The 45,525-nt window shown below is 40.1% G+C and carries 39 protein-coding genes; 16 read left to right on the top strand and 23 right to left on the bottom strand.

Going from position 1 to position 45,525, the window contains the following annotated elements; translation table 11 throughout:
• Window positions 1-527: 527 nt before the first annotated feature.
• From AACS98_RS11895 to AACS98_RS11945, 11 genes are all read right to left on the bottom strand, one after another.
• A complete protein-coding gene (locus AACS98_RS11895) occupies window positions 528-1,757 on the bottom strand; it encodes a class I SAM-dependent methyltransferase (RefSeq protein WP_066380006.1) in 1,230 nt (409 codons plus the stop codon).
• A 62-nt stretch (window positions 1,758-1,819) separates the two neighbouring features.
• The gene (proB, locus tag AACS98_RS11900; RefSeq protein WP_066380007.1) at window positions 1,820-2,929 is read right to left on the bottom strand and encodes a glutamate 5-kinase; all 1,110 of its coding nucleotides are present in this window, start codon (window positions 2,927-2,929) and stop codon (window positions 1,820-1,822) included.
• A gap of 288 nt (window positions 2,930-3,217) precedes the next feature.
• The gene (locus tag AACS98_RS11905; RefSeq protein WP_066380009.1) at window positions 3,218-3,757 is read right to left on the bottom strand and encodes a YqeG family HAD IIIA-type phosphatase; all 540 of its coding nucleotides are present in this window, start codon (window positions 3,755-3,757) and stop codon (window positions 3,218-3,220) included.
• A gap of 249 nt (window positions 3,758-4,006) precedes the next feature.
• A complete protein-coding gene (locus AACS98_RS11910; protein WP_066380011.1) occupies window positions 4,007-4,579 on the bottom strand; it encodes a DUF3727 domain-containing protein in 573 nt (190 codons plus the stop codon).
• Window positions 4,580-4,720: 141 nt separating this feature from the next.
• Entirely contained in the window at window positions 4,721-5,179 is a 459-nt protein-coding gene (gene ruvX / locus AACS98_RS11915) for a Holliday junction resolvase RuvX (protein ID WP_066380013.1), read from the bottom strand.
• Between the two features lie 70 nt (window positions 5,180-5,249).
• Window positions 5,250-6,506: a GNAT family N-acetyltransferase gene (locus AACS98_RS11920; RefSeq protein ID WP_066380016.1), complete on the bottom strand. Its 1,257-nt coding sequence runs from the start codon at window positions 6,504-6,506 to the stop codon at window positions 5,250-5,252.
• A 205-nt stretch (window positions 6,507-6,711) separates the two neighbouring features.
• Window positions 6,712-6,912: a hypothetical protein gene (locus tag AACS98_RS11925; protein ID WP_066380017.1), complete on the bottom strand. Its 201-nt coding sequence runs from the start codon at window positions 6,910-6,912 to the stop codon at window positions 6,712-6,714.
• Between the two features lie 256 nt (window positions 6,913-7,168).
• On the bottom strand, window positions 7,169-8,737 hold the full coding sequence (cobA, locus tag AACS98_RS11930) for a uroporphyrinogen-III C-methyltransferase (protein WP_066380019.1): 1,569 nt from the start codon (window positions 8,735-8,737) through the stop codon (window positions 7,169-7,171).
• A gap of 92 nt (window positions 8,738-8,829) precedes the next feature.
• Window positions 8,830-9,303, bottom strand: a complete 474-nt coding sequence (locus tag AACS98_RS11935; protein ID WP_066380021.1) for a tetratricopeptide repeat protein — start codon at window positions 9,301-9,303, stop codon at window positions 8,830-8,832.
• 57 nt (window positions 9,304-9,360) lie between these two features.
• Window positions 9,361-10,305 carry a homogentisate phytyltransferase gene (locus AACS98_RS11940; RefSeq protein WP_066380023.1) on the bottom strand — a complete coding sequence of 315 codons (945 nt, stop codon included), beginning with the start codon at window positions 10,303-10,305 and terminating at the stop codon, window positions 9,361-9,363.
• 53 nt (window positions 10,306-10,358) lie between these two features.
• On the bottom strand, window positions 10,359-11,213 hold the full coding sequence (locus AACS98_RS11945; RefSeq protein WP_066380024.1) for a methyltransferase domain-containing protein: 855 nt from the start codon (window positions 11,211-11,213) through the stop codon (window positions 10,359-10,361).
• A gap of 202 nt (window positions 11,214-11,415) precedes the next feature.
• Here AACS98_RS11945 and AACS98_RS11950 point away from each other — a divergent pair, with 202 nt between their 5' ends.
• Window positions 11,416-12,750: a TrkH family potassium uptake protein gene (locus tag AACS98_RS11950; RefSeq protein WP_066380025.1), complete on the top strand. Its 1,335-nt coding sequence runs from the start codon at window positions 11,416-11,418 to the stop codon at window positions 12,748-12,750.
• 187 nt (window positions 12,751-12,937) lie between these two features.
• On the top strand, window positions 12,938-13,633 hold the full coding sequence (locus AACS98_RS11955) for a potassium channel family protein (protein WP_066380026.1): 696 nt from the start codon (window positions 12,938-12,940) through the stop codon (window positions 13,631-13,633).
• Between the two features lie 9 nt (window positions 13,634-13,642).
• Here AACS98_RS11955 and AACS98_RS11960 read toward each other — a convergent pair whose 3' ends face one another.
• Both AACS98_RS11960 and queA read right to left on the bottom strand, forming a co-directional pair.
• The gene (locus AACS98_RS11960) at window positions 13,643-14,806 is read right to left on the bottom strand and encodes a tetratricopeptide repeat protein (protein WP_066380028.1); all 1,164 of its coding nucleotides are present in this window, start codon (window positions 14,804-14,806) and stop codon (window positions 13,643-13,645) included.
• A 208-nt stretch (window positions 14,807-15,014) separates the two neighbouring features.
• Window positions 15,015-16,205: a tRNA preQ1(34) S-adenosylmethionine ribosyltransferase-isomerase QueA gene (gene queA / locus AACS98_RS11965; protein ID WP_066380030.1), complete on the bottom strand. Its 1,191-nt coding sequence runs from the start codon at window positions 16,203-16,205 to the stop codon at window positions 15,015-15,017.
• Between the two features lie 252 nt (window positions 16,206-16,457).
• On the opposite strand from queA, the gene AACS98_RS11970 reads away from it, so the two are divergent.
• Window positions 16,458-16,847, top strand: coding sequence for a hypothetical protein (locus AACS98_RS11970; protein WP_066380032.1), 390 nt, complete (start codon window positions 16,458-16,460; stop codon window positions 16,845-16,847).
• Between the two features lie 81 nt (window positions 16,848-16,928).
• On the opposite strand, the gene AACS98_RS11975 is transcribed toward AACS98_RS11970, so the two are convergent.
• Window positions 16,929-17,387, bottom strand: coding sequence for a YraN family protein (locus AACS98_RS11975; RefSeq protein ID WP_066380034.1), 459 nt, complete (start codon window positions 17,385-17,387; stop codon window positions 16,929-16,931).
• Window positions 17,388-17,401: 14 nt separating this feature from the next.
• On the opposite strand from AACS98_RS11975, the gene AACS98_RS11980 reads away from it, so the two are divergent.
• Window positions 17,402-17,977: a pentapeptide repeat-containing protein gene (locus AACS98_RS11980; RefSeq protein WP_066380037.1), complete on the top strand. Its 576-nt coding sequence runs from the start codon at window positions 17,402-17,404 to the stop codon at window positions 17,975-17,977.
• A gap of 314 nt (window positions 17,978-18,291) precedes the next feature.
• Here AACS98_RS11980 and AACS98_RS11985 read toward each other — a convergent pair whose 3' ends face one another.
• The 5 genes from AACS98_RS11985 to AACS98_RS12005 all read right to left on the bottom strand — a co-directional run bounded on the left by AACS98_RS11985 (window position 18,292) and on the right by AACS98_RS12005 (window position 26,169).
• Window positions 18,292-19,638: a TMEM143 family protein gene (locus AACS98_RS11985; protein ID WP_066380038.1), complete on the bottom strand. Its 1,347-nt coding sequence runs from the start codon at window positions 19,636-19,638 to the stop codon at window positions 18,292-18,294.
• A 72-nt stretch (window positions 19,639-19,710) separates the two neighbouring features.
• Entirely contained in the window at window positions 19,711-21,879 is a 2,169-nt protein-coding gene (locus AACS98_RS11990) for a DEAD/DEAH box helicase (RefSeq protein WP_066380039.1), read from the bottom strand.
• Window positions 21,880-21,974: 95 nt separating this feature from the next.
• Window positions 21,975-23,303 carry an ATP-binding protein gene (locus AACS98_RS11995; RefSeq protein WP_066380040.1) on the bottom strand — a complete coding sequence of 443 codons (1,329 nt, stop codon included), beginning with the start codon at window positions 23,301-23,303 and terminating at the stop codon, window positions 21,975-21,977.
• A gap of 75 nt (window positions 23,304-23,378) precedes the next feature.
• Window positions 23,379-24,677, bottom strand: a complete 1,299-nt coding sequence (locus AACS98_RS12000) for a tellurite resistance TerB C-terminal domain-containing protein (RefSeq protein ID WP_066380041.1) — start codon at window positions 24,675-24,677, stop codon at window positions 23,379-23,381.
• Between the two features lie 139 nt (window positions 24,678-24,816).
• Window positions 24,817-26,169 (bottom strand): ATP-binding protein, encoded by a 1,353-nt coding sequence (locus tag AACS98_RS12005; protein WP_066380042.1) that lies wholly within the window; start codon window positions 26,167-26,169, stop codon window positions 24,817-24,819.
• An 82-nt stretch (window positions 26,170-26,251) separates the two neighbouring features.
• Between AACS98_RS12005 and AACS98_RS12010 the strand changes: the two genes are divergently transcribed.
• Window positions 26,252-26,572 carry a TMEM14 family protein gene (locus AACS98_RS12010; RefSeq protein WP_066380043.1) on the top strand — a complete coding sequence of 107 codons (321 nt, stop codon included), beginning with the start codon at window positions 26,252-26,254 and terminating at the stop codon, window positions 26,570-26,572.
• Window positions 26,573-27,447: 875 nt separating this feature from the next.
• Here AACS98_RS12010 and AACS98_RS12015 read toward each other — a convergent pair.
• Window positions 27,448-27,726, bottom strand: coding sequence for a hypothetical protein (locus tag AACS98_RS12015; RefSeq protein ID WP_066380044.1), 279 nt, complete (start codon window positions 27,724-27,726; stop codon window positions 27,448-27,450).
• A gap of 98 nt (window positions 27,727-27,824) precedes the next feature.
• On the opposite strand from AACS98_RS12015, the gene AACS98_RS12020 reads away from it, so the two are divergent.
• From AACS98_RS12020 to AACS98_RS12030, 3 genes are all read left to right on the top strand, one after another.
• A complete protein-coding gene (locus AACS98_RS12020; RefSeq protein ID WP_066380046.1) occupies window positions 27,825-29,063 on the top strand; it encodes a phosphotransferase family protein in 1,239 nt (412 codons plus the stop codon).
• A 169-nt stretch (window positions 29,064-29,232) separates the two neighbouring features.
• On the top strand, window positions 29,233-30,297 hold the full coding sequence (locus AACS98_RS12025) for a T3SS effector HopA1 family protein (protein ID WP_369815989.1): 1,065 nt from the start codon (window positions 29,233-29,235) through the stop codon (window positions 30,295-30,297).
• 89 nt (window positions 30,298-30,386) lie between these two features.
• The gene (locus AACS98_RS12030) at window positions 30,387-30,833 is read left to right on the top strand and encodes an acyl-CoA thioesterase (protein WP_066380102.1); all 447 of its coding nucleotides are present in this window, start codon (window positions 30,387-30,389) and stop codon (window positions 30,831-30,833) included.
• A gap of 1,400 nt (window positions 30,834-32,233) precedes the next feature.
• Here AACS98_RS12030 and ruvC read toward each other — a convergent pair.
• A complete protein-coding gene (gene ruvC, locus AACS98_RS12035; RefSeq protein ID WP_066380049.1) occupies window positions 32,234-32,725 on the bottom strand; it encodes a crossover junction endodeoxyribonuclease RuvC in 492 nt (163 codons plus the stop codon).
• Between the two features lie 173 nt (window positions 32,726-32,898).
• On the opposite strand from ruvC, the gene AACS98_RS12040 reads away from it, so the two are divergent.
• Both AACS98_RS12040 and tsaE read left to right on the top strand, forming a co-directional pair.
• A complete protein-coding gene (locus AACS98_RS12040) occupies window positions 32,899-34,269 on the top strand; it encodes a gluconeogenesis factor YvcK family protein (protein WP_066380051.1) in 1,371 nt (456 codons plus the stop codon).
• Window positions 34,270-34,280: 11 nt separating this feature from the next.
• Window positions 34,281-34,736, top strand: a complete 456-nt coding sequence (gene tsaE / locus AACS98_RS12045; RefSeq protein ID WP_066380052.1) for a tRNA (adenosine(37)-N6)-threonylcarbamoyltransferase complex ATPase subunit type 1 TsaE — start codon at window positions 34,281-34,283, stop codon at window positions 34,734-34,736.
• Window positions 34,737-36,170: 1,434 nt separating this feature from the next.
• Here tsaE and AACS98_RS12050 read toward each other — a convergent pair.
• A complete protein-coding gene (locus AACS98_RS12050) occupies window positions 36,171-37,490 on the bottom strand; it encodes a dihydroorotase (RefSeq protein WP_066380104.1) in 1,320 nt (439 codons plus the stop codon).
• A gap of 289 nt (window positions 37,491-37,779) precedes the next feature.
• On the opposite strand from AACS98_RS12050, the gene lepB reads away from it, so the two are divergent.
• The 3 genes from lepB to AACS98_RS12065 all read left to right on the top strand — a co-directional run bounded on the left by lepB (window position 37,780) and on the right by AACS98_RS12065 (window position 41,557).
• A complete protein-coding gene (gene lepB / locus AACS98_RS12055; RefSeq protein WP_066380053.1) occupies window positions 37,780-38,424 on the top strand; it encodes a signal peptidase I in 645 nt (214 codons plus the stop codon).
• A 228-nt stretch (window positions 38,425-38,652) separates the two neighbouring features.
• Complete coding sequence (gene ldpA, locus AACS98_RS12060; protein WP_066380054.1) at window positions 38,653-39,780, top strand: circadian clock protein LdpA; 1,128 nt, start codon at window positions 38,653-38,655, stop codon at window positions 39,778-39,780.
• 40 nt (window positions 39,781-39,820) lie between these two features.
• The gene (locus tag AACS98_RS12065; protein WP_066380056.1) at window positions 39,821-41,557 is read left to right on the top strand and encodes a R3H domain-containing nucleic acid-binding protein; all 1,737 of its coding nucleotides are present in this window, start codon (window positions 39,821-39,823) and stop codon (window positions 41,555-41,557) included.
• A gap of 206 nt (window positions 41,558-41,763) precedes the next feature.
• Here AACS98_RS12065 and AACS98_RS12070 read toward each other — a convergent pair whose 3' ends face one another.
• On the bottom strand, window positions 41,764-43,143 hold the full coding sequence (locus AACS98_RS12070) for an ATP-binding protein (RefSeq protein WP_066380059.1): 1,380 nt from the start codon (window positions 43,141-43,143) through the stop codon (window positions 41,764-41,766).
• Between the two features lie 185 nt (window positions 43,144-43,328).
• On the opposite strand from AACS98_RS12070, the gene AACS98_RS12075 reads away from it, so the two are divergent.
• The 3 genes from AACS98_RS12075 to AACS98_RS12085 all read left to right on the top strand — a co-directional run bounded on the left by AACS98_RS12075 (window position 43,329) and on the right by AACS98_RS12085 (window position 45,072).
• Window positions 43,329-44,183: an ATP-binding protein gene (locus tag AACS98_RS12075; RefSeq protein WP_066380061.1), complete on the top strand. Its 855-nt coding sequence runs from the start codon at window positions 43,329-43,331 to the stop codon at window positions 44,181-44,183.
• A gap of 89 nt (window positions 44,184-44,272) precedes the next feature.
• Window positions 44,273-44,650: a hypothetical protein gene (locus tag AACS98_RS12080; protein ID WP_066380063.1), complete on the top strand. Its 378-nt coding sequence runs from the start codon at window positions 44,273-44,275 to the stop codon at window positions 44,648-44,650.
• A gap of 23 nt (window positions 44,651-44,673) precedes the next feature.
• On the top strand, window positions 44,674-45,072 hold the full coding sequence (locus AACS98_RS12085) for a hypothetical protein (protein ID WP_066380064.1): 399 nt from the start codon (window positions 44,674-44,676) through the stop codon (window positions 45,070-45,072).
• Window positions 45,073-45,525: the final 453 nt, after the last annotated feature.

A 45,525-nucleotide genomic window follows, 5' to 3' on the forward strand; every position in this document is an offset into this window, starting at 1 on the left:
TTATAGATGATTGTGCCATCTTGCGATGGTAGGTTAGGAAGTAGCTATTGGATGGTTCACCAAATTTTCTACTCCCTATACCCGGATCTAGCAATCAGCCACCTGCGGCAAAACTAGCCATAATCAAGACTGAAAGCAAGATTCCGGGACTCAATAGTGTTACTAGCATTAACATGTCATGAGCAGACATAATGATTACTCCCCTCTGATGCTCGATTTGATTGTAATCACTGTTATGCTAGTCCATCTCAAGGGAATACAGCATTCTTACAGAGAGTTTTAAGTTTTCACACCCAGTTGAAAAAGGATTTGGGAGTAGGTATTTAGCATTGCTAAACCCGTACAGGCGTAGGGTATGTACCTTTTTCATGTTTGGTTGTGAGATTTTCTGGTGAATGGTTTACTGATACAGGAATTACGCTACAAGATTTTTTGTTGACCTTTATACCTAAGTGCCACATTTTTGATTGTGGGTTACTCACAGGTCTGTCTTATTGTACCAAAAAACCTTTATAAAAATTTCCTGTTTAATACGGCACGGTTAAACCTTTTAAGGTGGGGTAAGAGTCTTTCTCTAAACCCTTGCTTTGAATTAAAACGCCAAAGTTGCCCATTCCCATAGGATCAATCAATTGGTGTAGTGACTCGCGACGTTGCAGCAATTGCGAAAGTGGGATGTTTTGCTGGGAGAGGGTAGAAATGCGATCGCCTAAACCCAAAGCCATTAAAAACAACCCTTGCTGAATAAAACCGACTGTTTCTAAACCACAATGCTCACCCCATCGTTCCAAGGCGGTAAAATCAACATGGGCTGTAATATCTTGCTGCCCAATATTGATGTAGGGATTGTTGTGATGACGATGGTGATAGTAGCACTGTAGCGTTCCTTGCGATCGCCTGGGGTTGTAGTATCTGTTGGCAGGGTAGCCATAATCAATTGTTAACACATAGCCACGCTGCAAGCGGTCAGCTACTATACTCAACCAATCTAAAGCAGCTAAATTAATCTCACTGCGGTAGCCATCCTCATAACCACCTTGAGTGATGTTAACCCCGACTAAATCAAAATACTCAGCTAGCTTGGGTGTAGAAAGTTCGCCGGTGACTTCTGTAAATGAGGGGGATGAGGGGGATGAGGGGGATGAGGGGGAAACGAAAAAGTTTTCTGCTTGATTTTCTTTTACTTCCTCATCTTCCCGCACAGTGACATAAATCTCTCGCAGTTCACCCGACTCTAAGATAAACTGATGTACTGGCAAAGCATCGACTAATTCATTCGAGAAAAAGCAGCCAACAATCGAGTTAGATGACATCTCCTCCCAGCGACACCAACGCACCGGAAAATCTTGCAGACGTTGCTGTTGTTCTTGCTTTAAGCCGGGAGATTTTTCCACAATAATGTACTGCAAAGCTGCAAAAAAATCAGGATAATGCTGCTGAGTGTATTCTAGAATATGCACAGCCAACAGACCTTGACCTGCACCCATTTCTACCAAATGAAAAGGTACAGGTTGTCCCAAAATTTCCCACATTTGCCAAAATTGTACTGCTAATAATTCCCCAAAATCAGACCCAAGATTGACCGAAGTAAAAAAATCACCACCCTTAAACCCAAATTTCACCCTATTACTAGAATAATAACCATATTCAGAGTGATATAACACCAAATCCATATACTCAGCAAAAGTAATTCGCCGTTGGGGACTGGCAAAAATACAATCAACAATGACTTGATACAACGCCAAAATAGAATTCATACTCAAATTAAACTCTGCGTACCTCCGCGTTTCCTCCGCGCCCCTCTGCGTTTTTTTCCCTCTCACATCAAAACCAAATTATCCCGATGAATCACAGTTTCCGCGCCAGCATAACCCAAAATTGCCGGAATCTCTCTAGAATGACACCCGCGAATTTGTTGTAATTCATTGCTGCTGTAATTAACAAGCCCCCTAGCAATTTCCTTACCGTGAGTGTCGCACAACTGCACAGCATCCTGTGTATCAAATTCACCCTCAACAGTTTTAATCCCAGCCGCTAATAAAGATTTACCAGCTTCCACGATAGCAGCGATCGCACCCGCATCTAAATATAACTTCCCAGCCGGCACAAGTCCGTAGGCTATCCAACGTTTACGGGCTGAGGTTGGTTCTGGTTGGGGGAGAAAATGAGTACCTATCGCTTCCCCTTGTAAAATTTTGCTGATATTTTGAGGAAATCGCCCTTGAGTAATCACGGTACGCACTCCGGCAGCGATCGCAATTCTGGCCGCCGAGATTTTTGTTACCATCCCCCCAGTACCCCATTGCGAACCTTGAGAGCCTGTTTGTACCTGTAAGTCTGCCAGTTCTTTCATGTTAGTCACTAAAGAAATGGGTTGAGCATCCGGGACTGCACGGGGGTCGGCTGAGTACAATTTATCTACGTCGGTCAGTAAAAATAACCAGTCTGCTTCTACAAGGCTAGCAACTAATGCCGAAAGTGTATCATTGTCGCCGAATTTCAGTTCATCAACGGCTACAGTATCGTTTTCATTGACTACAGGAATTACTCCTAATCCCAGCAGTTCACCAAATGTATTGTAAACATTCAGGTAGCGGCTACGTTGGACTAAATCGCTGCGTGTGAGCAAAACTTGGGCTATGGGTTGTTGTAAGGTGGTGAATAAATCATCATACACCCGCATTAATCGCCCTTGACCAACTGCGGCTACTGCTTGTTTAAGTGCGATCGCTTTCGGACGTTCGGTTAAACCTAAACGCGCACAACCCACTCCCACCGCCCCAGAGGAGACTAAAATGACACGATTTCCCTGCTGTCTTAAATATGTCAGGGTTTCTGCTAAGGTGGCGATCGTTGACAGTGCTAGTTGTCCATTTTCAGGTTGAGTTAGGCTAGATGTACCGATTTTGACAACAATTGTTTTAGTCATTAGTCAGCCCCTTCGGGGAATTCAAAATTCTTGCATTCAAAAATAAATTTACAAATGTAGTAGAGACGTTGCATGCAACGTCTCTACATAGCAACGTCTCTACATAGCGCAAAACGTCAACCCTTACATAGATTCAGGGCTGACGCTTGGCTGCTTTATATTTATTTACTATGAGCTAGAGTCTTTTTTTTAGCTGACTCCATTTTATTAATACTTATATTCTCCGATGTTTGAATGTTCACTGTTTTTTTTAATTATTTCTTTAGATTTCGATTTTTTAAGTTTTCGTCAATCTTTGTGAATTTTTGTAGACTGGGAAATGATGGAAGCTCCTAAGATTTCGGAAAACCAAACTTCAAAGTTACGAACGGGATGGGAGCGCAAAGCCGCATCAGGATGGACAATGGGTTCTACAAGAATGGTAAACATCCCTAAACGATTTCCGGCTAAGACATCAGTAAATAAGCGATCGCCTACCATTCCTACCTGATGTACTGGTAAATTCATCGCTTGGAGTGCAGCGCGAATTTTGCGGCGGGAAGGCTTGGCGGCACCCAGGTAATATGGCAGATTCAGAGAACGAGCAATGCCACCAATTCGGGCTTCGCTTAAGTTATTACTCACCAACCACAGCGCGGTGTGGGTTCGCATTTGCTCCACCCAATCCTTGAGTTCTGGGGAAGCTGCTCCTACTCTCAAGGGTACTAAGGTTTCATCGACATCCAACACCAGCCCCTTAAGTTGATAATGTTGAATAATTTCTGGTGTCAGGTTCAAAACAGAACCCGCCAAAACCAAATCAGGCTGTAAAAACTTGTTCCAAGTCATCGTTAACTGCTGTAGGGAAAAAATACAAACTTCAAAATGTCAAAACCTATTTTCTGGAAGATTTTGACATTTTGGCCAATTTTATCTCGATTTCAAGAGTAACTTAATTGCACACAGGTGCAAGCATTAGTCCTCACAAATATTTGCCCTTTTGCCTAGAATTTTTGGGGCTGTGCAGATATAAATGAAAAACCTTAATTAAAAATTTTAAAATGTAGCATTTTAAATTTTAATTATAAATTTTTCATTCTACTCAACTTCATTAAAAAGTTGTTCTTCTAGGAAAGGCTGCACTTGGCGAAATTCTTCTGGTGATAACAACACAGGTTCACCTGTTTTTGACATTCTGGCAAAAAACAGCAGTGGATCAAGAGGTGTATAAATTGCGTACTCTTGTTCGTGATGATAGAAAGTAGTGAGTAACTGTAATTGCTCTGGTTCTAAATCAGCTTCGTCGTCTTCAATTTCTAGGGTAAATAGTTCTGATTCTTCTACCGGTGGTAATTCACCTGCAACCGTTAGCGCATAGGCTGTATTTTTCAGTACCAAGTTTTGTTCTGCTAAGACAGCTTGAGCGGTGCTAAAAATTTCATCGATGATTGCATCATCTTCTACTAAAGTTGCTTGTTCTTCCTCTTCGTCACCTTCCCAAGCAAAAATTTCTATGGGTGAGTCAACAGGCAGCAACAAAACATATTCTTCTTCATCTACTGACAGGGAATGTTCGATATAACATTCTAGGGTTCGCCCTTGCTCATCAGTCAAAGTGATGGAAGTTGTGGGAGCTTGATCGTTATCTTCAGAAAATGGCGAGGAAAACATGGCTAAGGTGTGAGACTTTATGAGTAGCAGCAGTTGGACAAATTGCTTTACTGTTGAATGACATCTTGATGTCCAGCAAATAGCTTCAGACTTAAAGTCAACTGCTATGCAACAGCTTTCAGGATATCATGTTCAAAGGTATCAATACTCTACAGCTGCCACTGAACTCTGAGGGTTAGCTCGTCTAGTATCGAGCCACTGCTGTAAAATCAAAGCTGCTGCTTTGCGGTCAATTAATCCTTTGTTACGTGAAGGTGAGCGATTTTCGCCAATAATTAATTGCTCTGCTTGAAAAGAAGTCAGTCGCTCGTCAACATACTCTACAGGAAGTTGCAGGGCTTTAGCCAGTCTGGTGGCGAATTTCTGGACTTGGCGCGCCTGAAACCCTAAACTACCATCCATTGAATAGGGTAAACCGACAATAAGGACTTGTACTTCACGTTCAATAACTAAGTTGCGTATTTGCATCACATCTTGGTCAAAAGATGTACGCTCAATCGTAGTGATTCCCGTGGCAATCAAGCCTGTGCGATCGCATCCAGCAACACCAATCCGCTTCCGCCCTACATCCAATCCCAACGCTGAAATATACTTGGTCATTAGTTATTAGTCATTAGTCATTAGTCATTAGTTATTAGTAGTTCTCCTCCTGCTCCCCAGTCCCCAGTGCCTAATTTTTCTGCTGTGTATCAGTTGCATCCGACGGGTTGGATGGTTCTATGTGACAGTTTTGACACTTAAATCTCGATGATTCTGATGGGCTTTGTATTGGGATTTCCGAGGGTTGCTGTTGACTGGTTTGTACCCAGGACATCCCACCGGGTATGGGTTTACGGGCTGGCTGTAAACCTTGGAGTACGTCAGTCCATTGAATACCTTCTAAGGAGACTAATTTAGATTCCCGCAGTTTATGCCATACAGAACGGGACATAATCAAGGTATGTTCTATGCGTTTTGCCCCTATCCGTTCTAAATACTCTTCTCGTTCTGGCTGATAGTCGGAAGAAGCCAATTTTAAGCCTTGTTGGGGGAAATCTTGGGCGATGCGAGCTAGTTGGGCTAGTAACTCTGGATATAGCCAAGTATAAGCCGGGTGAACTGTCAGGCTAGCGACATGGGGAGATTCACCTTTACGATCAAGTTGTACTTGAAAATAACCAATAGCGGCTTTGCGTTGGGGTTCAAACACGTAGCCACTCACGACTTCAGTTTTCGTTACCCATTGTTTCACAGCATCAGTTAATGCTCCAAACAAACTGGTTTTAAAGTCGCGGTTGTTGCGATCAAACACTTGGCGCACCAAAGGCGGCATTGATGCTGTATCTAATTGATAGAGTAACTGAGCATCAGCATTGCTGACTGGTAGGAGATTGGGCAAATCTGGTTCGGCTTGTGCTAGTTCTTGTAACAGTTCCGGCTCAATTTCCCAGTATGTCATTTCTGCTAGACGCTGGAATCCGTTGTGACGATATAACGCTAACGCCTCTAAATCATTGACGTTAACTTCCAATAACCAAGTCCGTGCTTCTAAAATCGACTCGAAGCAATGGCGTAAGAGTTGCGAGCCAATTCCTTGCTTATCCGCACTCCGATCCAGCATTACCCGATCAATCCGCCAAGTGGTGCGTGTGCGGTTGAAGGGTGAAACTTGAATCATGCCTAAGAGCATCCGTCCTTGTTCAGCTACATAGGCGAAGAAACTATATTGTAGGGGGTTGGGAAACCAACTCAAAAATTTGAGTAACCCGTACCAGCGTCGTAACCACTGCATTTGCTGATTGACAAAGTTAGCTCCTTTGGGAGTCAAGGCGGCGAAGGAATCTTGAGAGATGCGTTCAATTCCGTCCAGATCCCGGTATTGAGCGGGCCGGATGACAACGCTGAGGTTTTGGGGAAGTAAGGAATTCATTTTGATTTGGGCTGCCATTTAGCCTTAACTAAACTGGGTCAGAGGAACTGCTGCCATCATCTTAACGGCTTTCTGTTCGTTAATATTGCTCCAAAAGGGTGATTTTCGTGTCTTAATCTTGACAAACTAGAAAAAGCAGACTGGTTGAGTACACTTTTGGTGTTCACCCAACATAGTCTGCTTTTATTTTATTTGTTTTTTTGTTAATTATATTTTTTCTTATTTAAAGACCTTGACGAGAAACCAGCTTTTCAAAGGTGGCTTGTGTTTGATGTAACAATTCTTCTCTACTATCTTTTTGCTGTGGCTGGAGAGTTGGCACTAGATTGCGAGCTTGCAGAGTCATGTGAAGTTGTAGGTGAGCAACGTATTCACTGATGTCTTCTTTTGCTAAAATCGCGCCCTTGGATAAATTTGATTCCATTGCCACTGTGTTCTCCTTGTCTCTATCTCTAACGCTATTGCTTCACATCATAAAAACTTATCATGTTGTTTGGCTGTTCTTCTTAATTTGCAATGAAGTTTAACGGTTGTTTGCATTTGAGTTAAGGGACTCTTGACTGGGGAGTGGGGACTCTTGACTGGGGACTGGGTACTGGGGACTGGGTACTGGGGGGAGATGAGGGAGTGGAGGAGAAAAACTAATAACTAATGACTAATGACTAATGACTAATGACTATTTATGCAACATTAGAATTTTCTACCCATTTGATAATTGCTTGACTTAAGCCGTCTAAAGTATATTCTTCGGCTTCGATATCTACACGCCCTAAAAAAGCATGACAAGTTTTTGAGGTTTGGGGGCCGATGGAAGCAAGACAAACTCCTGCTAAAGCATCGGCTATATTACCACTGAAGATAGGGCTGACAAGTTGACAGAAAAACTGCACAGTTTTAGAACTAGCAAAGGTAATTATGTCTACTTGACCATTTTTTAAAGCGAATTCTGCGGCTGGTGCGATATAACTCGGACAACAGGATTGATAAGCGGCAACTTCTATGACTTCTGCACCTTTGGCGGTGAGTTCTTTGACTAAGATTTCTCTACCACCGCTTTCGACTCTGGGAAATAAAATCTTTTTCCCTGGTAGTGCTTCGGGAAAGGTTGCTACTAAAGAGTCAGCGACGAAGTTAGGAGGAATAAAGTCTGGTTGTAGTCCTTGCTGTTGCAAACTTTGGGCGGTTTTTTCACCGACAACTGCAATTTTTACCCCAGCTAATGCACGGGTGTCTTTTCCTTGGCAGTTTAGCCTATCAAAAAAATAATCTACGCCGTTGGTGGAAGTGAGAATTAACCAGTGAAATTCAGATAAGTTATTGATTGCTGTATCTAATGCTTGCCAACTAGAAGGGGGGGAGATTTCTAAGGCTGGCATTTCTATGACTTTAGCACCACAGGCGGTGAGGCGATCGCTAAATTGCTTCGATTGTCCCACGGAACGGGTGACTAAAATGGTTTTACCAGCGAGAGGTAGGTGAGTAGACATAGCTTGGTGGCGAGAATTTTGATTCTGGGAAGCTATTTTCTCAGGTTGTAGGTAATTACTTAACCCTACAACTTCCCCAATCACAATAACTGCTGGTGAAAGGGATACAAGGGCGGTTTTTTCTAGTATATTGCCGAGTTGACCCGTCCAAATTTGTTGCTGTGGAGTTCCTGCCCAACGGATAATAGCTATGGGTGTTAAGAGCGATCGCCCGTGTCGCCGCAACTGATGTACAATTTCCGATAGGTTTTTGCCACCCATCAAGATGACTAATGTCTCTAACCTTGATAAAGCTTCCCAGTCTAAAGCTTCTGGTTCATGGGCGGTAAATACTGCAAAGCAACGACTCAAAACGGGATCTGTTAACGGAATACCCGCTAGCAAAGGCGCAGCTAAAGCTGAGGAAATTCCCGGTATAACTTCAAATTCACAGTTATTTGCTTTTAAAGCTTCGATTTCTGAAGTACAGCGTCCAAATATAAACGGATCACCTGATTTGAGCCTGACGACTTGTTTACCGTCTTGACAGTGCTTTATCAGTAATTGATTAATCTCTGTTTGGGGTGTGCTGGGTTTGCCGCCACGTTTCCCCACATCTAACTTTAAGCAATCCGGGGGTACACATTTTAATAATTGCTCATCAACTAGGGCATCGTAGACTAAAACCTCAGCCACTGCCAGCAGATTATCAGCTTTTACTGTCAGGTACGCCACATCTCCCAACCCTGCACCTACAAGGTAGACTTTGCCTGTGTTAGTCATTAGTTATTAGTCATTAGTTATTAGTCATTAGTCATACCGAGGTACCCGACTTCTGGAAGAAATCGGTTATCTATATCCTTAGTTAATTGTATCTAGCTGGATTTAACGCTCATTTTTTCTAATAGTTGCCTAATTCTTTCAGCTTTTAGAGGTTGACGTTGTTTTTGAAATAGTTCTTGAGATTTGATTAAATTAGCCTTTGCTGATTCTGGCTGATTTTGCTGCATCAAAATATTGGCTAGACGTAGATAAGCTTCAGGATTTTTAGGACTACGTTGAATTACTTCTTGGTATAATTCTGTGGCTTGGGCGATTTTGTCTTGAGCTTTTAAAACATCACCTAAAAATAAGCGCACCACATCATTAGTAGAGTTGATAGCAATAACTTTCTGAAAAGCTGCTTCTGCCCCTTGATAATCTTTTTGTTGATACAGGTTAACGCCTTGTTGGAATAAATTAGCAGTAATTAAAGTTTTTCCAGCAAAATAAATCAGGAAAGCAATACTAACAACTACTAAGATAATTGCCACAAGGTTAATGTTATTGAATTCTAAGTTGTTAAGCATAGTTATCTGTAATTTAATGGCAAACTCGGTAAATTTATCCTTTGTGGTTATCGAGGCTCATGCCAAAAGACAGGCGAGGGGAAACAGTAAATATTCTAGGAAAAATAACTTCCAGATGAATTGATAAAATTGAGCGATCGCCTGCTTATCTTGTAAGTCTACCGCCAAACTCCGCACCCACAGCCAACACAATACTACTAAATGAGAAATTATTAAAAATTCTGGGTTAATTGACTCTACTCGCAACACCCCTACTATCACTATACCTAAATAGCAAATCGTGAGTACCCACATAGCTAGATTAAAGACGGCTTGTGTACCTAGTTGAATAGTGAAAGTCGTAATATTGTATTGGCGATCGCCTTCCAAATCGGGGATATCTTTAAAGATGGCGATCGCAAAGGTAAATACCAAAATAAATATAGTTAAAACCCATACCGCCCAAGGAATTACTATCTCGTTTTTCAATATCCAACTAAAGTGCAAATACAACCCCAAATTAACAATTGTTCCCCGCACTGAGAAAATACACAATGCTGCCCAAAAGGGAAACCGCTTTAAGCGAATGGGAGGTAAAGAATAAGCTGTACCAATAGCCAGACTTAAGGCTACCATGCCAAACAAATAAGGGCCATTGAGCAATGCTAAGACTAAAGCTAAAATGCCAGTCATAATCACAATCAATTGCCCTTGTTTGCGGGTAAATTCTCCTGATGCGAGTGGTAAATGAGGTTTATTAATTTTGTCAATATCAATATCTTCGAGTTGATTCAGCCCCACAATATAAACATTGCCACATAAACAAGCAACCCATGCACCTAACACTGATAAGAGTTGCGTCACAGCAAAATCTTGAGAACCAACCGCCAAAGCAACTAAATATAAACCAAATACGCTCAGAGATGTGCCAATAATTGTATGTGGGCGGGAAAATTTCCACAAAGCATAGAGCCAGTTACCCTGCAAACTAGCAGACTTTTGTCCAGAAAATTGTTTAGTCATAATTGGGGAATCGGGAATGGGGAATCGGGAATGGGGATGGAAAATTTGTTGTACTAGCCTGTTACCTCCTTATTTCCACACAGCAACCCAAACTTAATTAACCCACGTTCATAACCGCGACGCATCAAACCGAGTGATAATGCTCCTTGAATGGTAGTCCAACCAGCACGTAGTAACCCAAAAAAGGCTTGAGGAGTGAATGCGGAATCAATGACTACATTCCAAAATGGGGCGACAGCAGTAGACCAGTCAGCAGTGCGGATATTGTTTAATGGTAGTTGACGAGCGATCGCTTCATACTCCGGCAAAGAAATCACATAGGGTAAACAATAAACTCGATAAATATCCTCCAAGTGCTTTTGTTCGTCGGCACTCAGGGGTAAATTATCAGTAGGACGATGACACCAAGTCACCATAATCAAAGTACCACCGGGCTTTAACACTCGGTAGCACTCTTGCATAAACTTGGTTTTATCTGGCATGTGTTCACCACTTTCCAGTGACCAAACCAAGTCAAAAGTATTATCATCGAAAGGCATGGCTTGAGCATCTGCCACTAGAAACTGACTTGTGTCACTCAAATGTGCTTCTTTGGCGCGTTCTGTGGCTCTAGCGGCTTGTACTGGGCTTAAAGTTATCCCAGTTGCTTGAGCGTGAAACTTGGCGGCTAAATAAAGAGAACTACCGCCGATACCACAGCCGACATCTAAAATGTTTTCTGCTGTTTCTACCCCCGCCCAACTCAGGAGTTCTTCAATTAAATCAATTTGCGCTTGACGACGGTCTTTTTTTTCCGTACCATCCACACCGTAGTAGCCGTGGTGCATGTGTTCGCCCCAAATCTCTTCCCACAGCCCAGAGGAAGTATCGTAAAATTGCTGAATTCGCTGGTAAAGTGTTGCACTCATGGACAAAGTAGTGTAAAGACAAAGCAGAATTTAAAAAAACATATTCGTAGGCTACCATGTGTGTTTTTAATTAAATAAGAAAGTTTTTATTTCCTGGGGGGGTAAACCTGACAAAACCTTCCAGGAAAAATTTATCAAGTTCCTGTCTGACTTGACACAGCAGCAAGTACCAGGTTAGACGATTTTGAATTTTGAATTTTTTATGACTGTTTCGCGCACAATTTGTTTAGGATTTCTGACGCTCATCGCTATCGGAACTATATTACTGATGATGCCGTTCTCTACCAGTGATGGTACCTGGAATGATCCAGTGGTGGCATTATTTACATCAACATCCGCAGTTTGTGTTACGGGTTTAGCAGTAGTTGATACTGGTACTTATTTTTCTTTCTGGGGGCAGTTGTTTATTTTGATGTTGGCTCAAATTGGCGGATTGGGCTACATGACGACGACAACTTTTTTAATTTTGTTGATAGGACGTAGGTTTGATTTACGCCAAAAAGTGGCTATTCAACAAGCTTTAGACCGTCCAGGGATGAGTGGTAGCACTCAAGTTATCCGCTCGATTATTGCCACAACTCTGATTTTTGAGATTACAGGCATATTTTTATTAATGCCAGCTTTTGTGTCTGATTATGGATGGAATCAGGGAATGTGGTTGGCAATTTTTCATAGTATTAGTGCTTGGAATAATGCCGGTTTTAGCTTGTTTCAAGATAGTTTAATTAGATATCAGTCATCTTGGTTAGTGGTGTTGACAATCACTGTTTTAATTATTGCTGGAGGCATTGGATATCAGGTAATTTTAGAAATGTATCTTTGGTGCCGCGATCGCCTGTTAAAAAAAAATACCAATTTAGTGTTTTCCCTAGATTTTAAAGTAGCAACCAGTACAACATTAATTTTATTATTTTTAGGCACAATTGCCTATTGGAGTATTGAGATTAAAAACCCGGAAACTTTCGCTGTATCTGGTTTCAACGGTCAAATATTACTTGCCTGGTTTCAATCAGTCACTACCAGAACGGCGGGTTTTAACAGTATCGATATCGCTAAAATGACAAATGCTGGGTTATTTCTGACAATAGCCTTCATGTTTATTGGTGCCAGTCCTGGCGGCACAGGAGGCGGGATAAAAACCACCACATTAAGAGTGCTTACCAGTTGTACGAAATCAATTCTTCAAGGTAAAGAAGAAGTTTTATTATATGAGCGCAAAATAGCAATATCTTTAATTTTGAAAGCGGTTGGTGTTTTAGTTGGTTCTGTAGCCACCGTCATGTTAGCCACTATTTTGATAGCTCTGACAGATCCAAAACTAGACTTTTTACAAATCTTGTTTGAAGCGGTTTCAGCATTTGCTACAGTCGGACTTTCCACAGGGATTACAGGTAGCGTAACAACAGCAGCCAAAATCATCTTAATTATCACCATGTATGTAGGTAGAGTTGGGGTTTTACTGCTGATGGCGGCTATACTGGGTGATCCTCGCCCTACCAGAGTTCACTATCCAGAGGAAAACTTACTTGTAGGATAGTTACTGGAGATGAGGGAGTGGGGGAGATGAGGGAGTGGGGGAGATGAGGGAGTGGGGGGAGGAAAACTAATGACTAATAACTACTGATAAAATGTAAATGATTCCACGCAAACATCAAACGTGATAATTAGTTGAGACTAACGGCTGCTTGCTCTAGATACAGGGAGTAATAATAAGGATTACAAATGTGAATCTTGCATCATTAGGATTTTTCCGCAGTTTACGTAGAGATAACCACCAATTTGCAGTGATTGGTTTAGGTCGTTTTGGCCGTTCTGTATGTTCAACACTGCATCAACTAGGCTATCAAGTGTTAGCTACAGATATTGATGAAAAACGCGTATCAGCAGCCTTAACTGAAAAGATAGTTGGTCATGCTTTACAATTAGACTCTACTGAACCAGCTGCCCTGAAAGAAGCCGGAATTTATGAATTTGATACGGTAATTATTGCCATTGGCAACTACATTCAAGAAAGTATTATTACAACGTTAAATGTCAAAGAAGGTGGTGTACCTCACGTCGTTGCTAAAGCTTCTAGTGAGGTACACCATAAACTGCTGAAGCGTGTAGGAGCCGATCACGTTGTTTTCCCTGAATACGAAGCGGGCTGTGCTTTAGCCCGCACACTTACTAAACCATCTATTCTAGATAGATTTGACCTTGATCCAGATAACAGTATTGTGGAAGTAATTGTACCCGATGAATTTCACGGTAAAACTGTGGCAGAACTGCAATTGCGTAACCGCTATGGTTTAAATTTGTTAGCTGTGAGTCATGATGGCAAATTTCAAATTAATCCTGATCCCTACAAACGTTTAGAACGTGGTTCAGCAATGGTGGTAATTGGGCGTAATAAAGATATTAATCGCTTGCCAATATAGCTGCGGTTGCTAGTTATCTTTTTCGTTATTGTCAGTTTGACTGGGGATAGAACTAGGAAAGGCTGGTTCAAGCTGCTGCTTTTCTACAGTGACTGGTATCTCAATAGTAGGGGCTATTGTGTCCACAACCGTAACATTATCAGTAGGTTTGGGAGTTTGGTTAGCAGTAGATGCTTGCTGTTGATGAAGTTTTTTTGCGGCAATTTGTTGATCAATTTGCTGCATTAGTTGTTCAGCTTTCTGTGCTTGCTCTAGATTACCTTGCTCCCGATAATGTTTATGAGCGCGTTTTAATGCAGCACTGGCTGTTTTTAGGTTGCCTTGGTTGTATAGAGTCACGCCCAAATTATAGTAAGCTGAGGCATTTTTGGGATTTTGGCGAATAGCTTGCATATAAACTGCAATAGCTTCAGTAGTTTGTCCTTGAAGTACCATAAGACTGGCCAAATTACTGTAAGCTTCGGCGTTTTGGGGTTCTAATTTAATTACTTGCTGATAAGTGGCGATCGCCTCTGGCATTTTTCCCGATTCTTGTAGAGCGATCGCCAAGTTATAATGAGCGTTGGCGTTGCTACTATCAAACTCAATCGCTTTTTCATAAGCTGCGATCGCTTCTGGTAGTTGTCCCTGTTCGTAGAGTGCCAAACCCAAATTATAATGGGTATCCGCCTTTGTCGGCTCTAAGACCAAAGCTTGACGGTAAGCTGTAATAGCCGCTTCTTTTTGTCCTTGGCGTTGCAATGCTAACCCTAAATTGTAATAAGCTTCACCCAAATTAGGGTTAATTCTAATCGCCTCCCCATATTCCTGCACCGCCACATCTAGACGGTTTTGCATCAGGAAAATATTACCCAGGTAATATCTAGCCATGCCTATATTTGCATCGCGTTGTAAAGCTTGGCGAAAAGCATATTCTGCACCAGTCCAATCACTACGGTTGTAACGTGTCACCCCCTGTTGGTAAAAACTAGCTGTTTCTAAATCCTGAGAAATGGGAGGTTGTGCCAATACCTGACTTTCTGACAAACTAATCACTGTCGGTGCAGCCAACATCAAAACAGCAGAGGTAGCACAGAGAACCCCAAACTGTGGCTTTTGCCCACGGGAAACGCGATGGCTAGTGATAGGAGACAAACCGCAAAACCACTGTCTAACAAGATGTTGCTTATACATAATTGAATCTCTGTACTCAGGGTTAGATCCTCATAAATCAGAGTACCCAAAAAATCAATTCAAAACTCAAAATGGGGATGGTTGATGGTTGATGGTTGACTGTTGACTGCGAAAGATTTCTACCTTGTCTACCTCATTTGCAATTTTGAATTTTGAATTTTGTACGCCTTTGGCGTTCCCGCAGGGTATTTTGAATTGATTTGTCCCCCTACACCCCTACACCCACAGCTTCGGGCAGAATTAACATGGCATCGCCGAAGGAATAAAAGCGATATCTAGAAGCGATCGCTTGCTGGTATATATTTAATAATCTCTCTCTACCAATCAGCGCACTCACCAGCATCAGCAAACTAGAACGGGGTAGGTGAAAATTAGTAATTAAACCTTCTACGACTCGCCACTGGTAGCCAGGATAAATAAATAGGTTGGTTTTCCCGCAAAAAGGTTGTAAATCCTCACAGGCGGCTGCTGCACCTTCTAAAGCACGGACAACCGTTGTTCCCACAGCAATAATCCGCCCCCCGGCTTGTTTAGTAGCGCGGATTTGTTCTACTGTCTCTGTGGAGACTTCAATCCATTCTTCGTGCATTTGGTGGCTGGTTACGTCTTCCACTTCCACAGGGCGAAAAGTTCCCACGCCTACGTGTAGGGTAATAAAAGCTTGATTAATATTGCGATCGCGCAATTTTTCTAATAACTCTGGAGTAAAGTGTAACCCAGCAGTAGGAGCTGCGATCGCTCCCGGTTGTTCAGCATACACTGTCTGATACTGTTCGTCAGCCGCCTGAGATGCCGTAATGTAAGGAGGTAGCGGTATTTCGCCGAATTTATCTAAAATCTGTACTAAAGATTGAGTCTCCGGCAAATCAAATTGCAGCAACCGCCCGCCTGTCGCCTTATCCGTTTCCATAACAGTCGCAGTTAACAAGGGACTCTTGACTGGGGACTGGGGACTAGGGACTGGGGAAAAACCTAATTTTCCGGCTTCAAAAAAGATTTTACTGCCTTTTTTAAACCGTTTTCCCGGCTTAACTAAAGCTAACCAACAATTATGTTGGCGTTCTTCTAATAGTAAAATTTCCACCTCAGCACCAGTTGATTTTCGCCCATACAGCCGTGCTGGAATCACTTTTGTATTATTCATGATTAACAAATCACCAGGGCGAAGAATATCTGGTAAATCACGAAAAATGTGATGTAATGGATCTGAGTCCTTGCCTGTAGTTTGGGAATCTACCACCAACAAGCGAGAACTATCTCTGGGAACCACTGGATTTTGAGCAATCAATTCTGGCGGTAGTTCATAATCATACCCAGCTAATGAACAATCTAAATTTGTATCGGGTGTTGCTTGATCAGACATCGGATTGTGATTAACTTGTGATAGTTGCTGTTCCATTAAGATTCCTCTTCCCTAGTAAGCGTTCAGTGCTAAGTGCGTCATCGATGCACAGGATTTTCCCCCACATCCCCCACATCCCCCTCATCTCCCCTGCCTTGCCTAGATTACAAAAATACTTAACATTTAAACAAGAATATGAAAATTGGGTAAAACTCCCCATACTAAAACGGGGGCTTCTACCCTACCAAGAATCGGGATTAATTGAGGAAGATATAAATGTAGGATTGGCTTTGATCCCAAGCACCAAACATGGAATACTTGTATTATCTGGCAAATGCCAGTTTAACTCTGAGGGTCGTTCAATACCTGCACGGTAGACCCCAAATACCTGTTTCTTTCGTCACCGTGATTCATCAAATTGATGGTTGGGTGGTTCGGATCAAACTTAAAGGCCACTTCTCGCCCCAAGAGGATGGTGATTTTCGAGCTTTTCTCAATGAACTGGGGATTAGCTACGAGCCACCCATGCGAGTGCAAATGGCACTTTGGAGTTTGGAAGCAGGACAGTCGGCTGTAGATGTAATGCGCCGCTATCAAGTAGCCATTGTATCTCACGGTAGCCCAGAACGAGAGGAAATAGAGGCTTTCCGGCAACAGTTTGTCCGGGGGTTGGGTTACTGTCCAGAAACTCTCGCCTAAAAGTCAGCATATTCAACGATACTACATACAAATTGGTAATTGGTTACTGATAATCAACTAATTACCAATCACCAATCACCTCTAATCAATGACAGCATCAAAAGCGGCGGGAATATATTCCTGTAGCTGAAATATGTAATCTTGTGTTGATGAGCTAGCCAAGGCTGGTTGTAAGTCTATAACTTGGCGGTGCTGAGAAATTTTCAGACAACAAACAATAGCAACATCAAAGCGACAAGAGTAATTGGCTTTTTCGGGGTATGTTGCTAAAAATAAGCCAGCAGTTCGCCCAATTTTGGCTTGCTTTTTCAGGGTAATTGCACTTTTACCCCAAGTATCCCAATTTCCAGAACTACGGGTTTTAACTTCCACAAAAGCCAGTGTCGAGTCTGGAGATTGAGCGATAATATCAATTTCTCCCCAACGGCAGGAATAGCGGCGTTGTAGAATTAACCAACCTGTAGATTGTAACCATTGGGTTACGAGTTCTTCTCCAAAGTGACCAATATCGAGATAATGTGATGGAGGAGGATTCGCCATTGGCTAAAAAGAGCATGAATTCTAAGTTAAGCGATCGCGTGTTAGCTGCCATACTCGACTCAACCACAACGCTATTCGGGTTAAAGCGTCAAACATCTCATCGAATCTGGGTAAACATACTCAGTATATTACTCTGGGGAATCTTGGGCATCACCACAATTGTCGGTTTTGCACCCACAGCATTCGCACTTGATTACAACAAAGAAATTTTAATCGAGGCTGACTTTTCAGGACGTGATTTAACAGACTCCAGTTTTACTAAAGCTAATCTGCGTCAAAGTAACTTTAGTAACTCCAATTTACAGGGAGTCAGTTTCTTTGCTGCCAATTTAGAATCAGCCAATTTGCAAGCAGCAAACCTCAGCTATGCTACTTTAGACTCAGCCCGTCTCATCAAAGCCGACTTGACAAATGCAGTCTTAGAAGGCGCATTTGCTGCTAACGCCAAATTTGACGGCGCAATTATCGACGGCGCAGATTTTACTGATGTATTATTACGTCCAGATGAACAAAATAAATTATGCAAGGTAGCCAAAGGAACAAACCCCTCCACCGGGCGCGACACCCGCGACACCTTGTATTGTCCTTAACATCTCCCCCACACCAACTAACTGTAGGGTGTGTTACGGCTACGACAATATTTGAACCTTCACGAGAAGATTCATCAGCCGTAACGCACCACCTGAACGATAAACATAATTGTAGTAGCGTGGCAAAGCTAAAATGATGCACAAATATAGTTCTTGTGGTGCGGGCTTCTAGCCTGCACCAGACGGGCTAGAGAGCTGATCCCACAAGAGAGTTTTAATGCAACATTTAAGGCTTGCCAAGCTAGTAGGGTGTGTTACAGCTACGACAATATTTAAGCCTTCACAGTTTCAGCAAATTACCCCTTACCTATAGTCTACAAAATTATCCCGTTAAATTGAAAGGCATTATCCCAAACATAATCAATCACTGCTTTAGCATCATCCAAGGAGAGAACTTGACACATACCCTGGCGATTATATGTGAGTAAAGGAATTGTTAATACATTGTCTGTTGTTTCGCGATTTTTTTGAACTACTTGGCCACGAATATCTTCTAAATTACTCAGAGGCCCTTGAATATCAAAATTAATCTTTATGCCTAGTTTATTCTCCATCCAAGTTTCGATGCGAGAATCTAATTGTTGAGGCGTTAATGGTGTGGAGCTAGTAAGTAAGTGATAGTATGCCAGAATAATTTCCTTACATTCTTCTTCTTCTGCCAATTCAATAAACATTTGAAAGACACTAGCATTGTTAGCTAAATTTTTGAAAAATAGCGTATCAGTAACAATCTTTTGGAATTTAATTTTTTTGTTTTTGTAGTTATTATATTGTTTAAAAGCAAATCCACCCAAAGTGATTCCTAATGATAAAGTTGCCACCAAAACGGGCATGAAATTTCTGACCTTATCCAACTCTACATTTAATGATTCAATCAGAAACGACAAATTTAATACTAGCAAAATAGCAGCTACCAGCAATAATAAATTCGGTAATGTTCTTAATATCAAAGGAATGGCTGCACCAATAGCAGGAATTCCAAATAGTAAGCGGTCTTTCCATGTCATACTCGTTTCCACATTGGGAAAAAGTAAGTCAACATCTAATTTAGGAATATTTTTGTAGAAGTAGACATACATCTTACCAGGAATGAATTTCAACTCTTGGATGTTGACCTTATTGGCACGAAAGTAAGCAGCTTCTTTGAACTTGACTAATAAAACAATCCGTTCAAAAATATCAATTTTCTTTTCTTGTCGCCAAAATAATAACTTTTTTACCGAAATTTTTTTATAACTATCACCCCGGTAATAACAGAGAAAGCGGTCAAAATCCTCAAAATTTACTTGAGTTTTCAAATCAATGAGGGATTTGGTGGACAGTGCTTGTTTAACAACAGATTCAGGCAAAGGAATATAATTTGCTCTTTCGACAATATGCTCAAAGGCATTAACTACATTCAACTCCATCTCATCATATTGCTCAAATGTTGGTGGAGTTATCGGTTGAATATCTGCATTGGGGTTAAAAGGTACGTAGTTATCTTTGATAATTTCTAAAGTTTTGTGGAAGCGAAAGTGATAGTATGCCGTGAGGATTTGGCAGAAATATTGAAATTTTTGGGCATCAGCCCCATTTAGCCGACCATCTTGCAAGCAAAGTTTAATAATATCGCTGCGAGTATAGGGAATGAACGCTTCTCGATTTTCGTAAACAGCCATGTTCAAAGATAATTGGAATCTAATGACGCTGATTGAGAATAGTGCAAAATATAACCGCACCCTACAAATATACTACCACCTTGAAACCTGCTGCCGTAATTCTTCCATATCTAAATAATCATCAACAAAAGCCTTTCTTAACAATGGATGAGGAATAAACTCATCATATTTTTGTATCTCTGGAGCTTCCGCAGAACTCACTAAAGCCTCTGGAATAATTCTTTGCTCACACAAAGAAACAATTTCTTGCTGAACATATTTAAATTTATCTTTCCCTAACTTAATTGTTAAATAATAGGGATTCACGCCCCCAATACTACTAATTTCCAAAGCTTCCCGACAAAATGTATTAATTAATCTTTCTAACGTGCGGTAAGCAACAGTACCCATCCAAGGAAATATACAACACTTACCTTTGTCTAACTGCACAATATTCTGCTTATCTAAACCAGCCTGTTGTACTAACTTCCTCGCTGCTTGTAGACGTTGCCGAGCATTTTTTTGCAAATAGCTATACTCTACATCTTCTAATAAAACTTGCCGCATCCGTTGCAGCACTTTAGTGTGAATAGTACCACTACCACCCCGCCAATAACTCGTAGCTTTACCTTCTACTTGTTTAACTAAAACATTTCTTTTTTTAAAATCAATTTCTAAAACTTCCCAAGTTCTACCAGCTAAAGCAAATTGATTACCCACAGGAGGCGGCACAATAATACTACCAATTTCTGTAGACCCTTGCTTTACCCTATATTCTTGATTGTCAGCAAAGACAGCATAAAATTGAAACTTACCGACAATTTTTTCTCCAGCTATACCGAGAATTAATTTACCATTTTCACCCCGTTGAATATGACCAATATCAATTAAATACCTCAACAGTAATTTATAATCTTCTTGGGTAATAGCAGCAAAAGGTGGCCAACCCAAAACCTGTTTAGCTAACGCTGCCGGTGAAATTTCTCCCACCGCTACTAAGACGCTCATTGTTTGGTGATAAAGTAAACTAAAAGGATATTTAATAGTTTTAATAGGTTCAATCCAACGTGATTCTAGATAAAGTTGAATAATCGCTATACACTGTAAAAGTTGCCAGGGAATTTGCTCTGGTAGCGGTGCTTCTGCCACCAGTTCATCTTCAGCACAAATAAAGCGCATATCAGCCGCCTCACCTCTCCTACCTGCGCGTCCTAAACGTTGTAAAAAACTCGCTACAGATAGAGGTGATTCTAACTGAATCACTCGCTCTAAATGACCGATATCTATCCCTAATTCTAGCGTCAGGGTGGCAGCAGTTACGGCTGGGTGATGCGGTTCGCGCATGGCATTCTCCGCCGCTTGTCGTAAGCTAGTGGAAATACTACCATGATGGACATGATAGATATCTGGTAGGGCTTGTTGTTCAGCAATTTTTCGCAACGATGCTATGATTAATTCAGTTTGAGTGCGGTTATTAGCAAAGATTAAACATTTCCGAGATTTACTCAGATTGAAAATATATTGCTCATAGTCTGTAGATTCTGAATCATCTATATTTTTATCAATAAAAAAGTGTTCTAAGGCTAGTTTAATTTGCCGTTTCCCTGCTTCTACTTGGGGTGTGATTACTGGTTTATCCGTTCCAGCAGCTAACCACGCTTCAGCCATTGAGTAATCACCGAGAGTTGCTGATAAACCAATGCGTCGCGGTTGTGTTTGTGTTAAATTGGCTAAACGCTGTAGTTGACAAATAATCTGAGAACCGCGTTCATTACCCATAAAGGCGTGAATTTCATCAATAATCACAAACCTTAAATCACCAAATAAGTTTAATAGGTGTTGATGTTTGTTGACTAATAAGCTTTCTAGTGATTCTGGGGTAATTTGTAAAATTCCTTGGGGATTTTTTAGCAATTTATTTTTCCGGCTTTGTGCAACATCCCCATGCCAATGATAAACGGGTATATCGGCTGATTTTAGTAAGTCGTTGAGGCGTTCAAATTGGTCGTTAATTAAGGCTTTGATGGGGCTAATATATAATACACCGATGGTTTTGGCTGGGTGGTTATGCAGTAGGGTTAAGACTGGTAAAAATGCGGCTTCTGTTTTTCCGGCGGCTGTGGCTGCGGCTATGAGTAAGTGGGCATCGGTGTCGAATATTACTTGACAAGCAGAGGTTTGGACTGGGCGTAGTTCTGTCCAGTTGTGTTGATAAATGTATTCTTGAATGAAGGGTGCAAGTCTGTTGAAAGCGTTATTCATGTTTTGAAACGCAGAGGGGCGCGGAGGAAACGCGGAGGGGCGCGGAGGTAAGAGTGGAGGTAAGAGTGGAGGTAAGAGTGGAGGAAGGGGTGTTTTTATAGGGTAAATTCGGCGGTGTTATCTTCTTCTAGGTTTGGGTTTTTACCCGCAGTTGTGGGTTGGAATTGGGAGCCATGAATTAGTTGATTAAAGTTAATATTGGGGTTGTGGTGGAGGATGTTTAAAATGCTAATAAAATCTCGGACTATTTCCCCTGGTGTAAGTAATGCTTCTGCACCTAAGCGGTTGACTATTTCTTGTACAAATTCTTGTAAGTCACGATTTGTTATTGTTTTTTCATAGCTGAAATGGCTAGTGTGTATTTCGGTTAAGCGTTGCAATAGGGTGAGGATTTCTGCTTCGCTTAATGGGTTGAGTCGGATAACTGGCCCTAAATATTCTTGTACTTCGGTTTGGGTTGCGAAGCGGCTTTCTTTTGTGCGTCTACGCCACGCTTGATCTGCAAATAGTCCCCGGTGGGGGTCTTCTAAAAATTTGGTTGTGCCACCAATAATAATTCCTAGGTGTTCTGCTTTGCATTGCATGGTGTCGTTAAACATTGCTAGCAGTCTGTTATAGTTTTTTTCGCGGGTGACTGTGGTCGATATTTGATAAAGATTTGCGGCTTCATCTATGAGAATTAACAGACCTTTATAGCCTATTTCGGCGACAAATTTGGCGATGAGTTTAATGTAGTCGTACCAACTATCATCATCAATAATGACTCGCACTCCTAGGGCTGCTTTTGCTGCGATTTTTGTGGTAAATTCTCCCCGTAACCAGCGTAATGCTGCATTTTTTAAGTCATCGTTATCTAGGCGATATCCTCGCCAGTAAGCAGCTATAACTGTACCAAAATCGAATCCATGTACTAGGTCTTCTATGTAGTGTATTACTTCTCTAATTTTGGCTTCTACTTGGTCATCAAAACCTTCGTCGTTAGGACGTAGTTCTGTTTCTTTAACTACTTCTTGTTGGATTTTATTAATCCAGCCTTCTAATATGGAAACTAATGCGCCACCATCAGGTCGTGTTTTTGTGGAAAGGCGACTCATTAATTCTCGATAAGTGGCTAAACCTTCGTTGTTGGTTCCTGCTAGTCTGCGTTCTGAGGATAAATCAGCATCAGCTACAACAAATCCTTGCTCCATCGCCCGGTTACGAATCATTTGCAGCATGAAGCTTTTACCCGCACCATAGTTACCAATTATAAAGCGAAATGCTGCTACACCTTCTGCAATATCATCTAGGTTTTGTAATAGGCTTTTCAGTTCTTTTTCTCGCCCAACTGCTATATGTTCAACTCCTATTCTGGGAACTACTCCTGCACTTAGGGAATTAATTACAGCAGTTGATGTTTTTTTCGAGATTTTGAGCTTGGCCATGTATTTCACTTTACTTGATATCAAATAAGAGGTATATACTTACTTCCTCTTAATTTTACAATGCTGGGGAGGATTTTAATTTGAGGAAGCTTGTTTAGCTATCAAATTTTCATACAAGGCTATCATTTTTCTGACGTTCATTATATACTCTGCATCAATTTCTGGTTTGTCTAAATTTGTGGAAATGATTAATTCACCTATCATATTACTAGCACGTTCATTAATCTCATCAATTAATAGATTGGGCATGGTAATATGAGATTCAGCAATTTTTTTGATAGCTGGATTAGGATTATCTTGCTCTAATATGGCTTTTAAAACTTGCAGTTCATGACCGGGTAATTGTTGAAAAAATCTCTGCCATGTTTCTGGTAAGCTATCAGGTGGAGCAGAGGAATTATTTTCTGTATCTAATGTGGCGAGTAAGTCGGCAAACGGAAATAATTCATTATTTTCTGTTTCTGCTTCGACTGGGGTATTTTCTGGTTGAGGTTCTTGATTAAAGTTTTCTATTTGCTGGAGTAGTTCCCAAACTTGATTTTGCAGTATGTCACGCTCTTGTTGCAAGACGGCAAGTTCATTACGTAACTGCTGTAACTCTGTTTGTTGGGCTGATTTTTGTGTTTGTAAAGCGGTGAGATTTGCTGCTATGCTTTCTTTTTGATATGTTATGTCTATAAGTTGTTGATTTTGCTGGGTTTTGGTTGTTTCTAAGTTTTCAATCTCTAGTCTGAGTTGATACAGTTTTTCTTCGAGTTGCGGTTTAATTCTACCTAGTAGGGTTAAATTGTTCTCTAGTTCTTGTTTTTCTTGTTGCAGTTGATTAATTTGAGTCTGCAACTGATTTATTTCGGCACGCGAGGTGTTAAAATGCAACTCTAACCGGCGTTTCTCTGTGTTGAGGTTAGACAAGGAATTATTGAGTTCTTTGTGATTTTCCTCTACGGTCTGGATTTGAGTTGTTAAAATATTAAGTTCAGTTTCTAGTTGTTTTTTTTGACTGGCAAAGTTACCTAAATCTCGATGTAGACTATCTCTTTGCTTGCGACATTCTAAGATTTGATTTTGCAATTGTTGTGATTCTGCATACAATAAATTACGATGGGCTTCTATTTGCTCGATTTCTCTAACTATCCGAGATTTTAGTCCCTCCATTTCTTTAATACGTTTACGCAGTGAAGTTAAAATTAATAGTTCATGACTTCTCCGCCGCTTATCTACAAATAAAGCGGCTGCATAGGTAGCAACTACGGTAATTACTCCGGTGACGAAGGCTTGATTAAAATCCCATTTGGGGACTAGACTCAGCCCAAAACTTACACTGAAGGCAATGATGCCTAAAATCATTCGATTACTGATTATTACTGATTGCATATCGCTGATTTTTAGCGTTGTTAATTGTTGATAATCAATAGTTGTTCAATTTCTAATACCTCTTATGTTCTTGTTTGTCTCTCCAGTTATAATCTGATGGTAAAATGAACAAAATATGGTGAGAAAGCAATAAATCTTTTTATGATTGAATGTTATTTATATTGTTCTCGGCTGGAAATAATTTTAATTCTGCTTGGAAAAAATCAATAAACTGCCGTGCTGTCCTTCCAGAACGCCCATTATGGCGGGTTGCCCATTGCAAGGCTTGATATTCTAAGTCCTGCTGATCAATGTTAATATCAGTTTGGGATGCCAGATGGTTAACTATTTTTAAATAGGTCTGTTGATCGGCTGGCTCAAAGGTTAATGTTAGACCAAAGCGATCGCTAAACGAAAGCTTCTCTTGCATCGTATCCCAAGCATTGATTTCTTCTTGGTCTTTCGGATTCGGTCGATCAGTAAAAAATTCTCGAATTAAATGGCGACGATTTGATGTAGCATAAACTACAACGTTTTGGGGGCGCGCTGTTAAGTTGCCTTCTAATACCACTTTTAAGGCTTTAAACGCATCATCATCTTCTTCAAAGGATAAGTCATCGACAAAGATGATAAATTTCTGTGGCACTCCCCGCAATTGTTCCACAATTCTGGGTAAATCCCGCAAGTCTGATTTTGTCACTTCTACTAAGCGCAGATGGCGATCGCAATATTCATTTAACAAAGCTTTGACTAAAGAAGATTTACCTGCACCCCGACTACCATATAGTAATACGTGCAGTGCTACCTCACCGGATAATAAAATCTCGGTATTCTTTAACAAGGCATCTCGCTGTAATTCGTAACCTACGAGTGTACTCAGTTTAACGGGATCTGGGTAAGGGATGCCAATCAATTCACCTCCTTGCCAGCGCAAAGCACGATATTGGGCAAATAAGCCTGTACCAGATTGTCGATAATAATTTGCTAAGTCTTCTACTGCATCTGCCCAGTTATCTAAGTGTGGCAGCGAAAATTTCAATCCTACTGTATCTATGTCCTCTGGTTCTACATACCACACAACTGGAGACACTGGCAAATGAGCTACAGCTTGTACCCACTCACTCAAAATCGCACTGTTGCATTCATAGAGACTTTGCAGTATTTGTAAATCATGTTTGGCGGCGGCGACTAATGCCAGGGGTAAATCTTCAAAGTCTCGCTGTTGGGCAAGTTGACTAAAGGGATTTTCTGCTGTGAAAATTTGATTGATCAGATAGACTTCCCAATTGTGCTGTCTATTGGCTAAGGCGTGAAAGTAATTGCCATAAGCATGGAGACAACCCCGCGCATCAGCATCAGTATAACGTATGGCTTGCAACAGTTCTAAAAAGGCATTCCCTACGTCGCTGTGCAGAACTGATTGGTAAAGTAAAAGTGATGCTGCTTGACGTTGGAGGAGTTGAATTTGGGCATAGGAGGAAATACTTGCCGTTGCCATCGCTTGAGTATCCATCAATCAATTAGGTAATTTAGCTCAACAGGTTTATTGTCTGCTGGTGTGGGTAGCAAAATCAAAATCAACATAGGGTTTAACCATGAATTTAAGTATAATTGCTGCGATCGCCTATGGTATATTAGCGATTATTGGTGGCATTATTGGCTACTTGCAGGCCAATAGTCAAGTTTCACTCCTCAGTGGGACTGTTAGTGGTTTATTACTCATAGTTGCTGCTTACTTTCAACTCCAAGGACAAACCTGGGCTTTGATTGTAGCAACTTTTGTCACTGCTGTTTTAGTTGTGTTCTTTGCTATGAGATTAGCTAAAACACGCAAGTTTATGCCCGCAGGTTTAATGACTATTTTGGGGATGCTGGCACTGACAGTGATGGTAAATCAACTGGTGAATTTTGGGTAGAGGTGTTTTTCTACATCTCTGCTTGCAGTTTGTAGCCGTTGTCATAGAAAATTATTGCGGCTGCTGACAGTACAGCTTGTACTTTTTCTTGCTTAACCTGATAAAAGCACAGCCCAACAGCCTTAATTAAATAAAGTTTACTTATCTCAGGACAAGAAACTGATCACAGGTAATTAGGGATGAGAATTGAATGCTAGCTTTTAATCCTTCCACGCTGGGGAATGTTTTTTTAGTGACAGAGTGCTTGCAGTTTGGTTAATTAACGTGGTATGTGATTTCACGACGCAGCGTCAATGATTGATTTCTCTTCCGCAAGCAGAACTCTCATTTACCTAAAATATCCGGTTTTCTCACCTGCACGATGATAAATAAAAATAATACCATCAGTCAGATTAATGGCATTGAGATTTCCGAGGTATACCTGTAGCTAAATTTACAATAAATAAATTATGATATTTTTCAGGCGGCTTTGACTGTGGTGTACAGATGCTACATCTCCATCCAAAGTTACGCAAACCCCTGTGTGTGTTTTGACTTCACACTCAAAATTAGATGAGTTGTTATAGATATAGCGTTTTCTGTTGTCTGCTGATCATCCAAAATACTGACTAGCAAAAAAATGCTTTGTCAGTTGGTACATCTATCTTGAGACAGTATTTCATTAAGATATTTTGTTCATCTATGTACCTTGCTCAGTTGGCAAACTCATGATCAACGGCAATTCAAGTGTTATGAGAAAAGCTAGGAGTTATGTTACTTATACTACAATGGTTAAATATAAAGGATGACTATACATGGGTGAATTGACTGGTGATTATTCTTGATAATATAGATGTTAAGTCAGACTGGCTAAGGATTATCCTGTTTTCCTAGGGTTAATTTGCCAGATTATAGCCATACTGGGCTAAATAAGTAGCATTTTTAGCAGAAATAGCTGTTTCATGCTGATGAAAAACACAAAATCTAGGATTAGTCAAGATGAAGCTGTTAACAAAAACTCTCTGATTTTTTTGTAATCCGTAATGAAAACCGTGTAAAGATTTCATAGGGAAGCTATGAGCATTTACAGAAAAAAAACAAGTTGATTTTTGCCATTTTGGCAGGTTTGGAACAGATAAATGAGATATTAATGGATTGGAACCAAAATTATTCATATTCACATACTTGTTGTTATCTACCTAAATTGCTCAAGCGAAAGCAATCTTGAGATTAATTCACTGTCCCGGCAATTTTACCAACTAGGAAATAATCCATGTTATTACCACTGTCTTCTCACAATGTTATCCAGTATCTGCACGCAGCAGGTCTGTGTAGCTTAGAAGATGGCACATCAAATACATTTGAGTTGCCAAAAACTAATCAGAAGAATTGCAATTTAGTGGTGAATGTAGGAGATAATCGTCAACTATTGATTAAACAAGAACGTGGGCATGAAAATCAGGGAATATCCCACGAATTGTTTAATGAGTGGCTGTTTTACCAATTGCTGCAACAGTTTCCAGTTCTAGGTAATATTTCTGCGATCGCTCCCTTAGTGTTACATTTCGATCAGGACAACTCAATTCTTGTGCGTAGCTACCTGGGTGAATATGTAGAACTGGGTAAGTTTTATCAACATAGCGAAATTTTGCCATCGGAAATTGGCACGGCGATAGGTACGACATTAGCCGCATTACACCGTGTAACTTTCCAACGTCAAGAATATCGTGATTTTATGGCGACTGCGCCCGAAGGACAGTTTCGCTATAGCTTTTACAATCCGGCGCAAGGGGTAGATTCCATTAGCCCAGAGATTTTTGCTCAGGTTCCCAGCGAGGCGTTAAAATTTTATCAAACCTATCAAAACTCTGAGAGTTTAGAAGCTGCGATCGCCGACTTAGCCTATGAATGGCATCCCTGCTGCTTAACACACAACGATTTAAAATTAGACAATATATTAATTCATTCACGCTGGAATCAGTTAGATAACTGCTTAGTGCGATTGATTGACTGGGAAGCTTGTGCATGGGGTGATCCAGCTTTTGATTTAGGCACTATCTTAGCTAGCTATTTAAAAATTTGGCTGGCGAGTCTGGTAATCGATCCGACTCTGGAGTTAGAAGAATCTTTACAATTAGCAATTACACCATTAGAAGAAATTCAACCCTCATTAGTGGCGTTGTTACAGGCTTATATTAATGCTTTTCCGATGATTTTAGAGTATCGTCGTGATTTTTTAGTTAGAGTTATGCAGTTTACCGGATTAGCATTAATTCATCAAATACAAGCCCAAATACACCACAGTAAATCCTTTGATAATTCTCATACCTATCAGCTACAATTAGCCAAAAATCTCCTGACAATGCCTGAGCAATCTATTCTGAGTATTTTAGGAATGACTGAGGCAGAAATTGTCAGTTGTGTAGCAAAGCACCATCAAATACCTCAACCCCAAAAAGCACAGAACTTAGTGCCTCTTTATTACGAAAAAACTCGGTTGCGTGGTTGCTAGCAGCAATCACTCAAAACTAGCTGATTCATTCAGATTTGAGTGTATATTCCGCCCAGATTTTGCTGCACTCCGAAGTAACTAAAGGATCAAGATATTTATCTTGTAGGTGGTTTACAGGTATCAATTTTTAACTTTGAATTAATTCATCCTAGATGCTGCTGCGAAAACAATGCTAAATTCCTTGATAGACATTGCCACTAACATCCAGATTGAGCCAAACTTTTGCATCTACCATCCCCATTATCAACCTTTTGCTTTACCACCGAAAGTAGCAGACAGATTTCGCCAAAATTCGACGGCTTTACAACATAAATATCTCAACTTACTGTTACGTAATTTTATTTACGGTATTTATTATAATGGTGCATTACAAAGCAGTTTGGCAGTTGCACATAGTCATGCTAATTATCCAATTCCACAAAATTTAGCCACTAATTCGGTTGTAGATATCGATTGGGGATTTTATCAACAACTGCAAGCTAGTAATCATGGTAGAGGTTATTTTGACCCCAATTGGCAAGTGTTGCGAAAAGAACCAGATGGTAGTATGGCAGTGACTAAAGATGGTTTAACTTTATATATTGAGCCAGATTGCCATCTTCAAACCGGAAAAAAATCCGTCAAAGTCGGGGAATCAGTCGCTATTTGGATGCCTAATAACCGCTTGCAAAATGGTTATTACTTGGCTGTCAGCAATCTGGGGCAAGAACAGCAAGGAAATTTAGATGGTGATTTCGGCGCAGTGAGGATTTATTTTAACTTCAATCCGGCGGGTGCGATCGCTATCATGGATCATCTGACGCAGCAATTAAATGCAGCCGCTATCCCCTTTACATTTCAAGTTCTCTACAATCCTACTGCCTATGAACGCTATGATTCTGGTCTACTCTACTTTGACCGAGAATACTATACAGTAATCCACAAAATTCTACAAGTTATTTATCAAGAAAATCAAACTTATTTTCAGCCAGAAATACCATTATTTACCAAGTATTTAGCACCAGGGTTAGGACTAGCGGAAGAACCTACACAAAAATTAGCTACCCCAGAAAGTTTTGGCATGAATCGTTGCCAAATTCTCGCGAATGCCTTATTAGAAGCTTGGCATACAGGTAAGAATGCCGTAGAAGAAAGAATGAAAGCAATTAAACAACACTTTCAACATCACTCTATTGATTGGCAACGCCCCTACCTCAATCCTACCTCCGAAGACATATATTATCCCTTAAAGTAATCAATTTTGCTTTGACAATACAGTAAAATTAGTCCAGATAGCAGGTGATTATCCTGCTATTTTTTATTGTTAAATTTTCCTTTTTAGTTATGTCTTTTACTTATCATCGCACTATTCGCTTTCAAGATACTGATGCGGCTGGAGTTGTATATTTTGCTAATATCCTCAGCATTTGTCACGAAGCTTATGAAGAATCTTTAGCAATATCAGGGATAAATATTCAACAATTTTTTACTCATCCAAAAGTGGCTTTTCCCATTGTTCATGCCAGCGTGGATTTTTTCCGCCCAATATTTTGTGGAGACAAGCTATTAATTAGTTTAATACCCCAAAAAATCAGTCTGGAAAAATTGGAAATCACCTACGAAATTTATTCAGATGACGTAATCATTGCGAAAGCTGTTACTAGACACGTTTGTATTGACGCAAGTAGTCGCACTAAGCAAGAATTGCCTGGGGAAATTATCCAATGGTTGGAAGCTAACCGCAAAGAAACAGAAAGTGCAGAAAGAAGAAAAGCCAGAGAGATAAATTAACACACATCTTGCACCTATCTTGCACCAAAATCAAAGATGGGGTTTTTTGAAATATCTGAGGCTGATACCCCAGTCCCCAGCCTCTGAAAACTCTCTGTGTTTTTTCAGGGATAATCCCCTATCAAATCATTGCCAATTTGAACACATCCTTGAGGAAGATGACCTTGAGAAGGAGTAGTTTTAAATTAATCTTGGTGTGTCAAATAACTGCTTTCCAGAAAGGTTTAGCAGTAGCTAAACCTTTTTTTCCACAGGTTAATGCTATTTATGAATATTATGAGGATTATTAATTTTTTCATAACTCATATTTAACCTAAATCTTGTATATACAGCAACTCTCTAGAGAACATCCGGCAGTGCATTACATATCTAAAGATAGATGCACTAAAGCATCACTTTAATTATAATCATCCCTATGGTAAACTCTTGGTATGTATGGGCTTGGCTGATCACCGAGCCTATTTTGTCAAAATTTGTCACACAAAATTCCGCCTTTTTGTAGTAATCTCAGAGCGTGTTGTCAAACTATTGTGATTAATATCAAAGCCTCAAAAATCTTACTATCTTTCTAGAGATAGGGGAACAAGTTTTGGACAGAAGTTAGAATTTAGCCTGTTAATGCCTGAAAAACGTGTGTAAACCCTGGAATTTTAGCCAGGGTCTTCTTTTTGGTATCCTGGAATCAGGAACATACATTATTATTGCGTCATTTCGGATATGAAAACAAATGCACATCTGTGACTGAATTACTCATGATGTGTCAGGGACTATTCATTGGGTTTCGTCAAAATTTGATTGAATATTTAAATTCTATTTTTTGGGAGATTAATATCATATTTTCTAGTATTTGTACACATCTTTCTGATAGATGAACTATTATCAAATTGGAAATAAATTTAAAATATATGGTAAACACCTGGTATAACTAGAGGCTGAGTAATTTCTCAGACCTCTTTTTTACTGGATCAACTACTAATTTATTTGGCAATCAGCTTCAGATTTTAGGGGAGAGTTACCCGGTGCATGATTGCTATGGAGAGGAATTTATAGTATAATTATTAGTTGGCTAAAAACAAATTATATGCACAAACGAATTGATTTATACTTAAGGAAGATGTTATTTAAAAAAAAGCCAGTGTAAATTAATTTGATACGTTGTTAAGCACAGCAATCATCGAGGTTTGGTCACCAACCAAACCTTTTTTATAATTAGCACAATGAGTACATAACAGGTTTAACAAGATTTGTATACACCCTATAGAGAGATGAACTAAAGTAAGAGAGGGATTAAATTAATCTTGGTGTAGTAAATGCTTGGTATATAAGGGCTTGGTGAAGCCAAGCCTTTTTTTCAGCAAATTTTTGATTTTTAGTATTTTTCAGTATTCTCAATCCAAAAATCATAACTGAAAACACGCTGTCAAAGCCACAGCCAAACCATCCGCCGCATCATCTGGCTGGGGAATCACATCTAAATTTAACTCTCGTGCTACCGCTTCTTGCACTTCTGATTTATCTGCATTACCATAACCTGTTAAAGCTTGTTTAATTTGAGCAGGGGTAAACTCTACATAAGGTAAATGGTGTTGCGCTAAAGTTAACATGACTACACCTCTGGCTTGTGCCACAAGGATAGTGCTTGACATACGATAGAAGAATAATTTTTCAACTGCTACCAAATCGGGTTGTACATTGTCTATCAGAGTGTGCAAGTCATCAAATAAAGTACATAACCGTTCTCCGACATCTATATTAGCCGCAGTTGTGATTACCCCAAAATCTAAAATATTGACTATTGTCTCTGTGGCATGAATGGGGTTGGTTGTACAGGTGATTGCCCCAAATCCTAAAATTGCCAGTCCTGGATCTAAGCCTAAAATGCGTTTTTCCATGAAAATATCTTTTAATATGCCAAGTTATTGTTTGATACGCAACATTGCCAGGTTTGACAATGTGGCTGTAGTCTTATGGATGTGCAAAGTTCCATAATTTCATACTTGGTGTTCAAACCAGTTAGTGTACATTTTCTGTTAATTTTTGTTTGTACCACTGTTCCGAATCAGGTATGTCAATTGGTTTTTTCAGACAAGCCCTTAATGCACTGCAAAAGCAGTCGCGCAGTCGAACTTCCCATCGTGTGAACCAGTGGTTCAAATGGTTATCCCCTGGACTGTCGATTAAACGTTGGTTGTTAATTAGCCTAGGCGGTGTACTGCTGGCAATTTTGGGGTTAGCTATTTGGGTGAAGCTGACCCCTATTTTCTGGATGTTGGAATTGATTCGGAATTTTTTGGGCGCGATCGCTTATATCTTACCCAACTATGTGAGTGGGCCTTTAGTGCTACTTTTTGGTCTGTTGCTACTGCTTTGGGGACAAACTCGCACCGTTGGCTCAATTACTCAAGTGCTGAGGCCAGATGCAGAAGAGGAACTTGTAGATGTATTATTAGCCCATCGTCGATTGTACCGAGGCCCGAAAATAGTTGTAATTGGTGGTGGTACAGGACTATCTACTTTGCTGAGGGGATTGAAAACCTACAGTGCTAATATCACTGCCATTGTCACTGTTGCCGATGATGGCGGTTCTTCGGGGCGATTACGCCAGGAATTTGGTGTCTTACCACCAGGGGATATTCGCAACTGTTTAGCAGCCTTAGCAGATGAAGAAAAATTATTAACAGAATTATTTCAATACCGTTTTCGCGCCGGGGATGGGTTGACTGGTCATAGTTTTGGTAACTTGTTTTTAACAGCCATGAGTGATATTACTGGCGATTTAGAACGGGCTGTAGCGGCTAGTTCCAAAGTGTTAGCCGTGCGAGGACAAGTTTTACCCGCTACTTTAAGTGATGTTCGACTTTGGGCAGAATTGGCTGATGGTCGTCGGATAGAGGGTGAGTCTAACATCCCTAAAGCCGGCGGGAAAATTGTTAACATTGGTTGCATTCCGGAAAATCCCCCAGCTTTACCAGCCGCAATTAAAGCGATTAGAGAAGCTGACTATATTATTATTGGCCCTGGGAGTCTTTATACAAGCATAATTCCTAACTTATTAGTTACAGACATTGCGGATGCGATCGCCGCATCTCAAGCCCCCCGCATTTATGTCTGCAACATTATGACCCAACCCGGAGAAACTCAAGGTTATACGGTTGCTGATCACATTCGCGCCATTGATGCGGCTTGTGGACAAAGACAACTATTTGATGCTGTATTAATACACAAAAAATCACCCTCAGCCCAATCACTCATCCGCTACGCTCAACAAAATTCCCATCCTGTATTTTTAGATAGGGAAGATGTCTCCCAACTCGGAAGAAGAATTGTTTTGGCTAACGTCATGTACGAAGATGAAACCGGCTTTGTGCGTCACAATCCCCAAAAGTTAGCAAAAGTCCTCTTAAAGTGGTACAGTGGCGCGCATCATGGAAAATGAGGGTTAATTAAATGAAAATTTTCCTCGCAAATGCCGAAGCAACGCTAAACTTGGGTATCCGTCTCGGAAAAACTCTAAATGCTGGTAGTGTGATTCTTCTAGAAGGTGATTTAGGTGCTGGTAAGACTACATTAGTACAGGGTATTGCACAAGGTTTAGGAATAACTGAGCCGATTGTTAGTCCTACTTTTACCCTGATTAATGAGTATTCACAAGGACGCTTACCCCTTTACCATCTTGATTTGTATCGTTTAGAACCACAAGAGGTTTCAGCATTAAACCTAGAAATTTATTGGGAAGGTGTCGAGGTGATTCCGGGTATTGTAGCGATTGAGTGGGCGGAACGAATGCCTTATAAGCCAAGTAGTTATTTGCAAGTCTATTTGACTTATGGAAATGAAGGCACTCGTCAAGCCGGGATTATACCATTCAATTGCACCATCAACGAATTCATTAATGCTATGTGAGATGTTTTGCTTAAATTTGGGTAAAAACGCTGTCAACACTTCTACAGGATCAGGTTTGGTAGGTGAATAGAGTCCATTTTGGCAATGAAGAGGGTAAATTAACAAATTCACCCCCTAGCACACCCGTATCTTCCTAAATTTATCAGCACTAACAGCGTCATTTCCCCATCCAACCTTACTGTCTGACGACAATCTCAAATATTCTACGATAGTCGAGGGAGAGTTCCACGCTCGTTCTATCTACCGCTACCACGCTCATCAAAAAAAATCATCAACATAATTGTCTGCTTTAATCCCAAACTCAATGAAATCTGATTTACAAGCACATCTGGTGAGATTTACCATCTACTAACTTGCGGAGTGAGAATTGCGCTCATTGCGTATTCTCGCGGTGAATATGGCAGTAGATGGATAAAAAATTAACTCAAATTGTCTTCAAAAATGTTTTCGCAGGCGATATCTAGTAAGTTAAGAGATTTTTTTAATACCTGCTTTTTCCACAAATTAGATTGATCTCAAAACTCACATAAACTGTTCCTTTATTTGGATAATTTTGCTGTTCAGGCTCTTGTAAGGTCTGAGTTAACCAGTCCATACTGGTAAAAATTTTTTGTTTCATGCACTCAGGTTATTACTGTTAACCCATTGCTTGATTATCTCTGTAGATTTGTGCTTGGGTTGGCTGGAAAGAATGCCTAGGGGTCGTTTGAAGCGTGATTTTGCTAAGTAATGCTAAGATTTTTAGCTACATCACTGCTTAATCAGTAGGCAATCACAAATGTCAGAAATAAGTTTTAATGGGGAACAAATTAAGTGCATATAAAATTTTTATATGTATAAAACATAGTTTTCGCAGCTACTTACCCGGTTACTTCAACCTATTGTTCTCTACAGTTATTTGCTAAAACATCCGGATAGTTAAACGCAAAAAACAAAAGGACACAGGTTTAATGTACAGAAATTTCTGTACTAGCCGTCTCACCTGGCTTTGCACTTAATTATCAAATCCAATTCAGGAGCTATACTTCTAAAGTAACTAATTGTTAATAATGAGATAAACTGATTTTTTTTAATTTTTATTAAAAGTTATGCTTATGATTAACTCGAAATTCATAAAAATATCAGACATTTTCCGGCGTTAGTTTAGCATTTATATGAAAATATCCAGTACAAATACTACCCAACTGATTTATAAAATATTTACCCTAAAGTTTTTTGCGTAAAAATACTAATTGAACATGATCAAAGAAGCGATCGCATGCTGAAGTGTTGGGTGGTAGTGATTAAATAGAGGCGGGCTGACAACAAATCATCATGAATATATTGATGATTTTGGTAAACCAGCCCCTAATGGTCAAGAATTTTGACCGCACCAGCATCACTGTTGACTTCTCTGAAGGCTAGGACAGTTAGTTTGGCGATTCATCACCTTTACTACACAAAAGTTAAAGCTTGACCCCGTACTTCTGTATTGAGTTTGCCTTTGTCGTAGACAATTTGACCACCGACGATAGTTGTGACAGCCCAGCCTGTGAGATTCCAGCCTTCAAAGGGACTCCAACGACTCTTGGTTAATAGTTCCTCTCGGCGGACGGGACGGTACGTGTTCAAATCTACCAGGACTAAATCAGCATCATAACCGGGAGCGATCGCGCCTTTATTGGGGATACCATAAGCTTCGGCTACAGCCTTAGACATCCAATTTACCACTTGAGCAACTGTACATTTGCCTTCCATTGCCGCAGTTAACATCAAGGCTAAGGAAGTTTCTACCCCTGGCATTCCAGAGGGAGTATTCGGATATTGTTGGGCTTTTTCTTCTAGGGTATGGGGTGCATGATCGGTAGCGATAAAATCAATCACGCCATCTCGCAAAGCTTGCCACAGCACTTGATTATCGTGGGGCGATCGCAACGGCGGATTCATCTGTGCCAATGTGCCAATCGTTTCATAAGCACTGGTATTTAACAACAAATGCTGTGGTGTCACCTCTGCTGTCACCCAACTGGGTTTATCCTGACGCAGTAGTTCTGCTTCCTCAGCCGTTGACATATGCAGAATATGTAAACGACGTTGATATTTTTTAGAAAGTTTTAATGCCAACTGTGTTGCTAACAGTGCTGCTTGATTATCTTGAATTTGAGAGTGAACCGCCGGATCATGAATACCTGCAAATTCTTGGCGGCGTTGCTTGATTCTGGCTTGGTCTTCGGCATGAACGGCAATCAAACGCTGGCCTTGAGCAAATATTGACTCTAGTAACGCTTCTTGATCAACCAGCAGTTGACCGTGCATTGACCCCATGAAAATCTTGATTCCCGGTGTGGGTGAGGCGGAAAGCAAATCTGGTAAGTTGTCTGCCGTTGCCCCAATAAAAAAGCCATAATTAACTAAGCACTTATTGGAGGCGCGTTGTAACTTGTCGTCTAAAGCCTGTTGGTTAGTGGTCAAAGGACGAGTATTGGGCATTTCTAAAAAAGAAGTGACTCCACCTTTGGCACAGGCACAACTGGCGGTGAATAAATCTTCCTTATGTTCTAAACCTGGTTCGCGAAAATGTACCTGCGGGTCAATGACTCCCGGCAACAAAGTTAAACCTTGTGCGTCAATTTCTGTGGCTGGTGTGGTTGTGGCAATTTCTGGCGCAACTTCCACAATCAGGCGATCGCGAATCAGCACATCTCCTACCATCAATTCACCATTAGGTAAGATAATGCCAGCGCGACGAATTAGTAAACTTTGGGGTGATGACATGATATTAACAATTTTCTCACAATAACCTAAAGATATAGAAAAACCCGCTTTTAGGTGAAATGTACGCTCAATTTTGCTCAGAAAATTTTGCCGTTCATGCAAAAATTAATTTTTAATTTATGAATATACTTGCTATTAGAGCAACATCCATCAAAAACTGCAACAACTTTGCACATCCAATAGTCCGATGATTACTCAATCGACTTTCTCCCGTTAAGATTAACAAATATAGTCATAGTCTGCCTCAACGAGTCCATTACCTGGCATTTTTCCTTACTTCAGTAATTTCATGCAAAATCAAGTGTCTGACAACAATTCTAATCAACAAACCGATAATTCCTGGATCGCAGAGCTAGGTAGAACGGTTGTATTAAGTATCGTTCTCGCTTTGGGTATTCGTACCTTCGTGGCAGAAGCACGCTGGATTCCTTCTGGCTCTATGGAACCTACTTTACACGGAACTCCAAACCAATGGGAAGCAGACAAGATTATTGTTGATAAATTGAAGTATAGATTCTCTGCGCCACAACGGGGGGATATTATAGTATTCTCACCAACAGAAGAGTTGCAAAAAGAACAATATCAGGATGCTTTCATTAAACGGATAATTGGTCTACCTGGGGAAACAGTAGAAATCAAAAATGGTCAAGTTTACATCAACAAAAAACCTCTTGAGGAAAACAAATATCTCAAATCTGAAAACAGTACAATCATTGATGTTTGTACATCAGGACAACAACCGCCTTTCTTAGCTAAACCCCAGACCATACCACCCGATTCGTATCTTGTCCTAGGTGATAATCGTAACAGCAGCTACGACAGCCGTTGTTGGGGTGTGGTTCCCCGTGAAAATATTATCGGTCGCGCCATACTTCGCTTTTGGCCACTCAACAATATCGGAGGAATTGATAAGTCACCACTGTATCCACAGTGAATGATTGATTATTTAACAAATAGCAATTTGGGGTGAAAATCACAAATAACCAATCACATCAAGTGTCAATGATGAATATTCACCCCAGTTAATTGATAATTTTGATAACTCAAACTTTTATTAACAACATATTAAGCTCATAAGATTGAGGAAAGTATATTTGTATACTAGATATAATTTGGCTCTGGGAGACTGCTATTTTTAGTCACAAGACAGCATAATAGAAATGTGACTAATTTGTTAACCTCTTTAGAATCTCTCAAACAAGGTAACTGGTTCAAGCTGATCTGCGGAGCCAGTTACCAACATCTACCGGCAGTCAGAAGTTTAACATTAGCCTATACATTGGCAGGTGCTGACTGTATAGATGTGGCAGCTGATCCAGCAGTGATCAGTGCCGCGCAAGCAGCCTTAAAAGTAGCCAAAACTTTAGTTAAAGATGCCCAAGCGCGAGGCTTTGACTATAAAGGTAGCTCACCTCTTTTAATGGTGAGTTTGAACGATGGAGAAGACCCCCATTTTCGCAAAGCAGAGTTTAATCCCCAGGAGTGTCCAGCAGACTGCCCCAGACCTTGCGAAAAGATTTGTCCAGCCCAAGCCATTGTATTTAACTCGATAAAAGATGATTTTTCGGGAGTTGAGGCGCAAAAGTGCTATGGCTGCGGTCGTTGCCTGCCAGTGTGTCCTTATGATAGAATTTATACAAAATCATCAGTGTCAACGCCAGGAGCGATCGCGCCATTGGTAATCTCAACGGGAATAGATGCCATAGAAATACACACACAAGTCGGTCGTTTGGCAGAATTTCAACGATTATGGCAAGCAATTTCACCCTGGGCAGATCAATTAAAGGTACTAGCGATTAGTTGTCCCGACGGAGAAGGTATAGTCAACTATCTGCAATCTATCTATGACTTAATTTCTCCGCTTCCTACTACCTTAATTTGGCAAACTGACGGCCGTCCGATGAGCGGTGATATTGGCAATGGCACTACATTAGCCACCGTCAAACTAGGGCAAAAAGTTTTGGCAGCTAAATTACCAGGATATGTACAGTTAGCAGGTGGCACTAACAGCTACACAGTTGCTAAGTTAAAAGCAATGGGACTACTCAACAGAGTAGGGGAACACTCAGACTCTCAGTTCCATAGCCCCTCATCATCCATTGCGGGAATCGCTTACGGTAGCTATGCCCGTGTCAAGTTAGCACCCATTATTGAGCAGTTGGAAAACAAGGAGGTGAAAAATAATGTCAAGGCGACTGTTCGCCTGGAAGAATCACCCGAATTACTCTGGCAAGCCGTAGAACTTGCCTATTCCCTCGTTTCCCAGCTCAAGTCACAGCAGGAAAGCTAATCGCTCGTTCGTTATCTCTAAAAACGTCACCAGAGAAAGCATGACGACTACAGACGATCTCCAAAAGTTGTTAGATATTTTGCCCCTAGACCTGCGACAACTACTAGAGAATCATCCCCAACGAGATAATTTAGTAGAAGTCGTCTTGGATTTGGGTCGTCGCCCAGAGGCTCGTTTTCCTAATCAAGCCGAGTATCTGAGCGAAACACCCGTTACTCAAGCACAGATAGATGATTGTATTCAGCGAGTTGGAACATTTGGCGGAGATAACCGAGCAGGAATTGAGCAAACTTTGCATCGGATCAGTGCCATCCGTAACCGTAATGGCAAGATTATCGGTTTAACTTGTCGCGTCGGTCGGGCGGTATTCGGAACTATAGGAATGATCCGCGATTTGGTTGAAACGGGTAAATCAATTCTCATGTTAGGCCGTCCGGGTGTGGGCAAAACCACTGCCTTAAGAGAAATTGCCCGTGTTCTAGCAGATGAATTGAATAAACGTGTGGTCATTATAGACACCTCCAACGAAATCGCAGGGGACGGCGATGTTGCTCACCCTGCTATTGGTCGTGCTAGGCGGATGCAAGTAGCTCATCCAGAACTTCAGCATCAGGTGATGATTGAGGCAGTAGAAAACCACATGCCAGAAGTCATCGTCATTGATGAAATTGGTACAGAACTGGAAGCTTTAGCAGCCCGCACCATTGCTGAACGTGGTGTGCAATTGGTAGGTACTGCCCACGGCAACCAAATAGAAAACCTGATTAAAAACCCCACGCTTTCTGATTTAGTGGGGGGTATTCAAGCAGTGACGTTGGGAGATGAAGAAGCGAGAAGAAGGGGTAGCCAAAAAACTGTTTTAGAACGCAAAGCTCCTCCTACCTTTGAGATAGCTGTGGAAATGCTGGAACGGCAACGCTGGGTAGTACACGAAAGCGTCGCTGACACGGTAGATACACTATTGAGAGGACGACAGCCTAACCCCCAAATGAGAACAGTTGATGACCAGGGGAAACTCTCTGTTACACGGCAGTTAGCAGTTGTCAACGGTCGTGGCGAACATCAGACCGTCAGGGATGAATCTTCGGCATCAGTACGAAAAACTAACGGCTGGCGTTCATCTGGACAGATGGTAGCTTTGCCAGTAATACCTTCAGAACGTGAGCGAATTCCTGGGCGCAGTGAATTTGATCGCTTATTGGATGAATCGTTTAACTATTCTGAAAGTATTGATTTTAATGCTACTAGACAGCCAGGGCCAAATGGTGAAGACTTACCACTGCATATTTACCCTTATGGTGTTAGTCGTCACCAGTTAGAACAGGTGATCAATGTGCTAACTTTGCCTGTAGTCTTGACAAAAGACATTGATAGTGCTGATGCCATTTTAGCGTTGCGATCGCACGTCAAGAACCATGCTAAACTGCGGCAAATGGCGAAAGCCCGTCATGTGCCAATCCACATGATTAAATCTAGCACCATTCCTCAGATTACCCGTGGCTTGCGGCGGTTGCTGAACATTGATGAACCCGAAATTACCGATGATCGAGAACTGCAACTGTTTCTGCACAATGGTAGTGATGACGAAATTGATGCACTAGAAGAAGCTAGGCTAGCCGTTGAGCAAATTGTGATTCCTAAAGGACAGCCAGTTGAGTTATTACCCCGTTCTCCTCAAGTCCGCAAAATGCAACATGAGTTAGTAGAACACTATCGGCTCAAGTCTCATAGTTTTGGCGAAGAACCAAATCGGCGTTTACGGATTTATCCGGCGTAACTTGACCGATGTTTCTACAGTAAACCAAAGCTAGCGATCGCTCTCAATGTTTTGTTGTCAGATGAGCGATCGCTCAATTAAGAAATCGCTAAAGTCAACAGAAACTAATTTCGGCTACATTATAATTTTGGCATAAATACCGAAAGAGTCATGTTGAGCGAAGCAAAACATCTCTAATATTCTTCATTGGTATGAATATAAGAACACTATTTTTCACAGAAAATTCTCACATATTCTCTAAAAACACTAAATAAATCAAACAATATTTTATCTTCAGTAATTTTCTTAACTAAAAATCTTCTTTGTAGCGATTCTAAGCCATTAATAAAATTAGTTGAAGATAACTCTAACCTCTCCTTTAAATTTGCCTTTAAATACTCTCTAGTTACAGGTTGATCAAATTTGCTCAGTGATAAAATAATTTCCTGTTCGATAGGTGATATTTTTTTATTGAAAACTTCAGCAAATAAAGATTGCATATCTTTAGTAATAACTAATTCATTCTCAGATATAAATTCACTTACTTTACCATCAAAAATATTTTTGATTGATATAGCAATACTTTTTAAATAAGCAGGATTCCCTGCATACAAATTAACTAAATTTAGCCAAGTTTCATCTTTATTTAGTCCTATATTATGTAAAATATCAACATTATTCAAACCAGATAACTCTAAAGATTGAATAGGATATAAATCCTGATTTAAAGATTCCATCTCCGTAGATTTTTCTTCGCTAATTAAAATCACACTACTTTGATGTTCAATTCTTGTCATTAGACTAAAAAAGTTTTGATAATCTTGATATTCAGTTTTATATTGTCCAGCAAACTCACCACTAACAAATATATTCTGAACATCATCAAGAATAATTAAACATCTTTGTTCCCTGAACAACTTAAATAATTGTTTTAACTTATCATCTATAGTTTTTTTCACTTCTCGTTGACAAACATCTAATAAATCATCAATAAGTAAATCTAAAGATTTAGGATACTTTAGACATCTCCAGATAATCACATCAAATTTATCTAAATGTAAATCAACAAATCTTTTCACCAGCGTAGTTTTACCAATGCCATATAGTCCTAAGATAGAGATTAAATTGGTATTTTGATTGAATATCCAATTATAAATCGTTTGAAGTTCAGAGTTTCTATTATAAAAGTTGATAATTTGAGGTGCTAAAGTTAAATCGTGAGTAATTGATTTAGATTTATGGATATTATTATCTTGGTTATTATATTGATCAAGGGCTTGTGAACCAAAATGAAAAGTATGATTATTATTTTGTTTATTGTTATTTTGAATAATAATTGGTAATGATGTTATTTTCAATCTTTCAATTGTGGAACGAAAATTAGTTTTTTTTATATCTTCGTCTAAGATTTCAGATAAAAGTTGCCATAATTCAGCACCTACATCTCCTACATGATTTTTAGTAACATTACATTCTTGTGCAATATCATCATAGGTTTTTCTCTCCCACGTTCCCTCAACTACAGCAGTTTGAACGTCATCTAAATGCTTGCCAGTTTTATCAAATACTAACTTATCCACAAAATTTACAACTTCATTTACATTCATAAAAGCTATACACTGTAACGTTTTTAACCATTATAGCGAAACACAAGTCAAATTTTTCCGATATTTTCCGGTGTTTTTCTTAGCATTTTGTAATAAAACTACCGTATAAATCCGTTTTTGCAGAATGTTGAAAATACTGTAATTCTGGCATTGTAGTAGTTGAGTCAAATAGATTAAGCATTAATATGGACTACGAAATTGTCAAAGACAGCGATAAGTCAAACAAGAAATCACAGATTTTAGTAGAGCAACCGAAGTGGACTCTTGAAGAAGTAGCACTATCTAAAAGCACCCTTGACCAAATAGACCAGATGGTTGCTTACATCAAAAACAGAGATAAGCTCTTGAATGATTGGCAATTTAACCGATTTCTGAAAACAGGAAGTGCTTTGAGCATTAACTTTTTTGGCGTACCCGGTACAGGTAAAAGCATAACGGCTGAGGCAATTGCTCATAAACTTGGAATGTCAATTATTAGAGCTAACTATGGTGAGCTTGAATCCTCTTTTATAGGAGGAACATCTGATAACTTAGCATCAGTTTTCAAAACAGCAGAAGAAACAAAAAGCTTACTATTCTTTGATGAAGTTGATGCTGTCCTCAGTAGAAGAATCTCCAATCTATCACAAGCAGCCGATCATGGTGTGAATTCAGCAAAAAGCACTTTGCTCACTCTATTAGACAAATTCAACGGAATTATTGTGTTTGCGACAAATCTGTTTGATAACTATGATGAGGCTTTTTTGAGGAGAATTATATTCAATATAGAGTTTTTATCTCCAGATTTAGTAATGAGAGAACATCTATGGAGATTTCACTTATCTGAAAACGTACCCAAAGAAGTAAGCTATGAGCGTTTAGCTAATATTAGTGATGGTCTTTGTGGTGGTGATATCAAAAATATCACTATTAAGTTAGGCTTAAAATTGCTAACTGAAGAGGTAAAAAGTATTGATGAGGCTTTAGTAAAAGAAGAAATTGAAAAATACACAGCAGTAAAACTAAGACACCAGAGAAAATTCGCCGAAAATACTAATTGATGAGGCTTTAGTAAAAGAAGAAATTGAAAAGTACACAGCAGTAAAACTAAGGTACAAGAAAAAACCAGTGTTAGTCAAAACTAATACGAATGGCTCTGAACAAAACATTATGGAGAAGGAATTTTATGGATCCAATTACCTGGGTAATAGTGATAGGAAGCTTTGTTGCTGGAGCGTTTGTGGCAACTTTTTGGGAAGAAATCAAGTATTGGGCTACTGTAGTCCTTGTACGTATACTCGATACCATTGATAAGATTCTTGAAGTTACTTCAGATGCTATTGTTTATCTTGTAAAAGAGGGAAATCGTGTTTATCAGAGAATGGAAGTTTATGTCAGAAATGTTCGCAATGGTAGTACAAGACTTGAGTACAGACAAAAAGAGATTGCCCGCGCAGACGTTCCTGCTGATATTAATGCTCAACTTGACAAAAAAATGCAATTGAAACTTATGCAACAGGGAACTTAGGAGATAATCAGTTATAGATAGTTATGGATCAACAAGAAAGCCTTCAAGATAAGCTTGGTAAAATATTCAATAGGATTGTAAGCCTTCCTAACCAAATCGCAGAGGCAGTTGAGGAGGGATTGAAAGAACCTTCTAACTTACTCTGTGTTCAAGAAGGATTGTTGAATTTTGAGCTAATTGAAGAAGATGTGAGACGGATACAAATAGATATGAAAGCCAGAGGTGATAAAGTTCTTGGCAGTCATCTTATCTTAGATAATGAACATGACTCAATGGAAATTAGGACTTACATTGAGAGAGGTGATAAAACTTTTGTGATCACAGTTGATGCTGAAGTAAAACGAGTAACCAATATTCCCCCTGACGTTTTAGACGAACTAAAACAAAAAGGGCGTGTTGAACTAAGTTTAAAAATCAAATAGCAACTCAGTATTGTAGTGGACTGACACGCCTAAAATGATCAAATAGATTTTTGAGGAAATCAGAGAAATCAATGAGTTCTGATTTTGCCTAATACACAAATTTTGCTGTGTCAGTCCACTACTTACTACTTAGGGCTGGCAGAAGAACTGGGAAAAGGTAGTAGCAAATAGATACACAGGGGAAAGAGAAGTAATCAAGTGCAAAGAAATGAGATCAAATAACTAAAAACCCTTTCAGCAGTAAAGCAAATCAGGAAGAATCTCTATTTACAATACTTTATAGGGATGTCAGCCTATAGTAAGTAATGATGCGCCATTAGAGGCATCAATCAATGTTCCGAAAACACAAGCCCCCTCTTGTTGATTAGAGGAGGCTTGATTGTTTAAAAATCAACCTGGCGCCGAGCAATTGTGGCAGGAGGCAACCCTCCAACTATCGTAGCCGCAGCAGTG

Origin of the sequence: Anabaena sp. CA = ATCC 33047 (genome assembly GCF_963870205.1) — a bacterium.
Taxonomy (GTDB): Bacteria; Cyanobacteriota; Cyanobacteriia; order Cyanobacteriales; family Nostocaceae; genus Trichormus.

Excerpts from the sequence above, each read along its gene's own strand:
- AACS98_RS11895 (WP_066380006.1), bottom strand. The coding sequence starts at position 1,757 with ATGAATTCTATTTTGGCGTTGTATCAAGTCATTGTTGATTGTATTTTT.
- proB (WP_066380007.1), bottom strand. The coding sequence starts at position 2,929 with ATGACTAAAACAATTGTTGTCAAAATCGGTACATCTAGCCTAACTCAA.
- AACS98_RS11905 (WP_066380009.1), bottom strand. The coding sequence starts at position 3,757 with ATGACTTGGAACAAGTTTTTACAGCCTGATTTGGTTTTGGCGGGTTCT.
- AACS98_RS11910 (WP_066380011.1), bottom strand. The coding sequence starts at position 4,579 with ATGTTTTCCTCGCCATTTTCTGAAGATAACGATCAAGCTCCCACAACT.
- ruvX (WP_066380013.1), bottom strand. The coding sequence starts at position 5,179 with ATGACCAAGTATATTTCAGCGTTGGGATTGGATGTAGGGCGGAAGCGG.
- AACS98_RS11920 (WP_066380016.1), bottom strand. The coding sequence starts at position 6,506 with ATGGCAGCCCAAATCAAAATGAATTCCTTACTTCCCCAAAACCTCAGC.
- AACS98_RS11925 (WP_066380017.1), bottom strand. The coding sequence starts at position 6,912 with ATGGAATCAAATTTATCCAAGGGCGCGATTTTAGCAAAAGAAGACATC.
- cobA (WP_066380019.1), bottom strand. The coding sequence starts at position 8,737 with ATGACTAACACAGGCAAAGTCTACCTTGTAGGTGCAGGGTTGGGAGAT.
- AACS98_RS11935 (WP_066380021.1), bottom strand. The coding sequence starts at position 9,303 with ATGCTTAACAACTTAGAATTCAATAACATTAACCTTGTGGCAATTATC.
- AACS98_RS11940 (WP_066380023.1), bottom strand. The coding sequence starts at position 10,305 with ATGACTAAACAATTTTCTGGACAAAAGTCTGCTAGTTTGCAGGGTAAC.
- AACS98_RS11945 (WP_066380024.1), bottom strand. The coding sequence starts at position 11,213 with ATGAGTGCAACACTTTACCAGCGAATTCAGCAATTTTACGATACTTCC.
- AACS98_RS11950 (WP_066380025.1), top strand. The coding sequence starts at position 11,416 with ATGACTGTTTCGCGCACAATTTGTTTAGGATTTCTGACGCTCATCGCT.
- AACS98_RS11960 (WP_066380028.1), bottom strand. The coding sequence starts at position 14,806 with ATGTATAAGCAACATCTTGTTAGACAGTGGTTTTGCGGTTTGTCTCCT.
- queA (WP_066380030.1), bottom strand. The coding sequence starts at position 16,205 with ATGGAACAGCAACTATCACAAGTTAATCACAATCCGATGTCTGATCAA.
- AACS98_RS11970 (WP_066380032.1), top strand. The coding sequence starts at position 16,458 with ATGGAATACTTGTATTATCTGGCAAATGCCAGTTTAACTCTGAGGGTC.
- AACS98_RS11975 (WP_066380034.1), bottom strand. The coding sequence starts at position 17,387 with ATGGCGAATCCTCCTCCATCACATTATCTCGATATTGGTCACTTTGGA.
- AACS98_RS11980 (WP_066380037.1), top strand. The coding sequence starts at position 17,402 with ATGAATTCTAAGTTAAGCGATCGCGTGTTAGCTGCCATACTCGACTCA.
- AACS98_RS11985 (WP_066380038.1), bottom strand. The coding sequence starts at position 19,638 with ATGGCTGTTTACGAAAATCGAGAAGCGTTCATTCCCTATACTCGCAGC.
- AACS98_RS11990 (WP_066380039.1), bottom strand. The coding sequence starts at position 21,879 with ATGAATAACGCTTTCAACAGACTTGCACCCTTCATTCAAGAATACATT.
- AACS98_RS11995 (WP_066380040.1), bottom strand. The coding sequence starts at position 23,303 with ATGGCCAAGCTCAAAATCTCGAAAAAAACATCAACTGCTGTAATTAAT.
- AACS98_RS12000 (WP_066380041.1), bottom strand. The coding sequence starts at position 24,677 with ATGCAATCAGTAATAATCAGTAATCGAATGATTTTAGGCATCATTGCC.
- AACS98_RS12005 (WP_066380042.1), bottom strand. The coding sequence starts at position 26,169 with ATGGATACTCAAGCGATGGCAACGGCAAGTATTTCCTCCTATGCCCAA.
- AACS98_RS12010 (WP_066380043.1), top strand. The coding sequence starts at position 26,252 with ATGAATTTAAGTATAATTGCTGCGATCGCCTATGGTATATTAGCGATT.
- AACS98_RS12015 (WP_066380044.1), bottom strand. The coding sequence starts at position 27,726 with ATGAATAATTTTGGTTCCAATCCATTAATATCTCATTTATCTGTTCCA.
- AACS98_RS12020 (WP_066380046.1), top strand. The coding sequence starts at position 27,825 with ATGTTATTACCACTGTCTTCTCACAATGTTATCCAGTATCTGCACGCA.
- AACS98_RS12025 (WP_369815989.1), top strand. The coding sequence starts at position 29,233 with ATGCTAAATTCCTTGATAGACATTGCCACTAACATCCAGATTGAGCCA.
- AACS98_RS12030 (WP_066380102.1), top strand. The coding sequence starts at position 30,387 with ATGTCTTTTACTTATCATCGCACTATTCGCTTTCAAGATACTGATGCG.
- ruvC (WP_066380049.1), bottom strand. The coding sequence starts at position 32,725 with ATGGAAAAACGCATTTTAGGCTTAGATCCAGGACTGGCAATTTTAGGA.
- AACS98_RS12040 (WP_066380051.1), top strand. The coding sequence starts at position 32,899 with ATGTCAATTGGTTTTTTCAGACAAGCCCTTAATGCACTGCAAAAGCAG.
- tsaE (WP_066380052.1), top strand. The coding sequence starts at position 34,281 with ATGAAAATTTTCCTCGCAAATGCCGAAGCAACGCTAAACTTGGGTATC.
- AACS98_RS12050 (WP_066380104.1), bottom strand. The coding sequence starts at position 37,490 with ATGTCATCACCCCAAAGTTTACTAATTCGTCGCGCTGGCATTATCTTA.
- lepB (WP_066380053.1), top strand. The coding sequence starts at position 37,780 with ATGCAAAATCAAGTGTCTGACAACAATTCTAATCAACAAACCGATAAT.
- AACS98_RS12065 (WP_066380056.1), top strand. The coding sequence starts at position 39,821 with ATGACGACTACAGACGATCTCCAAAAGTTGTTAGATATTTTGCCCCTA.
- AACS98_RS12070 (WP_066380059.1), bottom strand. The coding sequence starts at position 43,143 with ATGAATGTAAATGAAGTTGTAAATTTTGTGGATAAGTTAGTATTTGAT.
- AACS98_RS12075 (WP_066380061.1), top strand. The coding sequence starts at position 43,329 with ATGGACTACGAAATTGTCAAAGACAGCGATAAGTCAAACAAGAAATCA.
- AACS98_RS12080 (WP_066380063.1), top strand. The coding sequence starts at position 44,273 with ATGGCTCTGAACAAAACATTATGGAGAAGGAATTTTATGGATCCAATT.
- AACS98_RS12085 (WP_066380064.1), top strand. The coding sequence starts at position 44,674 with ATGGATCAACAAGAAAGCCTTCAAGATAAGCTTGGTAAAATATTCAAT.